Below are 57,671 nucleotides of genomic sequence, written 5' to 3'. Positions count from 1 at the left end.
ACATTGTAGATGCTGGGGATCTTCTGCTCTGAGACAAATAGACCCGGTAAAGTAGCAAACATTTGGCGTAAGTTAGGTTCAATCAGCGTTGGCTGTTCACTGAGTTCAACGACTGAAGTCTTCTTGCCCGCAAAGATCCGACCTTGCTGTATATCTGGCAGCTTGTTGCCGCTATCTGCTATTTGCGCACCGCGTACCTCCAGAACTTCGATTTGCGACTGCTTTTCTTGCGGCTCTGCCGCATGACTTTGCAAACTGCAAATAGCTAACGCCAGCGCCACGTGCTGTGCAACCCGATTTACTTTCATTCTTACCACCTCTTTAGTAATACCAATATAATCACAAATGCGAAACATTACTATTTTCAATCAATACGGATCACAAGTAAATAAACAAAGATGAACTTTTTTTGAGTTGTCGCTGTTTAATAGGAATCTATGGCTAGTTAAAGAATACTTTCAAAATGACGTCACCTGTAACCGTTTGGGCAGGCCCAATCCTTCGCCGACTGCAACCCAATCGAATAACTATTTGGTTGGCAACGGCAGAACCTGTTACCCCAGAGTTAACACTGTTCACTGACAGTGGTTTGTACCATACTTTACCCGCTTCCGTATTGTCTGCCGGTCATCAACAAATCAAAGCGGGAGATAATCTTCATTTTCAATTATTTGACCTTAAACTTGAGATTAGGTTACCTGTCCAGCAGGCTATTTATTACAACCTGCAGTTGAATGGTCAAGGCTGGCAACAGTGGGCACCTGATCTAAATTTTACTCCACACTCTCATCCATTTTTTGTGCTCCAGCCGAAGTTAAGTAGCTTATTACATGGTTCTTGTCGTAAGCCACACTTTGCTGCTGCCGATGGCCTACTGAGAGCTGAGCAACTATTAGCCTCCACATCAATCGACGATTGGCCCGCCGTACTCATGCTCAGTGGTGACCAAGTGTATGTTGATGACGTGGCGACTCCTATGTTGATGGCGATCCACCAGTTCATACCAAGGTTGGGTTTACCCGATGAGTCACTGCATAATGCCGACGTCTCACTGGCAAGTACCTTGCATAGCAAGAGCCCCTACTATCTGAAACGAGAGACTCTGCTGCCCGATGATAAAAAAAGCAGCAAAGTACTCGAGCAGCTGTTTAAGGGTGCACGTAAGCCCGTTTTTACCTCCGACAACGCGCATAACCACCTAATTAGTTTGGCTGAAATGTTTGCGATGTACCTACTGGTGTGGTCACCCGTTGGCTGGCAGCAGCTAACTAGCCCTCGCGACTTAAACCCTCCTGCCGATTTGAATACCAAACAATGTCAACAGTTTATCCGCCAGGCTGAAGTACTGGATGCATTTATCGGAGGCCTTAGCGCTGTACGCAGACTGCTGGCACACTTACCTGTAGCAATGATTTTTGATGATCATGACATTACCGACGACTGGAATCTTACCGCTGCATGGGAACTCGCAGCTTACCAACATCCATTATCTAAGCGAATTATTGGCAATGCCCTACTCGCTTATTTGCTATTTCAGGGTTGGGGAAATTGCCCGGAACAGTTTCCTGCAACCTATCTCTCAGACATCCAGCAACAATTATGCTCTCCCGGAAGTAACAGCTACGATGTAATGTTAGACCAATTGCTGCGCTTCAATCATTGGTATTATCAGTGGCCTACTGAACCAGCTTTAGTTGTGCTGGATACCCGAACCCAAAGATGGCGCAGTGAACGTTCCATTCACAGTCCATCAGGTTTGATGGATTGGGAGGCATTGATCAATTTGCAACAAAAGCTAGTTGGTTTGGATGCAGTGGTGTTAGTTTCGGCCGCGCCGATTTTTGGAGTTAAGCTGATCGAAGCGATACAACGTATTTTTACCTGGCTTGGTAAACCATTACTGGTGGATGCAGAAAACTGGATGGCACATCGTGGTACCGCCTATACGCTGCTTAATATGTTCCGCCACCCGAAAACACCAAAGCATTTCGTGATTCTGTCGGGCGACGTGCACTACTCCTTTGTTTACGACATTCGTCTACGGTCGCAAACAGGCAGTCCGGCTGTCTGGCAAATTACCAGTAGTGGGCTGAAGAATGAATTTCCCGGCAAGCTACTGCAAGTCTTTGATCGCTTAAACCGCTGGCTTTACTCTCCGCGCTCTCCACTCAACTGGCTGACCCGTCGTCGCCGGATGTTGATTACGCCACACCAACCAGAATCTGCACAGCCGGGCGAACGCTTGCTTAATGCGGCGGGTATTGGTTTAGTAAAATTAAATGAGGATGGCTCACCAGCAGAGGTCATTCAACTTTGCGCTGATGGTCGCAATATTGAGTTTAAACTTTACGAAGATGAGGCCAGATGGCACTAGCCATAAGGCTATGCCGGACCTCCCGCAATCCGATTTAGCAGCGCTTGTTATACTTCAAGCGGCTTTATAAGACATGCCGAATATCGCCGCCTATACCGCGGTGGCCTATTATGCGTTTCGCGGTAAGGCAGATGGTTTGAAATACTACTAAGCTTTTCCTGGGCGTTACCTTGCGTAGCGCCCATTTTTTGTGGGCCTTTGTGCTACAACGAATGCTGCGCGATATATTTGGCTATCTCCACTATCGCGGTTTTACCGGTAAATTCAAATTTTACCTTGCCTACTGCTGACAAATAAATTTCCAGCTCGGAGTCCAAATCGAAGGTGCCAGAGGTTTCGACCGAATAGGCGACAATGTTCTTATAGGGGATAGAGGTGAAATCTTTTTTGCTACCGGTAATGCCCTGAACGTTGACCACAATCAGCCGTTTTGTCGTAAACACCACGCCATCACGCATGGATTTATAGGCGTCAATTATGGTCTCACCATCCAGCAGCAGCGCCGCCACCTGGTCTGCATAGTCACGGTTTTGTTTTAACTTAAAAAAACCCTTATTGTTAAAATCAATCATCTTTCATCCTTAATCATTATGGTCCAGTGCCAGTTTGGCGTCCTCAAACAACGTCAGATAGTCGTTTTGCTCTGTCAGCTTTCTTCGTTATAACTAACTGACAAAGCGCCTGAGGGCGCGGTGAGTTAATACGCCGATTTTTTTATTGTCCTGTGCACCGGGCTAGAGTGCCAGCCCGGCAATAACATCGTCATCAACCCGATTGGCCAGTGTGACTTTTAACTTCGGTGTTCTGGCCATTTCGCGTTTGATCGCAAAGTCTGCCTCAGTATTACGCGCCCAGCTGCGCCGCGCAATACCGTTATTAACATCGAATAGTAGCATTGATTTTAAGCGGCGATCGGCATCGGTAGTGCCATCCAGCAGCAAACCAAAGCCACCGTTGATCACTTCGCCCCAACCAACGCCACCACCGTTATGAATAGACACCCAGGTAGCACCGCGGAAGCTGTCACCAATCACATTATGAATCGCCATATCGGCAGTGAAACGGCTACCATCATAAATGTTCGAGGTTTCACGAAATGGCGAGTCAGTACCGCTGACATCGTGATGATCGCGCCCCAACACCACCGGGCCAATCTCGCCACGGGCAATGGCGGCATTAAAGGCAGCGGCAATTTCCATCCTTCCTTCGGCATCAGCATATAAAATCCGCGCCTGCGAGCCTACCACCAGCTTGTTTTGCTTGGCGTCTTTAATCCAGGTGATGTTATCCTGCATTTGCTGCTGAATTTCCTCAGGTGCCTCAGCCATAATGCGCTCAAGCACCTGGGCTGCAATAGCATCGGTCTTATCCAAATCTTCTGGCTTACCTGAAGTACAGACCCAGCGGAACGGGCCAAAGCCGTAGTCAAAACACATCGGGCCTAAAATATCCTGCACATAGGATGGATATTTAAAATCGATACCATTGTCGGCCATTACAGCGCCGCCGGCGCGTGAGGCTTCAAGTAAAAAGGCATTACCGTAGTCAAAGAAATAAGTGCCCTTTGCGGTATGCTTATTCACCGCGTCAGCATGGCGTTTTAATGTCGCCTGCACTTTGGCTTTAAACAGCTCTGGCTCGTCACGAATTAAGCGATTCGCTTCGTCGTAGCTGATACCGACCGGGTAATAACCGCCCGACCAGGGGTTATGCAACGAGGTTTGATCTGAACCCAGATGCACAAAAATATCACTTTGATAGAAGCTTTCCCACACCTCCACCACGTTACCAATATAAGCAATGGACACCACTTCTTCATTGGCCTGCGCCTGCTTTACCCGGGCAATCAGCGCGTCCATATTATCGATTAACTCATCAACCCAGCCTTGCTGATGGCGCTTGGTAGCGGCTTTGGGGTTTACTTCGGCACAGACGGTAATACAACCGGCGATATTACCGGCTTTGGGCTGAGCGCCGCTCATACCGCCTAAACCGGCAGTTAAGAAGATTTTCCCCTTCGCACTTTCGCCCTTTTGTAATACTTTACGAAAGGCGTTCATCACCGTGATGGTGGTACCATGCACTATGCCCTGCGGGCCAATATACATATAAGAGCCGGCCGTCATCTGGCCAAATTGAGTGACGCCTAAAGCATTAAAACGCTCCCAGTCATCCGGCTTGGAGTAGTTCGGGATCATCATACCATTGGTAACTATCACCCGTGGTGCCTCTTCCGACGATGGGAATAACCCCATAGGATGACCAGAGTACATGTGTAATGTCTGATCGCCTTCCATCTCGCTTAAATACTGCATAGTTAAGCGGTACTGCGCCCAGTTTTGGAATACCGCGCCATTACCACCATAGGTAATCAGCTCTTGTGGGTGCTGCGCGACTGCAGGGTCCAGATTGTTATCAATCATCAGCATAATAGCGGCAGCTTGCTGGCATTTTGCCGGATAATCACTAATTGGCCGTGCTTTTAGCTCGTAGTCCGGCTTAAAGCGGTACATATAAATACGGCCAAAATCGTTAAGCTCTTTGGCAAACTCTGGCGCTAGCTCCGCATGCCAGGCTTTAGGGAAATAACGCAGCGCGTTACGCACAGCAAGTTGTTTTTCCGCTTTAGTTAAAATGTCTTTGCGCTTCGGTGCACGATTGGCGTCTAACGGGTATGGCTTGGCCGCAGGTAACTCGGCCGGGATACCTTGCTTAATCTGCTCTTGAAAAGTCATCATCCGTATCCTCTTAATTCAATGCAAAGTTAACGGTAAAAGCCTGGCTTTTCACCAGCTCTATCATGGCGTCGATATCGGGTTTTAACAGACGATCTTCTTCCAGCTTGGCCACTTTACTGCGAATGAGGGCAAAATTTTGTTCAATGATATCGGAGCATTGATGCGGCCGGCGAAACTCAATGGCTTGCGCCGCATACATCAGCTCTATCGCGAGGATTTTTTCCAGATTGCCCAGGATCTGGTTTAACTGACGGCCAGAGATACTACCCATCGACACATGATCTTCCTGCCCCATAGAGGTAGGCACACTGTCGGCCGAGGGCGGGAAGCACAAAGATTTGTTCTCGGTTACCAGCGCCGCCGTGACATATTGCGGAATCATCATGCCGGAATTTAAACCACCGGCTTTGGTTAGCAAACGCGGCAAACCGTGTAAGCCTTCTAATAGTAAATAGCAGCGCCGGTCAGAGATATTGCCCAGCTCCGCCGCCGCAATAGAGGCATAATCCAGCACCATCGCTAGTGGCTGACCATGGAAACCACCGCCGGAAATCGCTTCTTCGCTGCTGATGACGATAGGGTTATCAGTAACCGAGTTCATTTCTATCTCGGCCAGCTCTTTTAAGTGGTAGTAAGCATTACGCGACGCGCCGTGTACCTGGGGAATACAGCGCAGCGAATAAGGGTCTTGTACCCGGGCGCAGCCGGTGTGCGAGGCCATATTTTCTGAATCTTTAAACAAACGACGCATACGGGCAGCGACTTCAACATTGCCGGCAAAGGCGCGGATTTGGTGCAGCTCAGCACGAAACGGCGAACCACTGCCCTGCATCCCTTCAATACTCATGGCACCGGCAACATCGGCTAAATCCAGCAGGTAGCGCATCTTGGTCAACGCGGTAATAGCATGCGACAAAATAAACTGGGTGCCGTTAATCAAGCCCAGCCCCTCTTTGGCCTGCAGTTCCAGCGGCACTAAACCATGTTGCGCCAGCGCTTCAGCGGCACTGATAGTGCCACGGCCGTGCCAGAACTCACCTTCACCAATCAGCGGTAAGAATAAGTGCGACAGCGGCGCCAAATCGCCTGATGCCCCTACTGAGCCTTGCTCCGGCACCACCGGAATTAAGTCCAGCTCAAGAAACGTCAGCATGCGTTCAACCACTTCCAGGCGCACGCCAGAATAGCCCTGGCTTAACGCATGTACTTTGGTGATCAACATTAATTTTGAAATAGCTTTGGCAATTGGTTCGCCTACGCCAACCGCATGGGTGATTAGCAGGTTTTTTTGCAGCAGCGCGGTTTCTGCTGGCGAGATTTGCGTATCGCAAAGCGGGCCAAAACCGGTATTAATACCATAAATAGCTTTGTCCGATGTGGCCATCACCTCAACGTTGTTGCGGCTTTGATTAATTCGGGCGATGGCTTCTGCACACAACTCAGCTTTAATAGTGCCATCGGCGATACCGTTAACGATATCTAAATCCAGCCGGTCGATCCCGTAGCGAAATGTCATCTTGTGCTCCTAAAATTCTGCGGATCTTTATTAGAGCCATGCTAGCTTGCACAGGTTGTTTTATAAATACATAATATTCGTAACTTATTCCGGCTTTATCGAACTAAAGAGCAGCGCCCATGCAAGTACAAGATGTCGACCTTAGATTACTCAGAGTGTTCGTCACTATTGTCGAGTGCGGCGGCTTGTCGGCGGCTGAGTCACGGCTGAATATTGGCCGCTCTACTATTAGCGCGCATTTATCTGACTTAGAAATCCGTTTAGGGGTAAAACTGTGTAAGCGGGGCCGCAGCGGTTTTGAGCTGACCGAGCCAGGCCGTATTACCTACCAGGCCTCATTAGAGTTACTACAGCAATGCGAAGCCTTTGCCAATACCATTGCCAGCTCGAAACAGCAGCTGTCCGGCCGGGTCAGTATTGCTATTATCGACACCCTGGTCAGCGATCCACACTGCAAAGTGGCGCAGGCCATTGCCGCGCTAAAAGACAAAAGCGATAACATTCAGTTTGACTTGTATGTGTGTGAAGCGCGTGAAGTGGAAACCGCCGTCGCTAACGGCCGCTCTTTATTGGGCATTGGCGTTAGCCGCCATCAGATCCGCGGCCTGGATTACACACCGCTGCACTATGAAACCAATTATCTGTACTGTGCTGCTGGCCACCCGCTGTTTAACTGCGCCGAGCAAGACACCGAAAAGTTGCTGCAACGGGCAGAAGTTATTACCAGCAATTATCTGCGCGATAAAGAGCGCCGTAACGATGGTTTGCACTACCCAAACAGCGCCATTGCTTACCACGATGAAGGTATCGCCCACCTGATTTTAACCGGTAAGTTTATTGGCTATCTGCCAGAACACTACGCCCGTTACTGGGTAGACAAAGGCCTGTTTAAAGCTATTTTACCGGCAAAATATTCATACCAAATTCCGCTAATGCTGATAACGTCAAACCAGCACGCCAATACGCCATTGGCGCAGGCGATGATTAAGCAGATTAAACGCAGCCATGCTGTCAAACTATAGTTTCAGCTTAAGTTGGTGTGTTGTAGAGCAATCAATCGCTATCTTCTTTCTTCCAGTAACGCCAGTAGATTAGCGTCAGGATCACGCAAAAAACTTAACCATAACTCATGATCCGGCATCTTTGCTGCTAATTGCGGCAATCGCTCATTTTGCGCGCCGGCAGCAACAAGGCTGGCATGCGTTGTTTCGATATCTAAAACTTTAAAATACAACACAGAGTTCGCCCCAACCTTACCAGCGCCCTGTGGCGTACTCAGCATAATACGGACACCATCCGCATTAAGAAATGCCAAATTGGGGCCGGCACGGAACAGCAACTCCAGCCCCAGCAGATCGCGGTAAAAGCCAAGTGCCGTATCCACATCGCTTACCGTCAGCGCAATTTGTGCGATCGTAGAAAGCTTTATTGTCATGCCCATCGTCCTGTTACGCCGCTAATGCTTAACGTGTTACGCTAAAGAATAACCTGGGTTTGCGCAATATTTTTATTGGTGCTTGCATCTTGGGAAGATTGCGGGAAATGAAGTATTACTGCGGCAGGAGTCAGTTACCTTTTGATATCGCAGATCGCGTCTCCGGTACGCCAGCATACCGGAGACGGGAAGCGGTGTGGCTTAGCGTCAGCTTTGGCGTAAGAAAGCAAAAAAGCCGCTGTTAAAAGCGGCTTTTTCGGAATTTGGAGCGAGTTACGAGGTTCGAACTCGTGACCTCGACCTTGGCAAGGTCGCGCTCTACCAGCTGAGCTAAACTCGCATTATGTTGCACATTTTCTACACATCGCAATCTGGTATTGCCTGTGGTTCTTACCGCTGCCTGATTAAAAATCTATTTATAATCAGCAGCTTTAAATGGTGCCCGGGGCCGGACTTGAACCGGCACGGGGTTTCCCCCGAGGGATTTTAAATCCCTTGTGTCTACCGATTTCACCACCCGGGCATACTGTGCGTGGGCACCGACAGAACGGCGCGCATCTTAATTAAGGCTGCGCCGATATGCAAGTTATTTCTGTGGGTGATCAGGCACAACAATTTTCGGGTCTGGTTTATCGCGTAAGATTTTATCCAGGTAACCCATCGCAAAAGCAGAGATGACAAAGGTAATATGGATTAACAGGTACCACATAATCTTGTCATTCTCGATTTGCTCAGTATTCATAAATACCTTCAACAGGTGAATCGACGAGATGGCAACAATAGAGGCCGCGACCTTATTTTTCAGGGAATTAGAGTCGAGCTTACCCAGCCAGCCCAACTTATCGTCGTGACCATGTAAGTCTAAACGCGAGACAAAGTTCTCATAGCCGGAAAACATCACCATCACAATCAGGCCGCCAACCAGGGCGATATCGATCAGGCTTAACGTAATCAGGATCAGTTCCACTTCTTTCATACTAAAAATCAGCGGAATAAAGTGAAACACTTCCTGGAAAAATTTAATACCCAGCGCCAGCAAGCACAAGCTTAAGCCAAGGTAAATTGGCGCCATAATCCAGCGCGTGGCATACATTAAACGTTCAAAATAACGTTCCATAACAATTCCTGTTAAAATATCTTGCTCAATAATGGGGGCGCGCCGCGTAGCTTCAAGCCTGACGCGGCCGCGTTTTTACTCTGTTACCAGGCTAATGAAGATGGCAGTTTCGGCGTCGATAATAAGCTAATAAAACGCTGCCAACGCTCATCTTCGCTGCTTGCCTGCTCGACATACTGTTTTACCAGATCTTTGCCCCAGTTATAGTTAATCACATAGGCGCCGTAACTTCTGACAAAACGTAGCCGCTGCCGCGCTTCGGCCTCACTTTGCAACAAATATTGCTGTTGCAGCGCAACAAATTGTTCTTCGTCAATCTCGCCATTTAGCAATAAACGGGCGATTTCATTACCGGCATAACTAAGGCGTGCCATCAGTTTTAAAAAGCGGTCGTAGCTGGCGGCCTGCGATGGATCCAGCCCGGCTAACGGGTAAAGTACGTCGCGTTCAAACGCCAGTTTTTGCTCACCGGGAAAGGCGATATCAATACCATAGTTGGCGGTGCCTTCCGCGATTAACGACTGCGGGCTGAATAGCGCATAAACACTAAACTCCACCCAGTTACGCTGTTGTTTTAGCTCGGTTTCCAGTAGCGCATTATAGGTGTGATGGCCGGGGTAGCCCTCGTGACAGCCCAGATCGACAGCGCGGGAGATATCAATCGGCCGCTCGGTATTAATCTGGATCAGACTATAAGCCTTGCCCTGATACCAGTTATAACCGCTCCAGGGTTTGTCGGTCACAAACTCCAGCGTAAAATTCTCCTGCGCCGGCAAGCTGATGCGCTGTAAGGTCCGGTCGCGGCATTCCGCGATCGCCCGTTCAAACACCAGCTGTAATTTATCCGCCGGAATAACAAAATTTTTGCGATAGGCCACGACCCGCTCGGTCAGGCTGCCCTCGCCGGGTACCAGTTGTTCCAGCTCAGCCAGCACAGGGGCAAAGCTGCTAAGGTCCTGCTGCGGTGGTTGGGTATCGTAGAGTTCGCTAGCTTGTTGTTCAAAGCTGGCCGCAGTGCCGTTTTGTAGCGTATCGGCATGGCTAATCAGCGCCGTTAGCTGCCGCTGTAAATAATGCAGCCGCAACTTTAACATCGCATCCGTTTCGCTATGCGCCTGTAACGCATCGCGCAGCAACTGAGCTTCAGCAAGTAGCTCTGGCAGGGGCTGCGGCTGCTGTTTTACTGCCTCGGCCCATTCGGCCGGGCCATAATAGGCATCCACATAGTTGCTATCATATTGGCCGAGCGCCAGCACCAGTTTCACATAGTGCTCGGCGGCTTCATCCAACACGGCAACACTGACCGCCGCGGCCGGCTCAGTGTTTAAAGGTGCGGCGGGTTTATCACAGGCCGTCAGCAACAGAGTGCTGCACAACAGCGCAGTTAAAGGTTTGAATAGGGTTTTCATTCGCAATCCTGCAATGGGAAGAATGTCGGCTAATCTAGCGGTGAGTCAAAGGTTACGCAATATGCGTTGCCTTATGCGACTAAAGTTTCTGCAAAAATTTATCCATTTAGCCATCTATACTGTTGCAGATAAAAAATAACCATGGTATTACTAATGGCGTTCTGCAACTTCGACTTTAAAGGCAGTAAATGATTTCTTCGGTATTAGTGCGTTTCAATAGCCTCCTCCTCGTGCTCCTCTGCGCTGCGCGGGGCCGTGCTTATTGGTGAAAAACCCTTACCGATAAACCTAAAACCCCGTGCCTAAGGCCGGGGTTTTTTGTTTTTATCCCGGCAAGCAGTACGCCACGATTTGATAACATAGGATTGCGTAATGAGTGCTGATAACAAAATCTGGATCTTCGATACCACCCTGCGTGATGGCGAGCAGGCACTGCGTGCCAGTTTAAGCCAGAAGCAAAAAATCCAGCTGGCGCATGCCATTGCCCGCTTAAATGTCGATGTGATGGAAGTCGGCTTCCCGGTGTCCAGCCCCGGTGATTTTGATTCGGTACAGCGTATCGCGCGCGAAGTAAAAGGCCCGATCATTTGCGGCCTGGCGCGGGCCGTTGCAGCCGATATTGAAGCCTGTGGCGCCGCGTTAAAAGATGCGGAACGCCGCCGGATTCATACCTTTATTGCCACTTCCCCGCTGCATTTGCAGTACAAGCTGCGCAAAACCCTGGCCGAAGCCTCAGATCAGGCAGTCGCCGCCATTAAACTGGCCAGCCGCTATACAGATGATATTGAGTTCTCCTGCGAAGATGCCGGCCGCACCCCGATTGATGATTTATGCTGGATAGTCGAGCGTGCCATTGCCGCCGGCGCCACCACCATTAATATTCCGGATACGGTCGGCTATACCATTCCCAATGAGTTTGCCGCCATTATTCATGCGCTGCGTAACAAGGTGCCAAATATCGATAAGGCGCGCTTAAGTGTGCATTGTCATAATGACCTGGGGCTGGCGGTGGCGAATAGTATCAGCGCCATTCAGGCCGGCGCGCGGCAAATTGAATGTACCGTCAATGGTATTGGTGAGCGGGCCGGTAACTGCTCGCTGGAAGAAGTGGCGATGATTATCAATACCCGCAAGGATATTTTAGCGCCGCTGTATACCGACATCAAAACCACCGAGATTTACCGCAGCAGCCATCTGGTCAGCCAGATCTGCAATATGCCAATCCAGCCCAACAAAGCCATCGTTGGCGAAAATGCCTTTGCCCACAGCTCGGGTATTCACCAGGATGGCGTGTTAAAAGCACAAAGCACCTACGAAATTATCTCGCCTGAACAGGTCGGCATCCGCCAGAACGAATTAAACCTGACCTCGCGCTCGGGCCGTCATGTTATTCAGCACCGCTTAGCTGAGCTGGGTTACACCAAAGACGACTACGATCTGGAAGCGGTGTACAGCAGCTTTGTCGCACTGGCTGATCAGAAAGGCCGGGTGTTTGATTACGATTTAGAAGCCCTGGTGTTTTTCCAGAACCTGCAGGAGCAGGACGAGTTCTACAAGCTGGAGTTTTTAAGCTCCTCGACCCATACCGGCCATGTCGCCAGCGCCACAGTAGGCTTAAGTTGCGGCGGCAAGATCTTTACCGAAGCCGCCACCGGCAATGGCCCGGTCGAAGCCGCGTTTCAGGCGGTACAGCGCATTAGCAAATTACAGATCCGGATGGTCGATTTTAACCTGTCGGCGAAAGGCAGCGGCGAAGACGCCCTGGGTCAGGTCGATATTATTGCCGAACATGAAGGGCGACGCTTCCACGGTGCCGGTTTGGCCACCGATATCGTCCGCGCCTCAGTGCTGGCCTATGTGCATGTGCTGAATATGATCCAACGTGCCCAAACCATCGACGCCCATAAACAGGCCAAAGCGAACGAATCCCAAATTAAACAAGCAGCAGGTGAGATATGAGTAAGCATTACAAGATCGCGGTATTACCCGGCGATGGTATCGGCCCGGAGGTCATGGCCGAGGCGATTAAGGTACTGCAGGTGGTGGCGGATAAATTTCAGTTCCAATTAACGTTAACCGAAGCGCTGGTTGGCGGCGCCGCCCTGGATGCCACCGGCGTACCACTGCCGCCGGAAACGCTGGCACTGTGTAAAGCCAGCGATGCCATTTTATTTGGTTCCGTCGGCGGCCCGAAGTGGACTGGCCTGGCACCGGATATGCAGCCCGAGCGCGGCTCTTTGCTGCCACTACGTAAAACCTTCGACTTATTCTGCAATATGCGTCCGGGGCAAATTTATCCGGCCTTTGCCGACTTATCGCCACTGCACCCAAGGGTCAGCAGCAAAGGCATGGATGTGCTGTGTATCCGCGAATTAACCGGCGGCATTTATTTTGGCGAAAAGGGTCGTAGCGGCGACACTGCCTTTGATACCCAGCGCTATAGCGTGGCAGAAGTGACCCGCATTGCCGAAGTAGCCTTTCAGGCGGCGCAAAAGCGCGGCAAAAAAGTCACCTCTATTGATAAAGCCAATGTACTGCAAACCAGTATTTTATGGCGCGAAACGGTGGAACAGGTGGCCAAAAACTACCCGGATGTCACGCTCGAGCATATGTATATCGACAATGCGGCGATGCAGCTAATCCGCAGCCCACAGCAGTTCGACGTGATGCTGTGCGACAACCTGTTCGGCGATATTTTATCTGATGAAATTGCCGCCATCGCCGGTTCACTGGGCCTGTTACCGTCGGCCAGTTTAAATGGCAGCGGCTTTGGCTTATACGAACCTGCCGGTGGCAGCGCGCCGGATATCGCCGGCCAGGGTATCGCCAACCCTATCGCGCAAATATTAAGTGCCGCTTTAATGCTGCGTTACAGCTTTGGCGAAGATGCCGCAGCGCAGGCAATTGAGCGCGCGGTGCAGCAGTGTTTAGAGCAGCACATCGTCACCCGTGATATCGACCCGAAATCTACTTATGGCACCGCCGCCGTTGGCGCGGCCATTGTCGCCACCTTACAGCAGGAGACACACTGATGGGCCAGACCCTGTATCAGAAAATTTACCACAGCCATGTGGTTGGCAAATTAAACGCCAGCACCGACTTATTATTTGTCGACCGGCATTTAATTCATGAAGTGACGTCACCGCAGGCGTTCTCCGGCTTAAAACTGGCTGGCCGCGCGGTGCGCCGCCCGGATCTGACATTTGCTACCATGGACCATAATGTTTCTACTCAACGCCGCAGCCTGGATGCGGCCGGTGAAACCTCGCGCAAGCAATTAGAAGCCCTGGCCGCCAACTGTGATGAGCACCGTATTCCACTGCTGGATCTGACCCACCCCGATCAGGGCATAGTGCATGTGATTGGCCCGGAGCAAGGCTTAACCCAGCCGGGGATGATTATTGTCTGTGGTGATTCGCATACCTCGACGCATGGTGCTTTCGGCGCTCTGGCTTTTGGTATCGGCACCTCGGAAGTTGAACACGTGCTGGCCACCCAAACCCTGCCACAGCAGCAAGCGAAAACCCTGAAAGTGGAAATTAGTGGTGAACTGCCGGCCCATGTTACGCCTAAAGATGTGATCCTGGCGGTAATTGGCAAATTAGGTACGGCTGGCGGTAATGGCTATGTCGCCGAGTTTTGCGGTAGCGCCATTCGCGGCATGAGTATGGAAGGCCGCATGACACTGTGCAATATGAGTATTGAAATGGGTGCCAAAGCCGGTTTAATTGCCCCGGATGACACTACCTTTGCCTATTTAAAAGGCAAAGCCCATGCGCCACAGGCTGAGCATTGGGACGCTGCCGTTAGCTATTGGCAGAGCCTGCATTCTGATGCCGATGCCGTATTTGATAAAACTATCAGCCTGGATGCCAGCAGCATCAGCCCGCAAATTACCTGGGGCACTAACCCTGAGCAGGTGATTGCCGTTGATGAGCCGATCCCGGCACCGGAAAGCTTTAGCGACGACACCAAGCGTCAGGCTGCGGAACGCGCCCTGCAATATATGGGCTTAAGCGCCGGCCAGAAACTGACCGACTGTGCTGTTGATGTGGTCTTTATCGGTAGCTGCACCAATAGCCGGATTGAAGACTTACGTGCCGCCGCCAGCGTCGTGCGGGATCGCAAGGTCGCGCCCGGCGTGCGGGCCTTGGTAGTACCGGGCTCCGGCGTGGTCAAGCGGCAGGCCGAGCAGGAAGGTCTGGCCGAGATCTTTAAACAAGCGGGCTTTGAATGGCGGGAACCGGGCTGCTCAATGTGTCTGGGTATGAATGACGATCAAGTCGCCGCCGGTCAGCGCTGCGCTTCCACCAGTAACCGTAACTTTGAGGGCCGTCAGGGCCGTGGTGCCCGTACGCACTTAGTTAGCCCAGCCATGGCTGCCGCTGCCGCCATCGCCGGTAAGTTTGTTAATGTCGCCCGTTTAGAAGGAGCCGCCCAATGAGCCAGATTTTTAAACAAGGCCTGGTGTGTCCGCTGGATAAAAATAACGTCGATACCGACCAGATTATTCCCAAGCAGTTTTTAACCTCGGTGAGCCGCGATGGCTTTGCTGAAGCGCTGTTTTATGACTGGCGTTATCTGGCTGATGGCGCCGCTAACCCGGAGTTCGTGCTGAATTATCCGCAATATCAGGGCGCGTCAATTTTATTAACCCGCGCCAACTTTGGCTGTGGCTCGAGCCGCGAGCATGCGCCCTGGGCACTGCAGCAATACGGCTTTAATGTGATTATTGCCGAAAGTTTTGCCGATATTTTCTTTAATAACAGCGTAAATAACGGCATGTTATTAATTACCTTAAGCAAAACCAATATCGAGCTGTTGTTTAACCGCTGTGCCCAGGGGCCGCAGCAGTGGCAGATCGATCTGGCAAGCCAGGAGATCCTGTTCGGCAATAATGCAGCGATGGGCTTTAATATCGACCCGGATATTAAACAGCGCTTACTCTCCGGGCTGGATTTTATCGGCTCCAGCGAGCAGTTAAATCCCCAGATCGCCGCCTTTGAGGCGCAGCGGCGTAGTAACTTACCCTGGTTGGGTTAGCGTTAGCCGTGTCGCAGCGAAGCCAGCATTAGTTGGCTTCGACCAGTAAACCGGTAAAGGCCACCCACTGTTCGGGGGTGGTCAGTTCCTCTGCCAGCTCACCGCTTTGCAGCTGCTGCCAGGTCAGCGGCCGCTGTAAATTAAAGCTCAGTTTTACCCGCTGTGGGTTACTGATAAACAGCAGCAAATTCTCGCGAATGCGCTCAGTGACCAACTCAGTACTTTGCACATAGAGCTCCAACTGCGGTTTAATCGCAGCCAGCTGTGCGGTAGCCGGCTGACTGGCCAGTACCGGCTGTAACTTTTGCAGGTAACCATTATTTTCCAGCGTAAATTCACCACTTTGCAGGGTTAAACTGGCAAAGGCTTGCTGCAAACGGCTTTTGTAGGCCTCACTCTGGCTAAACTCTTGCTGTGCCGGTACATCCATGGCTGCCAGTTCATTTCCGAGCTGCCATAACGCCTGCACGCCACCCAGCTGTAACTGAATATCCAGTTGCAGGCTTTGCTCAATTTGCAGTTGTTGCTGCAACAGCAATTGGTCTTGTGCTGGCAGATACTGATAGCGGTAGTCGAGCCATAACGGCGACTCGGCCAGTAATTGCGCCGCCTCTGGCGGTAACATCAGTTGCACCAGATCGGTCAGCCGTAATTCCTGCACCCGCAGTTGGCCTTGCTCGGAGAGCTGCCCCGGTTTAAAACCACGTAAACTTAGGCGCCCCACTTCGGCCACCGCGCCGACACCAGCCACTTTCAGCTGCAAGCCAGATAAGCGGTAATGGTCCCGCCAGAAATTGGCGCGAATGCCACTGTATTTCAGCTCTACCGCCGGCATCAGCCCCTGTTTCGCCATTTCAGCGTAGGAGGTATTTAACACATCAATTTGGCTGGCAATCAGTTTTTCGGCCTGATAATTCACATAAAAATAGCTGCCTGCCGCCAGTAGCAGGGCTCCGACCGAGAATAACAGCGTTTTTTTCATAGGCTTCGAAAACTATTCCGGAAAATTGCGCAGCCTAGCACAGGCCTGGCATCGCAATAAAGTTTTGACAGTGTTATTTTAAGCAACAAGGTGCTGCTTAAAGCAGACTGTGTCAATTGTGCTAAGTTCGCCAGGGAATCGCAAAATGCCGGAATATTTTTTATGGTTTGATTTATTGGGCATCGCCGTGTTTGCGATTTCCGGTACCTTAGCGGCCTGGCGCAATCATATGGATGGCTTTGGCGTGATTGTACTGGCCAGTGTTACGGCGATTGGCGGCGGTACCCTGCGCGACCTGATCCTGGATGTGCCGGTGATCTGGATTAATAATAATACCTATTTTTATGCCATCTTTGTTGCCGCTATTGGCACTATCCTGCTGGTACGTAACCGGCTGACCATTCCCAATAACACCTTACAAATTGCCGATGCCTTTGGTTTGGCGTTCTTTGTGATTATGGGTACCCAGAAGGCGCTGGATCATGGTACCTCCAGCATGGTGGCTATTATGCTCGGCACCATGAGTGGCGTCTGTGGCGGCATGATCCGCGATGTGCTGTGCCGGGAAGTCCCGATGGTGTTTCGCGGCGAACTCTATGCGGTAACCTGTATTTTCGGCGGCATTATCTACACCTCGTTACTGGCATTGGCAGTACCACAGCTGTATGCGATGTTGGCGGGTATGCTGGGCTTGTTATTACTGCGCTTAGCCGCCATTAAATGGCATATTACTATTCCAGTTTTTGGCAAACACCACCAGGAGTTAAACGAACCCTGAGCGGAGGTAGAAAATGGCATTTCGGTTAGAACGCGACTCAATGGGAGAACTGCAGGTACCGGCAGAGGCGTTGTATCAGGCGCAAACCCAGCGCGCGGTGCAAAACTTTCAGATTAGCCGCAAGCCAATGCCAGTGGGATTTATCAAAGCCTTACTGCAGATTAAAAAAGCCGCAGCCCTGACCAATGCCGAACTGGGTTTACTGACTGCAGCGCAGGCTAAAGCAATTAGTCAGGCGGCTGAGCAACTCCTCAACAACACCGACTTAAGTCAGTTCCCGGTGCCGGTGCTACAAACCGGCTCGGGAACCAGCAGCAATATGAATGTGAATGAGGTGCTGGCGACCTTGGCCAGTGAGCTCAGCGGCGCCAAAATTCACCCTAATGATCAGGTGAACCTGGGGCAAAGCAGTAACGATACGATACCAACCGCGATCCAGCTCAGCAGCTTGCTGGCGTTACAACAGCAGTTACTGCCGGCGATTCAGGGCTTGCAGCAGGCGATCAGTGAAAAATCTGCCACTGTTGGCCATATTGTTAAAACCGGTCGCACCCATTTAATGGATGCGATGCCCGTGACCTTCGCGCAGGTACTGGGTGGCTGGCACAGTCAGTTGCAACATGCCACACAACAACTACAGCAGCAGATACCGCTATTAAGCCAACTGGCGCAGGGCGGCACCGCGGTAGGAACCGGCATTAACGCTCACCCCGGGTTTGCGGCGAGGTTCGCCCAACAGCTCAGTAAGCAAACCGGTCTGAGGCTGAGCGTCAGCCCGGATTTTTTCTTTAACCTCAGCTCGCAGGACGGCGCCCTGGCGTTATCGGGTTGCCTGAAAACATTGGCCGCCGCCTTACTAAAGATCGCCAACGACCTGCGCTGGATGAATTCCGGCCCCTTAGCGGGTTTAGCGGAAATCAGCCTGCCGGCGTTGCAGCCAGGCTCGTCAATTATGCCCGGCAAAGTGAACCCGGTTATTCCGGAGGCCGTTGCTATGGCCTGTGCTCAGGTATTTGGCTGTGATACGGCGATTAGCATCGCTGCGCAATCCGGCAACTTTGAACTTAACGTGATGTTGCCGCTGGTGGCCGATAACTTACTGCAAGCCATAGCTTTACTCAGCGGCAGTTGTGACGCACTGGCCAACCAGGCCATCGCCGGCTTTACCGTCAACGAGCCACATATTACGGCCAGTCTGGCGCAAAACCCGATCCTGGTTACTGCACTTAACAGCCGCATCGGCTATGAACAGGCAGCGCGTATTGCCAAGCAAGCCTATCAACAACAGCGGCCTATTCTGGATGTTGCCGCTGAACTCACTGATATCAGCCGCGAAGAACTGGCGACGTTACTCGACCCGCAACAGCTAACCAACAATGTCTGACATTAAATCCTATACTGTCCTCTCCAGCGCCGTTGAACACCGGTTGCTGGAGAAAAACAGCGAGTTTATTACCTTCTTGCAACCGGTAAGCGATCGTGAACAAGCACTGCACTGGCTGCAGCACTACCGCGAACACTACAAAGACGCGGCCCATGTCTGTTGGGCATACATTATTGGCAATACCCGCCAGCCGCAGACTCAGGCCTTTAGTGATGATGGCGAACCCAGTGGTACAGCAGGCAAACCGATACTGCATGTACTAACCGAGCGCGAACTGGGGAATTGTCTGGCGGTGGTGGTACGCTATTTTGGTGGCATTAAGCTCGGCGCCGGCGGCCTGGTCCGCGCTTATTCCGCAGCGGTATCGCAAGCAGCACAACAGGCTATGTTAACCATAGTAAGTCCGCAAAGTCTGCTGCGGATCGCTGCAGACTTTGCTTTAGAAGCCCGGATCCGTCAGTTATTGGCGCAGTTTGATGCCACCTTACTGGATGTCCAGTATCAACAGGGTGTTGCATTATCCGTCAGCCTGGCTGCCGCCGACCTGGCAAGTTTTAAGTTGCAGCTGCAAGAGCTCTGCGCCGGCGCCGTCTCGCTAACTGAACCGACAGCCTGAGTAAGCCCGGAGAGCTGGTATTTTGTAAAATTTATGTTATTTTGACACGGAAGATTTATTTGCCAGGGAGGTAACCTTATGCAACGACTGCAACAATTGGATCAGATCCGCGGCCTGGCCGTACTGGCGCTGATCCTAATCAATATCTATGCATTCGCCTTGCCGCCAGACTATAGCCACAGTCTGCGTTTACCGGGGATAACAGCCGGTAGCCTCGATATCTGGCTTTATAACCTGCAAACGCTATTTATTAAAGGCCGCTTTATCACACTCTTTAGTGTGCTGTTTGGTGTCAGTTTGTTACTGATCGTAGAAAAATATGGTACTGATTACTTACGTCGCCGCCTCTATTGGCTGGCACTGCTCGGTGCACTGCATGGCTGGTTTCTCTGGTTTGGCGATATTCTGCTCTGGTACGCCTTAACGGGCTTGTGGATCCTAAAGCGCAATTATTTCACGCTTGATAGCGCTCAACTGTGGCGTAAAGCGATACGCTTTTTTTTGATCGGCTTAATCCTGCCGTTGGTGCTGTCCATCATGATCCTGCTTGATAGCAGCGGAATCGCACCAGACTTAGCTGATACTGAAACCTTCGCACAACAAATCGCACTCTGGACTGGGCCCTACTGGCCGCAAGTTGTTGCCAATCTGACACATAGCCTGTTGGTAGCGCTGGTGTTTGTATTTTCAGCACTCTGGCATACTGCAGCCTTGATGCTACTGGGCATGGCGCTCTATAAAAGCCAGTGGTTTAACACCGGCTACAGTATGGGTATGACCTTTAAACTCTTTTTTGGTAGCCTGTTGCTTAGCCTGAGTATTGTTTGGCTGGATCAGGCTACAGATTATCTGTTCAGCTTAAATTCTATTTTGCCCTGGGCCTATCTGGCCGAGGTGATGATGGCTTTAGCCTTCGCCAGTTGGTTGATCCAGCAACGCGCTTCGCAGTGGCCACAACGCTGGCTGGCACCTTGCGGCAAGCTGGCACTGACACTCTACATCAGCCAAACCGTATTGATGGTACTGTTGTTCCGCGTGCTGCGGCCGGAATGGTTTGCCACCCTGGATAGACTGCAGCTAACGACTATCGCTCTGCTGATGCTGCTGTTACAACTGGGCTTTAGCCAACTTTATCTGCGTTATTATCAGCAAGGTCCATTGGAATGGTGCTGGCGCCGGCTAAGCCAAAAACCTGAGCAACCTGATAACACAAGCTCAGTCACGGCGAAGCCAGCAGACTCTAATTAATATTAGGGCGTGTTAACCTTTGCCGGTTGTTTTTGCCGCTGGGTGGCAGGTATTCCCCCTGGCACTGGCGGCTGTATTTGAACTGGCAATTCCCGCTATTCCATGGATAATAACCGCCAAAATCAGAAGATAGCGGCGCTGCGATTCTGCGCCGCCGATAGGATGCGCTATGTCTCAATTACTTCGTATTGTGCTGATCCATACCCACCTGCCGGGTGTGGTGGAATTACAACTGGATCAGCATACTAATATTTGCGGTACCAACGCCTCGGGTAAAACCACGCTGCAGCGGCTGGTACCGGTATTTTACGGTGAACAGCCGAACCGGGTGGTGCCAAAAACCCGCAAAAAATTCGATGAATTTTATCTGCCTTATACCAACAGCTATCTGATCTATGAATACCGGCGCGAAAGCGGCGAAATTTGCCAGGTGGTGCTAACCCGGAAAAGCGACGGTGGTGTCGATTACCGCTTTGTCGGCGCGCCCTACCAGAGCGACTTTTATCTGCAGCACAGCAGCGAAGGCGCCAAAGGTATGAGCTACAGTGACTGGGCAGCGGCAATGCGCGCCCGCCCGGATGTACAGGTGTCACCCAAAATCAGTGCCACCAGCGAGTATCGCAGCATTATTCAGAACGATGCCGCCGCGCTACGCGGCAATAATGCCGATAGCCTTAAGCTGCGCCGCCTGGCCAGCAGTTACAGCCTGGTTGCCAGTGGCCATAAACTGCGGCATATCGAAAAGCTGGTCAGCGCCGTGCACGCCAAAGAAGGCAAAATGGATACGCTCAAAGCGATGCTGGCAGCGATCTTTGAAGAAGACGGCGTCACCCTGCCCACTACCAAGGTTAAAAACACTAAGGCGCGGGAATGGATCCAACAGATGCGGCAGTCAATGCGATTGGACCGACTGCAGCAGGATTTTGAGCGGCTGAAGCAACTGGCGCTACAACTCGACGGCAGCGAAGCCTTGTTAGCGGCGCTGCTACCGCTGTTGCAGGACGATGAGCAGCAGCAAAAACAACGTAAAGCCGATGCTGAAGCGCAGGTGCATCTGCTGCGGGGGCAGCTGCAAACCGCCAAAGACGTTTATAGTGCGCAGCAGCTGGAGCTGAGCAGCAAGCTGGCCCAGGCTGAAGCCGGTTTACATGAAACCAGCGCCCGGCTGGACCAATTGCAGCAGCGCTATGACGACTACGACAGCAAGGATATGCCAAAACTGCAGCGCGATACCGATGCCTTGCCTCTGTGGCGCGAAACCCTGCAGGAGCTGGCCGAACAGTATCAGCTGATGGTGGAACAGCACGGCGATTTAGAGCGCCAGCTGGAGCAACGCAAAGCCAAACTGGCCGAAGCCTTTAACCGCTTAAGTGAGCAACACCGCGCCAAGGCGCGCACCTTACAACAACAAAAAGATCAGACCCGCGAGCAGCAGGAACATAAGCTGGCGACGCTGGAGCAAGGCTTCCAGGGCCGCCTGCAAGAGGCCCAGCAGCAATATGCCGACCAGCTAACCCAGCTAAGCAGCCAGATCGCCGTATTACAAAGCCAGCTTAGCAGCCCGGCTTTAACCGAAGAGGAGCTGGAAGCGCAGCGCGTTGCCGAGCTGCGGCTGGAACAAGCGCAGCAACAGGCACAGCAGCAGGCCCGGCAACTGCAGCAACTACAGCAGCAGTATCAAAAAGCCCGCGAAGCACGCGAACAGGCCGATCAGCAACTGGAGCAAGGCCGCAAAGCACTGCACAGTGCCGAGCAACAGCTACAGCAACTGCACCGCCAGCTCAGTCCGGAACAAGGCAGTCTGCGGCATTTCCTGCGTCTGCACTACAATGGCTGGGAGCAAAAACTCGGTAAGGTGCTGGACGAGCGCCTGCTGGACCGGCAGGACTTACAGCCGCATCTGAGCGAGCTTAGCGACAACCTCTATGGCCTGACGCTGGAGCTGACTGCCATTGATACCCCGGATTATGCCCAGGATGAGGCCGCGATCCGCCACCGTATTCAGGCCGCCGAGCAGCAGGTACAACAACTGCAAAGCCAGAAACAGCTGGCCGAAAAGCTGTTAAAAGAGCGCTTTGAACAGGCCGAGCTATTGCGGGCTCAGGTCGAGCAGGCCGAGTGGCAGTTTACCCAGTACGAGCAGAATATCGAGTACGCCCGCGATGCCCGTAACCGCCTGCAGGCGCAGCAGCGTGAGCTGGTGACCCAGCGTCAGGCCAAAGTTAAAGCCGAGCTGTCTGCCCAGCAGCAACAGCTGGAAAAAACTAAGCAGCAACAGCAGCAGGACCTGCAGGCGCTAAAAGACGATCATCACAGCCAGCGCATGGAGCTAAAAGCCGACTGGCAGGCTGAGCTACAGGTGTTCGACGAGCAGATCGACGAGCTGGAACGGCAACTTGAACGCAAGCGCGATGATAACCAGCAGCAAATTAAAGAGCTGCAGCAAGCCTTTAATGAAGAACTGTCGGCGAAAGGCATCGACCCGCGCCGCCTGACCGAACTAAAACAGAAACAGGATCAGTTACGCGGCGAGATCAAAGCCGTTGAGAGCCGCCAGGATGAACTAACCGCCTGGCAAAGCTTTATGGCGCTGGACTGGCAGAAACTGCGGCCGCAGCTACTGGAGCAGGAAACCGGCTTAAAGCAACAGCTGCGTAGCAGCAAGCAGGCGCTGGAACAGTTAAAAACCGAATACAGCGCGAGCAGCAAACAGCTGGAAGAACAAAAGCGCAGCGTGCAGGAGCAGATGCAGCAAGCCGAGCACTTAGTGGCGCAGTTAAAGCCCGTGCTCTACAAGTTGCAGGAACTGCAGCTGGCCAGCATTACCCCGGCCGCGGCGAACCCGAGTGCAGATATCATTGAACGTCTGGCCCGGGCTAATGAAGCACTGGAGCAACGTAACAAACTGGAAAGCCTGCTAAAACAAGCACTGGCGCAGTTTGAGGGCATGCTTAGTAAAGACGCCGGCCCGGAGTTCCTCGACCGGCTGGAGCATGAAAAACGTAAGCTGCCCGACTATGCGAAAGAACGCGACCAGCTGCCGATTCTGCAAAACCTGCTGCAAATTCTGAAAGATGCCCAGCAACAGCTGCTGGAAATGGGCGAGAATATCGGCGGCGATCTGAAAAAATTCTTTACCGTCTTTAGCGATATTAACCGCCGCATTGCACTGCAAAGCCGCCGCTTAAGCGAAGCCGTGGCCGACGATCTGGTACTGGAAGGGATCAGCAAATCTGAAGTACGGATTTTATCGACCATCGACGAGCTGGGTTTCTGGCAGCCGCTGAAGCACTTTGCCAAGCTGTATGATGACTGGGGCGCCTCCGGTAAAGCCTTACCGTCGGAGCAGTATCTGAATGCGCTGGCCGATGTGGTGGAGCTGCTGCGCGCCGATGAGCAGTACAGTATAGAATCGCTGTTACGCCTTGAACTGCATTTAAGCGAAGGCGGCTCCGAGCTGGTAATTAAAAACGACCGTCAGCTACTGGAATCGTCCAGCCATGGTATGGCTTATCTGATTCTGTGTAAGTACCTGCTGGCCTTTACCCGCTTATTGCGCGGTGCAGCTAAGGTCACGATCCACTGGCCGATTGATGAAATCGGTACCCTGGCCTATCACAACGTCGAAAAGCTGTTTAAGGCCTGTAGCAGCAATCAGATCGTGATAGTCGGCGCCTTCCCGAACCCGGAATCCGATGTGTTAATGTTATTCCAGCACCGCTATTTAATTGAGCCGGACCAGCAAAATAGCAGCCTGCGCCGCCTGAAACGTATTCAACCCAAAATCAGCCGCTTAGCCGAGCGCTTAGCCAGTAAACAGCAGGAGGCCAACTGATGCTGCAACACGGACCCTTACTGGAACGCCTGCTGGCAGGCGATTTTATCTGCCGCATTACCGATGAAGATGCCTACCGGCATTTAAGTTTGGAGCAAACCCAGCAGGACATCAATCATTACCTGCGGCCGCTTAACCGCCGGCTGGTGAGTAATGATGACCAGAGCGTGTATTTTCTTGGCTACTACGAGCTGAGCAAAGAGGCACGCGAGCAGCTGAGTCAGCAATTTGCGCAAACGGTGCAGTCACTGCTGCCGCTGCTGGAATGGTTGCAACTGGTACAGGAAACCCTGGGTCGGGATAGCGCCCTGACTGCCGGCGATACCATCAAGTTGCAGGAGTTTGTGCTACGTACCGAAGATAACCAAAGCCTGCGCCAACGCCTGAATACGCTGGCCAGCGACCGCTTTTTTAATAGCCAGAGCGAGCAACTGGATAGTCAGGTAAAACTGATTTTCCGCCGCTTAAAAGAACATGGCTATCTGCTGCAGCCGCATGCCGACCGCCAGTACTATATCGTTACCGGTAAAATTGATTATCTGATTGATGTGATTCGCTTTATCCGCGATGAAGAACATCTGCCGGTGGAAGACACCCCGCAGCAGGAGGCATTACTCTGATGGCGCCGCTGGATCCGACCCCGGGCATCGCCTCCAACCTGTTTAATACCGGTGCTGAGCGGCTGGCTTTACTCGGCAAGTACCACAAGCAACTGATGCAGGGTTATCTGGATGGTTATGTCGATGAAACGGCCTTTAGCGAAGGGGCGCTGAAAAAGCTGATTGCCGCCCGTATTTTGTGGCGGCCAGACGAACAGCAACCGCTGGCACTGCGGCCTTTAGTCAGCGAGCTGATCGCCAGTATGGTCGCCGATGAAAATCGCCGCCAGATCAACGCCGATGTGGCCGAAAAACTGGAGCAAATCCGCAACCGGGTGCAGGCTTACCGCGATGCGCAGTACAAAGGCGACTATGCAGTGGCCGAGTTGCAGCTGCAGCGGTTAACTGAGCATGTGCATGACTTAAGCGGTCAGTTTGAAGAGGCGATCGACAGCCTGTGGCACCGGCTCAACAGCGACTTTGGCTTTGTTAGCAGCCTGGACGATAAAATTCGCGAAAACGAGCGCGCACAAAAACAACTGCGCCGCTTGCTCGATGGCCTGGATCTGCTCGACTTTACCGAACTGATTGAACTGTCGGAAGGTAATAACCATCTGCGTAAGCTGCTGGTCAGCCAGCTGCAAAGCCAGCTGAGCTCGCATCATAGCAGCTTGCTGGAAGTGCAAAAACGCCTGGTCGAGCTGCTGGCTAAATTCCGCCAGCAACAATCGCGATCCTTGCTGATTAGCAATATGGTGGCGTTTTTACGCCAGCATCCAAAGTATCAGCCGGCCGATTATCCCAACCGCAGCGAACTACCGGACCTGTTTAACCAGGCCAGTGCCATCCGGCCACAGGCCGCTATCGCGTTGGATAAAGCCAGTGAACGGCAAATACTGGCCGAACTGGTACGCGCCCTGCCACGGCAGGTTGCGGTAACGCTGTCTGATACGCCAAGCGCCAGCTTTAGTGAGCTGCTGCAGGATGAAGAAATCGCGGCCCGCCAGTTGGCACTAAAAACCGATGTCGAAAACTTCTATTTGCGGGTGATCGACCGCGGCGGCAGTTTAAGTGCGCTGGAGTATCTGACAGAGCAACAACTGCCTTGGGATAGCGAAATCTGGTTGTATCAAATTCTGGCTGAATATCAGGCGCTACCGGCTTCAGAAAAACAGATGTTCCGGCTACAACGCGAAGAAAGCCCGGCCAGCGCCGTTAACAGCCTGTACCTGATCCGCGATATCAGTATTGGTTTGCAGGCAGCTTGATGCATCAGGCTTTGGGGTTACAGGCGCTAAACTGGCTGTTAAAGCTGGAGCAACGCCTGCAACGCGACGGCAGTGCTGTCATCAAGGCCGACAGTAAGATCGCTGCTCAGGTAATTGCCTGGTGTATTGAACAGCAATTATTGCCGGCACACAGTGCGCGCTTACCAACAGTGCCATTTAACCGGGTGCTGTTAGAGCAAATTGCAAAGGCCCAGCAAGCGTTAGGGCAAGCCTGTTTCCGCCAGCCGTTAAGCAGTCAGGATCGACTGGAGCAAAGCTTATACAGCCAGCAAGAGCTAAAAGGCGCCGGCGCCAGCCCGCGCCAGCATCGGGTATTAATCAGGCTTAACACCCCGCTTTACGCTCAAGGCTTGCCAGCACTGCAGTTTAGCGATCTCGACTGGCAGCAACTGCCACTCAGCGAATATAGTACCTTATTAGTGGTCGAAAACCTGGATTGCTTCTATCAGTTGGAGCGTTTTACGCTGGCGCTACCGTACCCGCAGCTACTGATCATCTATCGTGGCGATAACCAGTATAGTAGCGGTGGTAAGGCACTGTCTGCTGCCTGGCAGCAAACCGGTAAACCCTGTGTCTATTTTGGCGATGCCGATTTAGCGGGGTTAAGCATCGCCATCAGTTTAGGTTGCAGCAGTATGCTCTTACCCGAGCTAAGCCTGTTCCAACAGGCTGCCAGCTCAGCGATGCTGGATGACAAGCAGTTAAAATTCCAAACCGGCCTAACAGCCATGACTATGCATCCGGCTTTTACTCCCTATCAGCAACTGGTCTGCCAACAATTGAAAGGCCTGCGCCAGCAACAGATGCAGGCGATGCCACTTACGCCGGTGCCGCTGCTAAACCCACCCCCGCAAATTACACCTTACTCCGACTCCGGTATACTTGCGTACCGGAGTCGCAACCTGCGATAGTGGGTGAGAAACGAATGCCCTCGTGTGCAAACAAAGCTTTAGCGAAGAAAAGAAGCTTTGTACCAAACGCAAAACCGCTCTCCCAAATAGCACCAAACCCCGACTCCGGTATGCTAGCGCACCGGAGTCGCGACCTGCGATAGTGGGTTAGAAGTTATTGTCCTCATGTGCAATCAAAACTTTAGCGAACAAAGTTGGCTTTGTACCAAACGCTAAACCACTCTCTCAAAAAGCACCAAACTGCGACTCCGGTATGCTTGCCGTACCGGAGTCGCGATCTGCGATAGTGGGTGAGAAACCATTGCCCTCATTTGCAAACAAAGCTTTAGCGAAGAAAAGAAGCTTTGTGCCAAACGCTAAACCGCTCTCTCTAAAAGCACCAAACCCCGACTCCGGTATGCTCGCGTACCGGAGTCGCGATCTGCGATAGTGGGAGGTACAACTAGTGTTTAACTTATAGCGAGAGTCTTAGCGCAGAAAAGGAGATTTATGTCAGTTTGTAGCCGTTCAAAATTTACAATGTGAAGGAACTTTTCCGTATTTATTGCGGACTCTCGAATTCGTTATCAATTGTATGATGTTTTTTCAAAGGTATGATCCCGCAATTTTATATTGAGTTTTTCTTCGAGATGGGCTTTGTAAAGCGGAGAGACCCTAAGCTCTATACCTCGACTTCCTCTAGCAGAAGCCGTTATACACGGAGTCGAATATTCGTGTAAGAAATTTAATATGTATGGCCGAACCCTTACAGCTATTTTGGATTTTTCTTCTGTACTCAAATCAGCAGATAGTAGTCTAATAAGAGAGATATCAGTAGCTTTGAGTCTGATAATAAACTCATCCACCTCTTTTTCTATTCCGTCTTTTAACCAAGCACCAACCATTTCATTTATTTCTGGAGTGATCTTTACAAGCGCACTCACTGAGTTAAATCTCTCGATGATTTGTAAAAATCCTAGGTTGAAAAGTGGTCCATCTAATGGTGCATCCAGATACGCTATGTCATTAGATTGGGAATAAACTTGCTCGCCATTCTTTCCTAGACTATCGAGATATACGTCTTTGAGAATTTGCTTTTCTCTCATGCTCAAGGCTTTCACCCTCACAAAAAAATCGGTCTTTAACTTTTCTATTGCTGCTTTTATCGATTGATCTTGTTCAGATTTTTTTTCTTTTTCTAGCTTCAACAGTTTATTTTTTGCATATCTTTTTTTGATTTCTTCCCAAAGCATTCCAAAGAGTAAGCTAATACCTTCACCCACCAGAGTTCCAACTCCAATAGCGAACAAGAGTGTCGCGAAAACTACGTAATCTGTTTGTATTCCGAAAAAATCAACAAAGCGATACTTAACAATTCCAATTAAGACTCCAACAACAGCTATATATTTTATCGCTGACTTCGGAGCCGTCAGCTGAGAAATAACTTTCAGAAATCCATTAGCAGTCTCACTCATTTACATCTTTTCCGTGTTTTGAACAAAGCTATGTCTCCTCTTTAAGTGCCTACTCAAATGCGAAAAGCAGCTTCGCCGAACAACCGCCTAGCGCTCGAATAGTCTTTATGGACCAAAAGCTAGCCACTAAATCAATTAAAGGTGCTTGTTCCACTATCGCAGATCGCGACTCCGGTACGCAAGCATACCGGAGTCGAAGTCAGGTGTAATTTGCGGGGGCGGGTTTAGCGCTCAAAGCAGCCTTTCCTCGCATCAGGACAGTCGCCACATCAACCAAAAGTGCCCACCCCACCATCCCAGATCGCGACTCCGGTACGGCAAGCATACCGGAGTCGAAGTCAGACTTGATACTATATATTTGATTTCTTGTTTGCCGCCGTTCGATCTTTAGCAAGCTCAATGACCGCATGCCCCAATTGTACCAGGGTGCCAAAGTTTGGTGTGGTTTCAGGCTTTAAGGAACGGTAAGCACTGGTGCGACTTTTTATGCCAGCCTTAGCAATAACCTGACCATGACCAAACTGCTCCACATAAGCGCGAATAGCGGCTTGCAGGATATCGGGACGCCCCTCCATCATTGACTCCCAGGAAGCTTGCTTGATTACAGTTTCCATCTCCTGAACGTCAAAACTTAACTCTGTCGGCTGATAAGAGCCCTGCGTAATATCACGCAATGTCGCAGATGACAGTTCATTACCACTCCAATTTAAAGCGCCGTCACTGGTCAATGAAAAGCGTTTAAAGTCTTTAACTTCGGAGAATGGCAACTTTTTAAAGTATACCGACAAGTCGGCATGCCCCTGGTAACCGTCATTGAAGGTCAGCTCTAATGTGTGGTCTGAAACAAAATCAACATCTATGACTTTCAACATACATCACCTAACTTCCCGGGATTTTCACCGTTTACCGCTTTATTCCACATCACCAGCAACTGTTCACGATGTTCGTAAATGTGGCTTTCAGCTCGTTTTCGTTGTTTATTGGGTAGGTTTATCGTGCTGTATATACTGTAGCACTGTATCCTCAAAGAGACAATCGCCATCAATATCTAAACGCATGGCATACCGCAAGATAGGAACCACAGCAACTAAAGGTGCTTATTTCACTATCGCAGATCGCGACTCCGGTACGGCAAGCATACCGGAGTCGGAGTCAGGTGTAATTTGTGGGATGTTCTGCCACTAAGACTGGTTACTGCTTAATTACCAGCTTTTGCGCCGCTATCAGCTGCCGAAACCGCTCAGAGGTGGTGGCCCAATCTACTAGATCGACTTTCCAAGGCAGGTCTGACTCACTAAAGGCTTCCGCCAGTTCGGCGAGTTGTGTCAGTGGCAGTGGCTGCTCATTGATAATAACCAGATCTAAATCGGAATAGGGCTTGGGATTACCCTGAACCCGTGAGCCAAAAGCCCAAACCTCATAGTTTGGTAGTAAGCGTTGCAAAATCGTGCTGACTTGACGCCATTCTTGCTCACTGATCAGCAAACTTTCAGGCTTAAGCATCGGCTAACCGCTTAGTTAATTCAGCAGCCAAAAACTGTACTTCACTGAGAAAGGCAGGGATGCCGGCAACTACTTGCAAGGCAATTTCTTCGTCGTAGGTATGGCTGGTTTTACTGCGCATATCACGATAACTTCGCCACGCTGGCCAGTCACCCTGTAATAACCCCTGCTCATTAGCACTGCGGATCAAATCAGCAAAAGGCATTTGATCGAACAGTTCAGGTGAGGGCGAACTATGCTCAAGATAGCGCTTTAGTATTTTATGACTGATTTCATAGGTAAACTCGAAGCGCTGCACCAGGCCATCACGGATCTGAATATCGCTGATATCCAGTTGATAGCGCTGCCAACCTTCTTGCAAACGAGCAATAGCTTTTAGTAAAGGGCTAATATCTAGAGACATAAGCAAACCCTAACCCATAAAAAAATTACGCTTAGCATAGCCCAGGTACCCGCTCAGTACCAGCGAGGTAGCAATGCTAAGCCAAGGCACTTACTTCACAGCAATACTGCCATATTTGTTTTGGGAATAAAGGGTATAGGGTAAGGCCACGGTATCGGCGACTAGCGAGAAACTGCCATTAGTCAGCAGCAAAAAACCAGGCCTGGCTAATCAGGCCCGCCTGGACCTCATAGACCACTGCCACTTCATAAGGTTCGTCCCGTAGCCCGGTCACGCGTTCATGATCGATGACTTTATTGCCAACGACCTGCCGGCTTAGTACTGCCGCCTGTAACTTTGGCAGGGTAAAACGCTCGGTAGCATAGAAGTGTGCCAGCGCCTCGCGCCCCTGCAAACTGGGCTCACTGGCCGGCATGCGGTAAATCCGCACATCCGGCGCATAACAGGCAATAAACTCGGCCAGATTATGCTGATTGTAAGCGGCGAGTTGCCGCGCCACCGGCTCAACGACTGACATAGAGCACCAGTATCGCCAGCGCGCTAAGCAACAACACGCTAAAGGTCAGCACCATGCCGATAACCCGGAATTTAAGCGGTTCAGGATCCTGACTCACCCCATAAGCATGGCTTAAGCGACCGAGCAGTAATAATGCGCCCAACAGGTGCAACCAAAGCCCGGCCAAACCGCTATATTCGGCCAGAAATAACAGCAACAGCGCAAAAGGCGTGTACTCGGCAAAATTGGCCTGCACCCGCATCGCCCGTTGCAGTGCACTATGGCCTCCCGAGCCTAATGCCACCTGTAAGCGACGACGCTGACGGATCACCGCCACACTTAACACCACAAACAGCACCGCCAGTAAGGCGGCATAGACTGCTGTAATCATAATTTCGCGACTCCCGCAACGTAGAGGTTATTCAGCATAGAACTCTGCTGCCAGTTGTTGTTTAAATTCGGCGCTTTGTTGCTGACAATAGGTAAAGGTTTGCTCCAGAATGGAGGTTTCCAGCTGGCCTTGCTGTTTTAAATTAAAGGCCTGCACAATTAACCGGGTAACTGCCGGCTTTTGTTCCTCACCTATAATCACCGCTTTAAAGTTACTCAGGGTCAGCGGTTGGCCATCCAACAGCGCAAAGCTTTGCACTACGGTGGTAGTCATATCACCACAGGCGGTAAGGTGCGTTGGGGTATTGCCTTCTTCTTCGAAAAACGAATACTCGCGATTCAGCTCAGCCGCACTAAAGCTGGCACAGCGCTGACTTACCTGCGCCATAACGGTGGTTTCGCTGACACCTTGTTGCCATAAGCCAAAAGCCTGCTCCGCCATTTGATACAAGGTGCTGCCCGGCAGTAAGCCCAGATTATTGGCCGTCAGGTTAAACGGATAACCCATTTGATACCACACAGAAGTACCGTGCACTGCCGCTGGCACCTGTAATTGACATTGTAACTCTGCCGAAACAGCCTGCGCCTTACTCACAGCACAAAATAGCCCGGCACTTAACAAGGCCAGTACCACAGCTTTACTCATAACGCGCCCCTGAATGTTGAAAAGCTGTTAACCACTATACAACAGCGAATAGGCATTGCAAGATACTAGCGCTCATCCAAACTTACGCTGGCGAGTACCTTCGCCGGCTGGGTTAGCGGTAAGGCTAAAATGGCACCGGCTGCCGATTGTGGGAAAATACCGGTCAGCGCAGTAAAATTGACCTGATGGCTAACCAGTACCAGCGGCATCTCGCTGGCCTTGGCAAAGTAGTCCAGCAGGGCCTGAGTTTGCTGTTGGCCATCACCGCGCCCGGCAAAAAATGAATTCAGCGCCGGCAGCGGTTGCACCGGCGCTATCGCCATCAACTGCGCCGTTTCCAGGCAACGGCACCACTGGCTGCTATAAAGCCGGATGTCACCACTGTACTGCTGGAGTAATTTTTGCCCCCAGGCTTTAGCTTGCTGCCGCCCCTGTTGATTCAAATTGCGCTGTGTCTGGCAGTCCTGTAATTGAAAACCGGCCGGATCACCGGTACCCGGCGCGAGGGCATGCCGTAACATTAATACCGCCTTGCCCTCACGCCAGGCCTGCCAGGCTGCATCATCGGCCATAGCAGCGGTCGAGAGCAGCAATAACCAGCAACAGAATAATGATCGCATCGCAAAATCCCGCTATAAAATACTTAGTAAGTACGACAAAGCTCGGGGGAGAGATTGCTGACATGCGACGAAAAGTATGGCTAAGTGTGCTGGGCGCTATCCTGGTGCTCGCTTATTACTTCTGGCCTAGCAGCCACTATCCGGCACACTTTATCGAGCCGCACCCGGTACTGGCAGAATAAATTTTCAACATTAATTGGCAGTTCAGCTCCGATATACCAAACTGGATATTAATCTGGTTTGCACAAGGACGTTCAATGCAAAAACGCACCGCCGCTGTTACAACCGTCTCACTGTTCTTACTGCTGTTACTTGGCTTGTATCAACTGGCGTCATCACGGCAGTATCAGCTGTTTGGCGAGCTGATCGCCCGGGTGGAAACAGAACAGCCGTTAATTGCCCTTACCTTTGACGATGGCCCCTCTGAGCGATATACCGCCGAGGTGGTTGAACTGCTGGCACGCTATCAAGTGCCGGCCACATTTTTTGTCACCGGCCACGAACTCGCACGCCATCCGGAGCAAGGCCGCTTGCTGGTGCAGGCCGGGCATCAGTTGGGCAATCATAGCTATACCCATAAGCGTATGTTACTGGTATCACCGGCAATAGTGGCGTCAGAAGTTGAGCGCACTGATCAGCAAATCCGGCAGGCTGGTTTTACCGACGAGATCCTGTTTCGGCCACCTTACGGCAAAAAACTGTTCACCCTGCCCTGGTATCTTAGCCAGCAGCAGCGCAAAACCATAATGTGGGATTTAGAGCCAGAGTCCGAGCCAAAGCTGGCAGCGGATCCAGAGGCGATGGCGGCGGCGGTGATTGCCAACGCCCGCCCCGGTAGTATTATCCTGTTACATGTGATGTACCAAAGCCGGCAAAGTTCACGCGAGGCACTGCCGCTCATTATCGAGGGGCTGCAGGCGAAAGGTTATCGCTTTGTTACTGTGAATGAATTAATCACCAAGCAGGTCAGTAAATAATCAGCTACCGGCAAATAAAAAGCAGCCTATAGTCGACAACAGAAATACCGTATACACTGGAACAAAAAGTAGGCTAAAGGATATGCCTGTTACCGTGATAGCTCCCAATGCTCGCGCATTTTTGTTGCAACTGACGATTATTCTGACGTGGATTTTGTTATATGAAGCGGCAGATATTCTCGCTTACAGTCCTCATGCCAGCTTGTGGTATCCCCCGGCAGCGCTAAGCTTCGCAGCACTAACGTTATTCGGATGGCGCGCTTTGCCAGCAATTTTTATTGCCTGTGTCCTGATCAGCCTGCGTCATATTGAGCTTTATCATCCTGCGGACTCGGTGCCTTATTTACAGGCATTGTATCCTTCTCTGGCTCACAGTTTAAGTTATCTTTGCGGCGCGCTGGGGCTGCGTACATTAGTCATCAGACAACACCTGCGCTACACAGGTATCGTGGTCAGCTTTTTAATTCTGGCCGCGGTGGCGGCTTTAGCAGCAGCACTAAGTGGTGTTTGGTCATTGCAGTGGGCCGGCTTACTCAGCGATAGCGAGCGCTCCGCTATCTGGTTGGGATGGTGGCTCGGCGATCTGGTCGCAATCCTGTCGCTGACACCGCTGCTGTTTCTGTTGCTGGATAAGCTAAATGGTGCACAAAGTGTCGTGCGGATTGGCCGTTTGGTACCTGCTATTCCGGGTAAGTGGCGAGACTATGCCTTTAAGCTCTCCCTGGCACTTATCGCGATCTGCTGCTCGATGTTGTTAGCGCAACAAATTCGTCAGCTGGAAATCACCTTTTTAATTTTCTTCCTGATTTTACCCGCCATGTGGCTGGTTTATACCGAATCGGTCTGGCGAAGTTTCAGTGGCCTGGCACTTATCAGCCTCGCTATTGTGGTACTGATGCGGGTACTACAGGTTACTGATTATGCCGCCGTTTATCAGTTCACGATTGCCATGATTTCCGCCAGCATGTTGTATGGCTCGGCAGTGCCGTTGCTGCATGCGACCAATCAACAACTGAAACAGAGCCTGACTATTGATCCTCTTACCGGCATACTCAGCCGGCAAGCCTTTATTGAACAAGCCGAGCTGGTAATGGGCCGTGCCGGACGACGTAATACCAAGCTTTGCCTGACGGTGCTGGATCTTGATCATTTTAAGCGCGTTAATGACGTACTCGGTCATCAGGTTGGTGACCAGGTGCTACAGCAGGTGTGTCGAAAACTACAAACGCAATTGCGACAACAAGATTTACTCGGTCGTTTTGGTGGTGACGAGCTAATGTTACTCTTGCCAGAAACCAATGCTGTGGAAGCTGCGCTGTTGTGTGAACGTTTACGACAAAGCATTGAAAAGCTGCAGATTAAAGTAATTGACCAACAAGTGACCGCAAGTTTTGGTATTTGCGAACAACAACCAAATGAGAGTTTTAATCAGTTGTTTGCCCGGGCAGATAAAACACTGCTACAGGCGAAACAACGTGGTCGAAACCGGATTGAAATCATAGCAGCAGACGATTTTGCGACTTTATAAGGGACAACCCGAGATGTTGAAACAAATTTTATTACCACTCTGCTTAATCAGTCTGCTACTGGCTGGCTGTAGTAGCCTGGACCAGGCGGGTTGCCTAAATGCCGATTGGCGTACGCTCGGCTTTGAAGATGGCATAAAAGGCCGCAACGAGAGCCAGATCAGCAACTATCGTCAAGACTGTGCCAAACATGGGGTCACACCGGATCTGGCCGCTTATCGAGCTGGCCACTATGAAGGTTCAGCACAGTTTTGTACCGCCAAAAATGGCTTTGCCCAGGGTCGCAACAATCATCGCTATCAGAATAGCTGCCCACCTGAATTCGCCAGTGCTTTTATGGCAGGTTATCGGGATGGCCAAACGCTGTATCAGGCCAAAACTCAACTTGACGGTGCGCATAACGAGTTACGCGACATACAACAGGAAATCTATGAACTGGAGAGCAGTATCGCCAAGCTCAATGAGCAGCTGGTCGCAGACGGCCTGACTCGCGAACAACGAATTACGATCCGCGATGAGTTAGCCAAACTAAATGAAAGTCTGGGACAGGCCAATCTGGTGAGAGATGAGCTGGCGGCGGCTATCATCGTCTATCAGAACGAATTTAGCCGCCTGCAGCAACACTTTAGCTACTAGATACCTAGTTCTCACGCACCACCCGGGCAGCCAGACTGGCATTTTCCAGCTTTAGCTGTACCGGCTGACGCAGGATAATTTTCCCTTCCACACGCGAGTCGGCACTGATGGTCAGAGTCGGCTGGTTGCTGTCATCTTTACCAAACCAACCGCTTTGACGTTTGCGCTCAGCATAAATCAGATCGCCCTTTACCACTGTCCCCGCCAACAGACTGATATTGCCGTTTACAGTTTCCAGCTTGCCGCCGACTTCGCTGCCGCTTAAACGGATACTGCCATTGACCGTACTAATATCGGCTTTAATGGTCGAGCCCGCCGCCGTTTCAATACTGCCATTCACTGTGCTTAAACCACCTTGTACCGTTAAATTTTGTGCCGCTTTAATACTGCCATTCACCGTTTCGGCACTGTCAATCTGTACCTGCTCCGCCAGACGGATGCTGCCATTAACGGTGGAGACCTTGCCCGCCCGGCTTTGTTCATTCAGGCTGATACTACCATTTACCCGCGAGACATCGCCTTGCTGCGCCGTGCCCTGATAACTCCCATTGGTCTTTTCCGCGGCGTCAACCACGACAATGCAGCCGCTTAACAGGCCGCTAAACACTAATACCGGCACTAACCATAGTTTTTTATTTTTTACGTTATGCATTTTATTATTCGCCTCTGTTTTAACCTGATTGATTGCTATCGACCGGTTAAGGCAAATTTACGGCCAAAATTTATAGCAAATAAAAACAGATACTTATACTGCACCAATTCAGCAAGCCGCCAGGCCAAAACCACTATTTAGTAAAAATCACCAAGTTTTAGCCAGCTTATAACCACTCCAGCCGCCGCTCTGGCCAATACATCACGGCACTGCGGCTTTGCAGCAGCGGCAATAATGCCGGTTCCTGTTCGGCAATCACCGTTTTAGCAAACTGACAGAAAAACGCGGCCTTTAACTCAGCGCGGCGTCGGTCAATGCCGGCCTGTTGATAAGGTACTGAGGCCAGCAGTAAGACGCCATCTGCCGGGATCCGCTGCTGCTTGATATTATTGAGGATGATCGCGGCGGCCTTTTTCACCGGCTGCGACAGGTCCGGGCTAAAGGGGCCGATAATGAGGGCAATATTAGGCACATGCAGAAAATCAAAGCCACGCCCCAGACAGAGCATCCACTCCCGATGCTCAATATCCAGCTGCCGCCGTTGTTGCCGCTGCAAGGCGCTGTGCCGCAAATTACCGAGCAGCAGAGGCAGCAAATCGCGCTGCATCGCCGCTGGCAATAACGGGCAGAGTTGTTGCAATAAGGCCGGTAACTGCGGGCTCAGGTCCGGACTGTACTGGCTTAAATCCAGCATCCGGCCAGTACTGCCATGCAATACCAGCGCGTCGCTGTCGGTTTCAAAACCAACCACCAGCGCATAACACTGTTCACTGGCGGCAAAAATGCTCTGTAGCTGGTCGCGGATCTGCAGCGCTTGCGCCAGTGCGGCATCACGATCATGTTGAAAGCCGGCACAACCGCGCTCTCTGGCACCGGCTGAGAAATGATAGCTAATCAGTATCAGCACCGGCCTGCCTCGCGCCAGCGCCTGATTGATATCATCGCACAGCAAATCGCCCAGATACGGCCAGCCGAGGTTAAAAATGCCACCCAAATTGCGGTAGGGCTGAATAATCCCCAGCGGCGTTTGGGTAGCATGCGGCAGATGGATCCGGCCATCCATGCATTTTAGCGCAATAATTTTAGTTGGATGCTGCGCCAGATAAGCCTCGCGGGCAGCGGTGCCGGCAATAAAGGCCGCACTATGCCGGCTGGCTAACTGCTCCAGCCAGCTTAGCCGGTCAGCAAAAGGTTGTTGATGCAGCTCTGGGGTAGCGTCTGACATAGGGCATCCGTTAAGTTAAGCTGCATTAACCATAACAGAAAAATTGCAGGGCTTGTTGCCGCTTGCTGCTGCAACTTTAGTCGAGGTACTGCGTGTGTCACTACCCGTTTTGGCTAACTGGGCAATAGTAAAATTTTATGGCAGGCTAGGACATATTGATGTTTGCGGATTCAGCTTATAAAAAGGAACGGAGTAATGCGCTGTGGTTTGTTATTAGGAGCAGTATTGGGTTTAGCGGCCTGCGGTAAGCCCGCCCCTGAGCCGGAGTTAACGGCACGTTTTACGCCTGAACAGCAGCAGTTACTGCAGCAGGGCAGCCTGCGTGCCCGCAGTTGCGCGGCGTGCCATGGCGCTAATGGTATCTCGCGCCAGGCGTTATACCCCAGTCTGGCTGGCTTACCAGAAGCACAGCTGACTGAGGCATTGCAGCAATATCGCGATGGCAGTCGCAAACATGCGTTAATGAGCCCGCAGGCGCGCGGCCTGACCGATGACGATATTGCGCTGCTCGCCGCTTATTATGCGCTGTTGCCCGGCCCTAGTCAGCCATAAACAGCGCCAGCAGATCCTCGGCATTACCCTGCCATAGCTGGCCCTTGCCGCTGCTAAGCAGTTGATCGGCCAGTCCCTGCTTGTATTGCTGCAGTTGTTGGACTTTTTCTTCTACCGTATTGCGGGCAATCAGTTTGTACACAAAGACCGCTTTATCCTGGCCGATGCGATGGGCGCGGTCAGTGGCCTGATTTTCTGCCGCCGGGTTCCACCAGGGATCATAATGGATCACGGTGTCGGCAGCCGTCAGGTTCAGGCCGGTACCACCGGCTTTTAAACTGATTAAAAAGACTTCTGTTTCACCCTGTTGAAAGGCATCAATTTGTTGCTGCCGGTTTTTGGTCTGGCCGGTTAACTTACTGTAACTGATGCCGAGAAATTGCAGCTCTTGCTCAATCAGGTGCAGCATGCTGGCAAACTGGCTGAATAGCAGTACCCGCCGGCCTTCTTCAATCATTTCCGGCAGATTCTCCCGCAACCAACTGAGCTTGGCGTTATGCCGCACCAACTGCGCCTGCTCGATCGGTACCAGGCGGGCATCACAGCAAGCCTGACGCAGTTTCAGCAAGGCGTCCAGAAACTCGATCTGGCTGGCGGCAACGCCTTTACGCAAAAACAGCTCCCGTACCTTGGTTTCCATAATCAAGCGGATACTTTCATACAGGTTGCGCTGATCGGCTTCCAGCTCCAGCAGCTGGACAATTTCGGTTTTCTCGGGCAACTCCGCGGCCACCTGGCGTTTGGTGCGGCGCAGCATAAAGGGAGCCACTTTTTGTTTTAATGCCTGTGCCCGCTCGGTATCGGCATGTTTCTCAATCGGTTTGCGATACACCTGGGTAAAGTGGGCTTCGGTGCCAAGCAGCCCCGGCAATACAAAGTCAAACAGTGACTTTAATTCTCCCAGGTGATTCTCCAGCGGCGTGCCCGACAAGGCCAGGCTAAAGTCGCGTTTTAACGCCCGCACGCTCTGCGCGGCCTGACTGCCGGCATTTTTAATATGCTGGGCTTCATCCAGCACCACCACACTAAAAGCGTGCTGCCGGTACAGCGGCAGATCCCGCACCAGCAGCGGATAGCTGGTCACCAGCACATCGAACTCTGCCAGTTGCTCAAACAAAGGCCGGCGTTTGGCACCGTAAATTTGCAGGACCCGCAGCGCCGGGGTAAAACGCGCCGCTTCATTCTGCCAGTTGCCAAGGAGTGAGGTCGGGCAAACAATCAGCGCCGGCTGGGTTAAACGCCCCTGCTGCTTTTCGTGCAACAAGAAACTTAAGGTCTGCAGGGTTTTACCCAGCCCCATATCATCGGCCAGAATACCGCCCAGGCCAAAGTGGCGTAAAAACACCAGCCAGTTTAAACCCTGCTGCTGATAGCTGCGCAGTGTCGCCTGCAGACCTGTTGGCAGCGGCACCTCGCTAATACCCTGAAAATTGTGTAACTGCTCGTTCAGACGCTGCAGGCGGTTAGCATTCAGATACTGAATTTCCGCCGCACCGGGTGGCGGCAGGATCGCGGCTTTATAGTCTGGTAACTCCAGCGTTAGCGGCGATTTCTGTAAGTTCAGCAGCTCAACGATGGTATCAATCAGCGGCTGAATTAATGCCATCGGGATCGCCAGTTTGCCCTGCGGCAGACTCAGCCAGATGGTTTCACCGGCGGTGGGCAGGCCATAATGCCGCAGATACTGACTAATTAACGGTAATAACGGCACCTGCTGACCACTGACATCGACCTGGATCGCCAGCTCGAAACCGCTGTGCTTACCGTCACTGACCTGTAAATAGGGCTTGGCATCCAGAATTTGCAGATTAAAGTCACTGTCCTGCTCAATGCGCCAGCCTTGCTGCCGCAGTTCGGGCAAGGCTTCCAGCAGCGGTTGCCATAGCTCTGGATTATCCGGCCCTTCCCCTATTGAGAAGGCGCTGAGCGTATTCGCCGGTGCCGGCAGTTCACAACTGACCAGCCCCAGTGCCAGCAATTGCTCTAAAGCGGCCACTTCCACGCCACGCTGGCGTAGCACAAAAATACTCTGCGCCGCCGTTACGATCTCAGTTTGCCGCTGCTGTAAATTCAGCGGTAGCCGGTGGGCGCCATAATCAAAGGCCAGAATAGCGACGGGTCTGGCCGGCATTTTCGGTTGCTGCACCCGCATTTGCAGTGCCAGCACCGGTACCGGTGCCACATCCAGTTGACTGGCGGCAGCGCCCTCCGGCAGCGGTAAGGTGACTGCCGGGAATAGCTTTTGCAGCTGGCCCAGCCGCTGGGTTAGCTGTGCCGGCGGGATCAGTGGCATCTTACTCAGCAGTTTTAACTCGCGCCCCGTTAATGCCGTATCCAGCGGGCCCAGTTCATAATGATCGGTATTGATAAAACAGGGCGGTTCGGTAAAGATTGGCTGATTCGCCTCATCTTCTGCGATCTGACACTGCAGCCGTTGTCCGCCACTGCTGGCCTGCCAGCTCAGTTGCAGCGGTCTCGCCTCCTGCCAGCTTAAGGGTTGCCGGGCTTCGCCAAAATAGCAGCGGCCGGTTGCCAGAAACGCCTGTAACAACTCATAACCCCAGCGCCCCTCAAGTAAATGCTGATCCTGTTGATTGTGGGAGCGGAATAATGTCAGTAAGCGGTAGTCTTCTTCGGCCAGCCAGCTTGGCGGCTGTGGCGCGACCAGATCGTACTTACCCAAAGGCTGGCCTTTACTGTAGCCGCCTTTTTTCAGCACCTTGACCCGTCGCGGATAGAGCTGCAAACCACTTTGGCCATAACTCAGTAAATACAGGATACTCTCTTCGCTGCTGGCAGCGTCAGGTTCGCGTACCTTGGCCACTTCAGCAAACCAGTTGTCCAGCTGCAACAACGGCATTTGTTTGATCCGCAGTTGCTGCTGCGCATAATCGCGCTTTAAGCGCAGCAGTACAGCCAGCACATGCTTACAGCGGCCGCCGACCGGGCAACTGCAACTATCTTCCAACTGCCACTGCCCTTGTTGTTCACGCAGACCGATTTTTTGCCGGTAAGGCGCAAAGCCGGCGCCCCATACCTGGGCGCTGATTTGACTCAGATCGTCGTTGTATTCCAATTTCAGCACTTTACCGGCCTGCAAATAAGCGCGGGCACGATGGACCGTCGCCGGATCAAACCACTGCAGCAGCTTGGCATCCGACAATGGGAAATTGGTATCAACAGGATCTTGCTCAGACACGTTTTTCTCGGCGTAACACAACAGGCAAAAGACCTATGCTACCGTAAAGGCAGCACAGACCAAAGCCTAAATAACCAGAAATCAGAAAAAGTAGGTCAGTTGCAGCGCAAGATAATCATCACGACGCAGCCAGAACAGCGCATCTTGCGGGTTATTACTCTGAAATAGCCAACCGTTCAGGCTTAACCGCAGGCTGTCAGTCAGGCGCAGGGCGCCCTCCAGCTTGATGCTGCGGCTTTGTCGCTGATCCAGATCCTGCAGCACACCAAATAAAAACTCGGTGCCGGCAATATCATTCAGCGCCAGCCGCCAACCGAAGAACAGATCATTCTGCCCCGGCAGGGTCGCGGCCTTGCCGCGGCTATCGTACTGATATTCGGCAATCCAGCCCAGATCCCAGCTTTGCCCAAAGACGCCGACCCGGGTGTATTCAAAACCACCGGTAGCGGCAACATAGTCAAAAGGCCCGCTACGGCGGTAAATCGACTCCAGCTTCCAGAGCCAGTCGCCCTGCACCCATGACAAATCCAGCCCGTACTGCTCCATCTGGTAATAAAGTGGTCGTAACCCGGCGTTTGCGGTAGGTACTAAAACCGGCTCGCGGTTATTACCACTAAAGAAACTCAGCCCCAGATCCAAACCGGCAAAGCGCTGGCTATAGCGCAGGGCAAAGTCCAGATTATGTTTACCGGAGCTGGATTCATACCAGGCCAGGTCATGGTTTACCGGCAGCGGCGGACTAAGCCGGCCCTGTGGTGAGGGAAATAAGCGTTCGCGAAAATACGGCAGTACAAACAGATCCAGGGTGCCGGCATTCCCACTGCGTCTGAGTTGCAGCATCGGCTGCCCCAATTTAGCTTCCAGCTCAACGCCGGCGACTAGATCGCTTTGATTCAGTACATCCACCAGATGTTGTGATTCGGTTACCCCCCAGAATAGCGTATCGATACCGGCTTTAAATTCCCAACCATCACCGATATAGCGCCAGTAAGCCTGCTGCAGATCGACCAGATTGCTGTCACTGTCAGCTCTGTGCCAGCGCAAATACGGCTCCAGATTAAGCTGATGCTTGCGACTGGCATCTTCATACGACCACAGTGCGCGATAACTTAATAGCTGCGGTGAGCGCTCGGCTGCCGCCAGGCCCCGGCTTGCAAAAAAACGTTGTTCAAAACCTAACTCCTGCTGCAAACGGCTGGTGCTACTGGCAACTTGTGGTACCTGTGCGGGTGTTACTGCAGGAGACGGCGCAGGACGGGGCGTTGTTGCCACAGGTTTAGCCGGTTGTGCCGGAGGGCGGATTGGCTGCGGCAATGCCACGGCTGCCTCAGGCTCCGGCGCAGTGGCAACAGGTTCAGGTTTAGCCGGTTGGGCAGTGGCTAAGCGGGTTGGTAATTGTTGCTTCGCCAGTTCGCCGTAATACCATTGATGCGCCTGCTCCACCGGTGTGGCCAGCATTTGCTCGCGGCTTGGCACCGTTAACCGGGCGCCTTTTAGTAAATAATGCAAATTCTGGTCGCGAAATGCGGCCGGGTTGTGCTGCCACAGCGCATAGATCACCTGCGGCATCGTTACCTGCTCATCGGGGCGCGCCGCCAGCGCCAACCGCCAGAGTGTCGTATTGGCATCGACCGGCCCCAAGGTGGCAGCCTGGGCCGGCAGTTGTAATGCCCACGCCAGCAAAGCAATACAGCTAGTGCGACCTAACATCATCACTCCCTAGCGTGCCCGCTCTAAGGCAGCAACATCAAAGTCTGCTGCACTGCGGCCAGTATTAAAGCGGATGCTCTCCAGCAACAAGTCGGTACTTTTGCCGGTTTGCTGGTTTTGCATACTCAGCTTGTGCGCCCGCCAGAACTTATCCAGATACTGCCGGTAATCACTCAGCTCCAAAATTTTCAGCAGACTTTGTTTCTTGTCGTAATACTCTGCACGCATCACGCGGTAATGTTGCTGATCTACCCAGACCAGAATTTTGCTGTAGCCAGAAAAACTGTCGGTTGGCGTTTGTTCAACCACATAGCAGGTCAGCTCAGCGCAGGGCTCATCCCGCAAATAGTTAAAACTGAATTTCTCCAGCTCAAAGGACGTCATATCTTCATAGGCAAACTCACTGGCCATAAAGGGCCCGGATTTATTGCGGCTGGCAATCCGCCGTGTCCGTTTTACACTGGGTAAATACAACCATTGGTCATCTTCAGCAGTGGGATGGGAATGGGTTAGAAAAGCCGAACCGCGCACATCCAGCGGCTCATCAAAAATAGTCAGGCTTTTATCACCATCGCCCTGCACTTCCAACGCCAGGGTGCGCATGCGGCGCACACTTTCCCGGCCCTGAGCAGTGCGCAGCACCATCTGCAGTTCGCTTTCACTGTCACCCCAACCGCGGTCACGCGCCTTTTGCTCGGTGGCGATCGCCAGGCCTTTTTCAGCATCTGCCTGCGCCAGCGGGATACACAGCAGGCTAGCGGCCAGCAGCCAGCCTGTGACGCTGGCAAAACGACCTGGCTGTCGGCTGGCGTCAGATTGATTTTGTTGTGGCCGGACTAACATCGGCAGTTCTCCCTGATTTGTCGAGCTTGAGTAAACAAGCGGGTAAAAAGAATAGATCAACCAGCAGGGCGATCAAAATAATCCCTGAGGTCAGCAGGCCCATATCGGAGTTAAGCCGGAAACCGGAAAACATCAGCACTGAAAAACCGGCTACCAGTACCAGCGTGGTAATACAGAGCGCCCGGCCAACACTGTGAAAAGCATAGCGCACTGCCTGCTCGCTGTCCCGCCCCTCTTCCCGCGCATGGCGGTACTTACTGAGAAAATGTACGGTATCATCGACAATGATCCCCAGGCTCATGCTGGCCACGACCGACAATGCCAGGTTAATTTCACCGACCAGCAGCCCCCACAGGCCAAAGCCAATTAATGCCGGTACCAGATTTGGAATAATGCTGATCAGGCCAAGACGCCAGGAACGCAAGCTAACCAGCAATAGCGCTGAAATCAGCAGTAAGGCTAACGGCAAGGTGGTTAACATTGACGCCATATTACGCTCGCCGATATAGGCAAACATCAGGGCGGCACTGGCAGCGGACAGCTGATAGTCCGGCCAGTTAGCGGCAAAATAAGCCAGCGCCCGCTGCTCCAGCGCAATTAATTCTTTGCTGCCAAGGTTATACAGTGTTGCGGTTAAACGGGTAGCGCTTTTATCGATATTCAACTGATTGTTCAGATCCAGGCCAAACGGCAAGGACATTTCATATAACAGTAAGTACTGCGCCGCCTCTGCTGCTGTTTCCGGCAGGCGGTAGAAGGCCAGATCATCCTGGTGCATATTTTTATTCAGCCGCTTCAGCACATCACTGAGCGTATTGACATGCATCACTTCCGGCTGCTCTGCTAACCAGTTGCTGAAGCGTTCCAGTGCCTGCAATAATTCCGGCTGATTAACCGCGCCGGCAACGCCACCATTAAGCGCAAAATCAATACTGGTAAAGCCACTGAGGTTTTGTTCCATAAAGTCATTCGCCTGGCGGAAACTGGTGCTGCTGGCAAAGTATTTATTCGGTTCGTCATTGACGCGATTTAACGGCAGCAGCGCTGTACAAAGCAGTGTCACCAGCACGAACCCCCAAAGTAAGAGCCGCTGACGCTGAATAACCCATTCAGATAAACGCGCCATAGTGCCAGAACTTTGCTGTATGGTAGCGGCCCGTAACGGCAGAAATTGCATCAGCACCGGTAACAAAGTCAGACTAAAGACGCAGGCCAACATCACGCCCAGTGCGGTCAGATTACCCAGATCCCGTAAAATTGGCACTTCAGAGAAATTTAGCGTCAGAAAGCCTATAGCAGTGGTTACACTGGTAATCACTACCGGTTGCCAATTACGCTGCAAACTGTATTGAATAGCTTGTGATTTTGTCTTGCCATCGGCCAAAGCAAATTGCATAGATGCCAGCAAATGCACGGAGTCCGCAACGGCCAACGTCATCAGAATGGTCGGCACGTTGACGGTCGCAGTACTCATAAACAGCCCTAGCCAGCCTGCGATACCCAGGGTTGAAGTTACAGTTACCACTATTATCAACAAGGTCGCCAGCGCACCGGCGATCGAGCGCAGTAACACTGCCAGCATCAACATAATAGCCGCCAGCATTATCGGCACCAGTGCACGGACATCCTGTTCTGCCTCAGAGGCAAAGGCATAATTCAGCGCGATGATACCGGTATGGTGGAATTCGACGTTAGGATAACGCGCTGCAAATTGTGCTGATAAGTCACTGACAAATGACCAAATTTCAGTAACCTGCTGTTGCTGTGTTGGTTCAGGCAATTGCACCGTGATGTTGATCGCCGTCACCTTACCATTGGCTGCCACCAAGCGGTTCACCAGAGCCGGTTCAGCAATGGCAATGTCACGGATAACCAGACGCTCCGCAGCAGAGAGCTGCGAGTTCGGCACCAGATCGGCAACCACCAGGTCGTCGGCCTCGGCTGTGGTGTGCTGAAAATTACTCAGCGAATCAACGCGGATTGAATAGGGTGTCTGCCAGGCGGCCTCGGTATATTCGCGGATTAATTGCAACATTTCCGGTTGAAATACGTCACCGCTGCGCGGTGCTATACCAATCAGAATATTGTCGCTTTTGTTAAATTCCAGCTGCATCTGCTCAAAGGCTTGCAGCTGTGGATTATCTTTAGCAAAGAAGATCCGGTAATCACCGCGGAAATACAACTGGCCCAGCCCGATGCTGCTTAAGACTATAAAACAAAGCGATAGCGCCAGAATTAACCAGCGGCCGCGCAGGATCAGAGGCTGAACTGAAGCCATAGGGCGTACTCCATTACCGCTTACTCCATCTTTTAGAATGTGGTTAAAGTGTATATCGGAATTATCGGCCTGCCGCTGAAAAACTACAAAATTTCTGTTTGTTGAATGGCTTGCTGTGGCGCGACAACAAAAAAGCCAAAAACTTGCATTTATTTAACAATAAAATAAAATTTAATCTAACTCAGCTTGCAGGGAGCAACAATGTCACTGGCCATTATTTTTAGCCGCGCCCGCTATGGTCTGGCGGCCCCCCTGGTTACCGTCGAGGTACACCTGAGTAACGGCTTACCGGCTTTTCAGCTGGTCGGCCTGCCGGAAACCTCGGTAAAAGAAGCCCGGGATCGGGTGCGCAGCGCACTGTTAAATAGCGGATTCCAATTCCCGGACCGGCGCATTACTGTTAATTTAGCCCCTGCCGACTTACCGAAAGAAGGTGGCCGTTTTGATCTGGCGATTGCGCTGGGGATTATTGTCGCCTCTGGCCAGCTACCGGAAAAATGCACTGATCCCTTTGAATTTTGCGGCGAGCTGGCGCTATCTGGCGAAATCCGGCCGATTCTAGGCGAAATCCCGCTGGCGATTGCTTGCCGCGATGCCGGACGCGCCGCCATTTTACCGATGAGTAATGCCCAACAAGCGCAACTGATCCCTGACGCGGCCGTGCATGGCGCCACCCATTTACTGCAAGTACACAGTTTCTTATTGGCACAGCAAGCCCTGCCCGCCATTCCACCTCTGCCTGACAAACCACCAGGCAACCCGCTGGATCTGGCGGATGTGAAAGGCCAGCCACAAGCCAAGCGGGTGCTGGAACTGGCCGCTGCCGGTGAACATAATTTGCTGTTATTCGGCCCACCTGGTACCGGCAAATCGATGCTGGCACAACGCTTACCGGGGATCTTACCGCCGTTAACAGAAAGCGAAGCACTGGCAACCGCCGCTATTTACTCGATTGCCGGTATCGCCAGGGATCAGCAAGATTGGCAACAACGCCCATTTCGCTCGCCACATCATACTGCTTCTGCAGTCGCGCTGGTCGGCGGCGGGTGTCATTTTCAGCAATAATTGAGAATGGATCAGAAATAACTGATAAAGACATTAGGTATTCAGCTCACCCACCTAAATTTATTTCGGTATTAGATCCCCAGTTTTATTTAGCTAAATTAGAGTCTAATAAGATCATAACTTTAAGGATGAAGCACGTAGGAAGGCATGCCATTCGCGGGGTAACACACAGTATTATTATTAATGGCGTACATTCTTAGCAACCAACGCTTATGATCACCCACTTCTGCACGACCATGAATAGCGTTATGATTGTTAATAAATGCAATGTCTCCGGGCTTAAGCACTACATATTCATAACACTTACTGACTATAGATCTAAGTTCTTCCAATGCCGCTTCTGCAGATTCAGCATTTGAAGACATTTTGTCTACGGTTATTTTGCCATGACTGAACCTTAGTCCTTGTGGATTGTCCCTCAAAATTGGCGCGTTTATCAGTGGTTCTAAGTCTTTAAAGGTACCCTGAGGTTGTACCATAAACTGTGGTAATTTTAGTTGCTCTATTGTTTCAGGTTTCAGTAACTGCAGGACATCATCTAAGCAACAAATCTTCGTAGCCGTTCGGCCTGGATTGGACAAACATATCAAGATAACCGTGTTTGGAGAGGGTGATATTCCTTTGACACTTTCCTCTTCTACCAGTGCATGAGCTATAGCATCAGTATGGCCACGCATGTCTTTTGTTGATTTTATCGCCTGCTGGCTCTCCCCTTCCATAGGAACCAAATTAACGTATAAGCTACCTGAGTTTTCACTTCGGTAGCTGACGGGAATTTGACCTGTCTTAAGTAAAAGCTCAATAGCACGGTTCACGATATCACTGCAGAATTTATCTCCAGTGGGTGTAAAATCTTCGGGAACATCAGGTAACTGATTGACAGAAAAAACATTTTCAAAGACGACGACTGAATTTGTTTTAAGGTCAGACTTAAGATCTGAGATAAATGCATTATCAAAATCATACCCGTTATAAAGCGTTTTATCGTGAGGAGCACTAGTTGGATCGTCTGGCACTCTTTCGACTTTAAAGGGGAAGTTTTTTAAATCTACCTTTTTTACCGACATACAGCCCCCTTAAAGAGTAAAACGTCTACATTTGTCTAATTTTCATACTCAGCGTTGCTTTCTATCAAATTTAATCTATAATGTGATAGAAAGTCAAGGTAACTGTAAGCACTATTAATCTGGCTGACTACGGTTACGGATAGACGCTGTGCAGCCATTGACGCAGCCTTTTCTGTTTCTATCATAAACACAAAGGAGTCGCAAGATAGAAAAACAGGCGAGCATACTGAATAGTAAATACAGGTGAACCCCATGACTAAAAAAACGTACTTTTCCGATATAGCAGAACCATTAATTAAAGAAGAAAAAAAAGCTAGCGATAGACAGCGAAATTCATCAGCGGCACTTAGGGCGACTGCATCAAGAGCTGCGTTAATTAAAAATCAAGTGGCTCAATATCATTCAATTCCTATCGAAATAGAATCTTATGAAAACATTGCGGGAAGAGTGAGAGCATCAAATCAAAGAACCTATAGAAAATTATTAGAGCTCGCTGACGTAAAGGTGGTTAAAAATATTTACGAGCTACTATCAGTTATAAATAGCAGAAACATTGCGCTACTAAGATCAATAATAAGACATATTGATACTGAGGCCAGCAACACATCTGCCATTGATAAAATAAAGTCAGAAACAAAAGAATTTTTGCTTAAGAAAGAAAGCCACTCGCTGAAGAAAAACGATGAATTATTATCACTTGGAAAGCAGGCAATAAGAAGAACCCTATCAAAAGAGACAGGAGCTTATATTCACTATATAAAGGAAATAGGGCCATCAGGAATTTATGCAGCATCAGCATCAGAACGGCTAGCTGAAATAGAAATAATTGATAAATTAAGAAACGAAATAACAAATGCTTGCGATGAGAAAATAGCCCATTGGAAGAAATCTCTAGATATTGAATGCAGGAAAGAACATCTAGCTAGGGTAGTTGAAAATATCCAAAAGCAGTCATGCAACGGAAGTATTGGGCTTTACTCATCGGTAACATTGAAAAACAAAATAAAGGAAATGGCATCAAGATTAAACATATCGATGAATGATTTAGCATGTAAATTGGCCCAAAAGGGGGTTAGTGATATCACGGAAAACGTTCTGTATCGATGCGATAGATATTTCCATGACTTGCTAAGAAAATTTGATGAAAATGACACTGATAAAGGTGAAAAAGTAAAATGGGTAGTTAGATGTGACAAATCCACACATGCCAGAATAATATATCTAGCTAACGTAGAACAAATATCGAGCGCAAAAGCGCTAGAGAGAATACTCGAAAATTACGTAGACATGTAAAAAATATTATTTATATAACAACCCAGTGCGAAGTTATATTATTTATAATAATTCGCACTGGGTATGTATATTTAAAATGCATCTATATATCTAATTAAAATTATTCAACACCAGCTAGACATCCATCAAACAATAAAATTTGAGAGAAATTATTATTGCAGATAAAATTTGATTCTTTCAGTTCAGCATTAATCCGTTACTTCTTCTATCTAATTGATTGAATCGTTTTCTATTAATTCGTCTTCCCCTACTTGTCTTTCGGAGTCAGGGAGAACCAAAATACCCAATGTATAGCTGTATCCCTCACCAACAACTACAAAAACGTGTTCCACTAATTCCATATGCACAGGTTCTTTCGGGAGCCAAGCGTTAGCTTTGATTGTCCCGGACTTACCATCCGGAGACCAAATTGTAGTATTGAGGAGAGAGTTGACAGGGACTTCTATTGTTTCTTTAGTCGTCGCAAAATATGCTCCCGATTTGTAAGCCGCCTGGTTCGAGCATGCCCAATCAAGGAATCCATCTTTTGCTGCAACAATTATCACCCTTCCCACAGCTACATCCCTCAACTTGAGTGCTGCTGCAGTTAAACTAACGCCATATCTATCACCACAATGCTTTAAGAGATCAATTGAGATTAAGCAGCCTTCAATTTGCTTTCGAAAGTCGTCTAATGGCATAAGCAGGCTTGATGCAAATGTATCCGCTTCTTTCTCCATTAACCGATCACCCAAATCCGTACTCATGACATCTTTGGTTGCACAATTGAATTCTGATTGAAGATTTCTATGCAGCAAATAATGACCAAACTCATGCGCTAAAGTGAAACGAATCCGCCCTTCAGATGCAATTTGATCGTTGTACCCCACCATCCATTTTGTGCCTTTTGGGCTCTTAACAAGCATGCCTTCAAATTTATCTAGCGGCACAGGTCGAATATCGACAATCGGTTCTTTTGGAAACTTGTTATTAGACACTTCCAAAATCACATTTTTAATATCGACAGGAAATCTTTCTTCTCCCAAGACCGTGCGTAACAGAACAGATATGCGATTAGCCTCAGCTTTAGGATGGTTATCCATGTTAGTCACCATCATTCCACCAAGAGTCGACTATTTTTCTAATCTTTTCTTTATCACGATCATCAAGCGACTGGTATTTCCTGAAAAAGGCATTATCGACCATCCCTTCCTGGGTCTCAGTAGCTTGCTCTTCTAGTAGGTATTGAGGGCTAACACCAAGAGCCAAAGCTATTTTATTAATTTTTTCTACTGAAGGATTCGGCTTGTCTCTGTTTTCTAGCTCCCAAAGGTAACTCTTGCTTGAATCAGATAGCTCAGCAAGCCTCTCAAGAGAGATACCTAGTTCACGCCTTTTTTCGTTGATTTTTTCACCTATTTGAGATGCCACAATAACCTCCTTAAATATAACTTCCGACAAAATACCATTATAACGAACAAAAAAAAACCTGTTGACAGGAAGAAAAAATGATCAGACCATAAAGTCGAAGTTCGGGATACCGAACAAAATTAAACTTATATAGAGGCAAGCTTCATGCATATAGATCCACCAACACATAAACCGGAAAGCCCATTAGTTGTTATAAATGGTGTCCAGTTGACTATCCAAGACCGTTCACCAACAGCGCGACAGCTGCTAGTTGCAGCAAACTTAAAGCCTGCAACTGATTACATACTGATACGTTGGCCAGAGTCAGGACCAACTTTAGAATTAGGTCTCGATGAAGTGGTCCATCTACCTAATGATAGCTCGGTTACAGAGTTCATTGCGATACAAGCTGATGGCATAAAATACTTCGTTTTAGATGATGAGCGTTATGCATGGTCAGCTGTGATCAGCGAAACCGATCTTCGCCGCATAGGCCGAATCTCTGACGACTTAGAAGTTTGGTTTGAGAATCGAGACAAAAAAGATGAACAGGTTCTGCCTGGTGCGATTTTTGATCTGACTATTGGCGGCATAGAACGTTTCTATACCCGCGAGCGTGTTATTCAAACTTGGCAATTGGATGTTCACGGAGTCATGATAACGTCCGAGACCTCCTCTATCTTAGTTAAGGATGCTCTATTAAAAGCAGGTATAGATCCTAACAAAGGTTGGATTATCCGTTTGAAAGTAAAAGGTCAACCGAAACAAGTGGTAGAGCTACAAACTGTGATCGATTTGACACAGGATGGAATTGAAAGACTGCAGTTACTGCCAAAAGATATAAATAATGGTGAAAACGCTCAAGCGATAAACCGACAGTTTCATCTACTTGCTGTAGATGAGGCATACCTCAATGCTCGAGGTTGTATCTGGGAAACGATTAACGATGGTCGTCGGTGGTTGTTAATACAAAACTATACGTTACCTGCAGGATATACGGCTCTGGTCTGCACTGTGGCCATAGAAATCCCTTCCAATTATCCAATTGCAGAGATTGACATGTTTTATTGCTTCCCACCGCTAGTGAGGCTTAAAGGAGGAGTAATCCCTCAAACAGAAGCAACCCAAACAATTAATGGACGGAGCTTTCAACGTTGGTCCAGACACAGACCGTCAGGAGTTTGGAACCCAGATGTAGACTCAGTGTTATCTCATTTAGGGTTAGTCGATGAATCAATCGCCAGAGAGGTTGAACTATGAGGCGAGCCCATACTCTTGTGATCATCGATAGCATTCACCAACTCGTTAAGAAACATCTGTTTCCTGGTGATGGATTAGAGGCCGCAGCCATTCTTCTATGCAAAAGAATGACGGGCAATCAGACTAAATTATTATGCATCAAGGCAATCTATGTTCCTTATGCTGAATGCAGCAGATCTCCAGATCAATTAACTTGGCCAGGAGAGTACTTAGCACAAGCTTTAGATGAAGCTGAAAGTGAGTCCTTATCACTAATATTGATTCACTCACACCCAGGGAACCTCAATGCTTTTTCACTGGTAGATGACAGATCTGACAGATTAGTCATCCCCGAACTATTTAAAAACAGCGAAGCGGCAACTCATGGTACGGCGATAATGGTGCCAAACGGTTCGATTAAAGCACGTATGTACGACCAAAATCAGAAAATAACGCCTGTAGATTTAGTAGCCGTATATGGCACAAATACTGAATTTTTTTGGGATAACTCTGACAACAATAAGCGACCGCTAGCGTTTACCGAAGAAATGCGTAACGAGTTGAGTAAATTGACAGTTGCGGTCATCGGTTGCTCAGGCACAGGTAGTATTACAGCGGAGCAATTGGCAAGGATAGGGATCGGCAAAATAATTGCCGTAGATTTTGATCAGGTCGAAAAACGAAATTTAAATAGAATCCTTAACTCAACAATCGCCGACGCGGAGTGCTCTGCATTTAAAGTTGATGTATTCAAAAGAGCTGCCAGCACTTTTCGGTCAGACTTAGTAGTAGAAAATCTAGCGAAGTCAGTCGTGTCTAGGGAAGCAGTTATAGCGATTGCTGACGCAGATATCATCTTCAGTTGTGTTGATAGTTTAATAGGTCGAGCAATCTGTGATCTTATGTCACAGGCATTTCTACAACCTTTATATGATGTGGGCGTCACAATCCCAGTTGGCAAGCTCGGTCACGATCGAACCATGTCTATTATAGACATAAATGGTCGAATCGATTATGTAAAACCAGGTGGAGCTACACTGAAGGACCGCGACGTCTATGACTCAAAATCTTTAGCGGCAGAAGAATTAAAAGAAAGAGACCCTTTAGCTCATGCTGAGCAGGTCAAAGCGGGTTACATGCCCGGGTCTACAGAACAAGCTCCATCAGTGATTTCAGTCAATATGTTAGCAGCCAGCTTATGCGTCCAAGAATTTATCGCTCGTCTTTATCCGTTTAGATTAGACTGCAACGATAAATACGCGCGTACTCTATTTTCACTGGGAGAAGGCGAATTTGAATATTTTAGTGAAAATTCTTTTGAGCACATAAACCAAAAGATACTTGGTTCAGGATTGAACGAACCATTGTTAGGTTTGCCTGTATTGGGTGAGAATTCATGAAGCGACTACTTAATTTCATAAAATCTATCAAGAACTGGTTCATTGGACTTTGGCGTCCAACATACCGAGTCAAAAAAATTAATGGTGACACCCTTCCACATAAAATTTCAGATTATCAACTAATTCATCTAATTGATGACGGTGAGAGCTGGTCTGCTGCTCTGGTTTGCCCGTGTGGATGCGGCGATATTTTGCAACTAGCTCTATTTGAAGATGCGAGTCCTCGTTGGAATTTATCTGTCGATAACGACGGACGGCCTTCCTTGCATCCCTCTGTTTGGAGGAAGACGGGTTGTAAAGCTCATTTTTGGTTGAGGGATGGCAGGGTATACTGGTGTGGTAACTAATTAACACCTGTATTTCCAGAGAAGGATTAACACAACTTTTTTATCTGTAAGGATTAGTCTGCAAGCTCTTCACACAGAACTTCTTTGTTACCACTTGAAGTCAAAGCGTACTGAGCTGAACTTAAAAATCTCGGCTCCAGGTGGCTAAGCTTTAGATAGAACTCTTGTGTCCGTAGTTTAACTAAGTTGTGATCTTTACATTCACCTTGTGCATCTTGGCCACTGTATTCATTGTACCGACTCATTTTCAAATGCATCAACTCATGATAGAGAACTACAGGCCGCTTCGCCTCATCAAAAAGAGTCGACTTATCTATAGCGATAATGGGACGTGAACCTGACTTATTTGCAAATGCAGAAGGGTCGTCAATCAACAAACCAATCCATCTTCTAAATGGGCTATGCTCTAAAATAATAAAGTCGATTTTGTTATTCGCGTCTGCATTACATACCCAACTATCATATTTGCATAAGGTACTAATAGTGCCCTGTATCAACTCATTTTCTTCATACGAAGCTTCTCTATCTCCTTGAAAAACTGATCCATCAGGTCCTACGCAAGATATTACGGTGAGAATGACGAGGGCGATGATCAAGCTGATTGCTTGTCCTGATAATTTGATACCGCTCAAATGACCTCCGGTTATCAATAAGCTGTGAGCATCCTAGACAGGCAGGAGGAAAACCTGATCTAGAAATAAATTAACCAAAACAGGTTGATTTATTCTAAATTTGGGTTATCTTACAGGTAATTGTACATAATTCAAGTCTGAGGAGATACACCATGCTCACCCCTTTTGGAAAGGAAGTAAGGAAACTTCGTATTGATCAAGGGTTATCATTGAAAGACATGGCTACAGCAATAGGAGTTAGTTCTGCATATATATCTGCGGTTGAAACAGGTAAGAAGAACATAACCGATGAACTAGTGCTCTCGATATGCAAAATATTACACATTGACGCAGAACAGATGCAGGAGCGCATGAAAGAGCTTGCCGAAGCATCTAAAGACAAAGTCTCTATAGATTTGGATGGCCGGTGTGAGAAAAGAAGGGAGGTTGCAGCCGTGTTTGCACGTAACTTCGATAAATTTGATAGTAATGACTTAGATAGTTTTCTGAACATCCTTCGCGATAAGAATAGATAGAGGTCATTTTTGTACTTAAATGCCGTGAAAGTCCCACCGATGAAAAGATACCAAATTAGAGAGGTTGCTTTAGACATCAGATCAAAGTTTGGTATTTTCGGGGGACGCTTTCCCATCATCGACTTTATAGAGTTTGTTCTTCCCAAAGTGATGACTAATTTTGAGTTTAGTGTGGAAGATGGTGAGAGTTTGGGCGATAACCATGGGCTGACCTATCCAGATGACCGGATCATTATCTTGCGAGAAGACGTCTACCATGGAGCAATAGCAGGTAACGGTAGAGACAGAATGACCGCAGCCCATGAACTAGGCCATTTACTGTTACACAAAAATATCCCATTAGCAAAGTCAGACAACAAAATACAAGCATTCGAATCCAGCGAGTGGCAAGCAAACTGTTTTGCGGGTGAACTATTAATCCCTTTTGAACAGCTCAACGTTGATGGCGATTTACAGGATATTGCAAATTTTTATGGAGTATCTTTAGAAGCAGCAAGGTACCAGGTAGCAATTAAAAGAAAGAATATTGTTCGAAGTTGAGATGTTTGCGTCAACAAACATCTCAACCCAACGTAGCTATCTTAGGGAAGCTACATTGTTGTGCATACCGAAAAGCATGCTAATACTAGCACAAACCTCATGCATAGCAAGAAAATCCCCCTAAGTAAGGAGGTGACATATGTATGACTACACAGTCGAAAATTCATGTGCCGGATGGCATGAAATTGATTTTCAGACGCTTTCGCACATGCCCTAAAACAGGTAAACAACTTGATGCAAGAACGTTTGGCATCAAAGCGTGGCCAATTTTAGTATCGGCGTAAGCGTTATTCCCTTCTGAGTGAGCGTTAATCGCTCACTCAGAAGGGATATTTATCTGTTCAAGGGGTTTGTAGTATGAGTATTAGACAAGCTGTCAATCTAAAAAATTTTATTCCCGATGAGCGCATATGGGTCATTGTTCTGGTAACAACGTATGTAAGGAAAAAGCATTCAGACCCTATGGTGTCTGAGGTCGCCGTGGCTTTAGCACCTACAATTAACCAAGATTTGGAAGCTGTAAAAAAAGAGCCTGTTGCAAAGTATGACCGTAGTTCTATCCGGTTATCTTGGATTCCGGTACGATTTTTGAGGGTCATACTTAACGGTTCCCTATGGCAAGGAAAAGACAATGCCAGATGTCTATTCATTCCCTCGGCAAATTTAGATACGTTCTCCGTTGATTTTCCCAAAAACCCGCAAGTAATTGATTTAGGTATGTCGAAATATACCGACACTTTTGGGGACAGTTACTCATATGTTGTCCCATACATATACCCGCTCGGTCCCGGACTCAATTCTAAAGCGCTCCTACTACAGCTATCAAATAACCAGAAAATGCTTATTCCATGTTCAGAAATTCTCCGGGCAGAATATGGAGCGTCCCCTATGATTATCGAAGCCATTTTAGGTGGTTGGTTCGAGAATGCTGACACTATAGAGAATCTGATCAATGTAAGTAAGACCGAAGATTTAGATTTTGAGCGTGAAGGGGGTAATGAACATAAACCGCATATCCATCTTGCTGCCGGAATGTCGCGTCATAACAAAAGAGCTCTGGCTCTGCTATGCAGTATTTACCATGACGATTACACAAAGCTTCAAGTAAAAGCGTGCTGGAGCGGTCTAGTGAAAGAACCTGCAAATCGAAGAGTCTATGCCATTACTCCTCCATCTTTTGGCTGGGTGCAACTCAAAACCACTGGGTTTTGGATGCCTTTGAAAACAGGTGAACGCTTATATTTTGTATCGTCAATAAGAGCGTCGACATGCACACTTCCAATACTAGATTTTACTTGGCGTGCAGACAATGATAATGAGCAAGTCGATACAGAAGAGGATGAATTGCCTTCAGCATATCCAAACAGGCCAAAAGAACAAGGCCACGATTTGGTCGCTGAAGAGCTTGAAATATCGGATGTGGAAACGTCAACACGTAAGTCTCCAATACTCATTGATGTTCCTGAAGTCGAACATTCTGACATACAAAATATTAATGCAGAAAAAGTAAAAAAGACGTCGCAAAACTACCAAAACGATAAACCAACAATTCCCCCCACTCCAACAAACAAATTGGGCCCACAGTCAGGAGGACAAGGGAATGAAGATGCAACGACGCCTGAGTACAACGAAGATCCTCTTTGGGAGGCCCCAGAACCAAGGATATCGAAAAATATACTCAATTTTATATCGGCATTTAAAGACATGTACGAACAGAGTAGCGATAAGAGTGAGATATCGGATTTAGGGATAAAAACGTTTCAGCGTCCAGGATACTTTCTAAATAATTGTTCCAAATAG

Annotated in this window: 52 protein-coding genes, 2 tRNA genes and 1 pseudogene (1 of these 55 running past the window's edge); 26 read left to right on the top strand and 29 right to left on the bottom strand. The window is 49.8% G+C overall.

All coding sequences use genetic code 11. The features are described from left to right. Nucleotides 1-308, bottom strand: the 5' end (the start) of a protein-coding gene (locus AAY72_RS09215) for a TonB-dependent receptor (protein WP_057787019.1). The gene continues 1,807 nt to the left of window position 1, outside the view; the window shows 308 of its 2,115 coding nt (coding positions 1-308); the start codon lies at nt 306-308; the stop codon falls past the left edge of the window. Between the two features lie 155 nt (nt 309-463). Here AAY72_RS09215 and AAY72_RS09210 point away from each other — a divergent pair, with 155 nt between their 5' ends. Beyond that, entirely contained in the window at nt 464-2,374 is a 1,911-nt protein-coding gene (locus AAY72_RS09210; RefSeq protein ID WP_057787017.1) for an alkaline phosphatase D family protein, read from the top strand. Nucleotides 2,375-2,577: 203 nt separating this feature from the next. On the opposite strand, the gene AAY72_RS09205 is transcribed toward AAY72_RS09210, so the two are convergent. The 3 genes from AAY72_RS09205 to hutH all read right to left on the bottom strand — a co-directional run bounded on the left by AAY72_RS09205 (nt 2,578) and on the right by hutH (nt 6,628). Then, nucleotides 2,578-2,946, bottom strand: coding sequence for a PH domain-containing protein (locus AAY72_RS09205; RefSeq protein ID WP_008606587.1), 369 nt, complete (start codon nt 2,944-2,946; stop codon nt 2,578-2,580). Between the two features lie 162 nt (nt 2,947-3,108). Then, nucleotides 3,109-5,109: a urocanate hydratase gene (locus AAY72_RS09200; protein WP_057787015.1), complete on the bottom strand. Its 2,001-nt coding sequence runs from the start codon at nt 5,107-5,109 to the stop codon at nt 3,109-3,111. Nucleotides 5,110-5,122: 13 nt separating this feature from the next. Continuing rightward, a complete protein-coding gene (gene hutH, locus AAY72_RS09195; protein ID WP_057787013.1) occupies nt 5,123-6,628 on the bottom strand; it encodes a histidine ammonia-lyase in 1,506 nt (501 codons plus the stop codon). A 119-nt stretch (nt 6,629-6,747) separates the two neighbouring features. Between hutH and AAY72_RS09190 the strand changes: the two genes are divergently transcribed. Beyond that, nucleotides 6,748-7,650, top strand: coding sequence for a LysR family transcriptional regulator (locus AAY72_RS09190; protein WP_008606584.1), 903 nt, complete (start codon nt 6,748-6,750; stop codon nt 7,648-7,650). Nucleotides 7,651-7,688: 38 nt separating this feature from the next. Here AAY72_RS09190 and AAY72_RS09185 read toward each other — a convergent pair whose 3' ends face one another. From AAY72_RS09185 to AAY72_RS09165, 5 genes are all read right to left on the bottom strand, one after another. Then, nucleotides 7,689-8,063, bottom strand: coding sequence for a VOC family protein (locus AAY72_RS09185; RefSeq protein WP_057787011.1), 375 nt, complete (start codon nt 8,061-8,063; stop codon nt 7,689-7,691). A 264-nt stretch (nt 8,064-8,327) separates the two neighbouring features. Further along, nucleotides 8,328-8,403 (bottom strand) — tRNA-Gly (locus AAY72_RS09180). Nucleotides 8,404-8,499: 96 nt separating this feature from the next. Beyond that, nucleotides 8,500-8,586, bottom strand: a tRNA-Leu gene (locus tag AAY72_RS09175). 63 nt (nt 8,587-8,649) lie between these two features. Then, on the bottom strand, nt 8,650-9,180 hold the full coding sequence (locus tag AAY72_RS09170) for a TIGR00645 family protein (protein WP_057787009.1): 531 nt from the start codon (nt 9,178-9,180) through the stop codon (nt 8,650-8,652). An 83-nt stretch (nt 9,181-9,263) separates the two neighbouring features. Next, nucleotides 9,264-10,589 carry a hypothetical protein gene (locus AAY72_RS09165; protein ID WP_057787007.1) on the bottom strand — a complete coding sequence of 442 codons (1,326 nt, stop codon included), beginning with the start codon at nt 10,587-10,589 and terminating at the stop codon, nt 9,264-9,266. A 372-nt stretch (nt 10,590-10,961) separates the two neighbouring features. Between AAY72_RS09165 and leuA the strand changes: the two genes are divergently transcribed. From leuA to leuD, 4 genes are read left to right on the top strand one after another with little or no spacing between them, the layout of a single operon-like run. Next, nucleotides 10,962-12,548 (top strand): 2-isopropylmalate synthase, encoded by a 1,587-nt coding sequence (gene leuA, locus AAY72_RS09160; RefSeq protein WP_057787005.1) that lies wholly within the window; start codon nt 10,962-10,964, stop codon nt 12,546-12,548. Beyond that, a complete protein-coding gene (gene leuB, locus AAY72_RS09155; RefSeq protein ID WP_057787003.1) occupies nt 12,545-13,621 on the top strand; it encodes a 3-isopropylmalate dehydrogenase in 1,077 nt (358 codons plus the stop codon). Before leuA ends, leuB begins: the two co-directional genes overlap by 4 nt. Then, nucleotides 13,621-15,033, top strand: a complete 1,413-nt coding sequence (gene leuC / locus AAY72_RS09150; RefSeq protein ID WP_057787000.1) for a 3-isopropylmalate dehydratase large subunit — start codon at nt 13,621-13,623, stop codon at nt 15,031-15,033. Before leuB ends, leuC begins: the two co-directional genes overlap by 1 nt. Then, nucleotides 15,030-15,632, top strand: a complete 603-nt coding sequence (leuD, locus tag AAY72_RS09145; protein ID WP_008950354.1) for a 3-isopropylmalate dehydratase small subunit — start codon at nt 15,030-15,032, stop codon at nt 15,630-15,632. Before leuC ends, leuD begins: the two co-directional genes overlap by 4 nt. Before the next feature lie 28 nt (nt 15,633-15,660). Here the strand turns inward: leuD and AAY72_RS09140 are convergent, their stop codons facing one another. Beyond that, on the bottom strand, nt 15,661-16,614 hold the full coding sequence (locus AAY72_RS09140; RefSeq protein WP_057786998.1) for a hypothetical protein: 954 nt from the start codon (nt 16,612-16,614) through the stop codon (nt 15,661-15,663). Nucleotides 16,615-16,759: 145 nt separating this feature from the next. Between AAY72_RS09140 and AAY72_RS09135 the strand changes: the two genes are divergently transcribed. The 8 genes from AAY72_RS09135 (at nt 16,760) to AAY72_RS09100 (ending at nt 27,274) form a co-directional block, all read left to right on the top strand. Then, entirely contained in the window at nt 16,760-17,392 is a 633-nt protein-coding gene (locus tag AAY72_RS09135) for a trimeric intracellular cation channel family protein (RefSeq protein WP_057786996.1), read from the top strand. Nucleotides 17,393-17,405: 13 nt separating this feature from the next. Further along, nucleotides 17,406-18,776: a lyase family protein gene (locus AAY72_RS09130; protein ID WP_057786994.1), complete on the top strand. Its 1,371-nt coding sequence runs from the start codon at nt 17,406-17,408 to the stop codon at nt 18,774-18,776. Then, a complete protein-coding gene (locus tag AAY72_RS09125; RefSeq protein ID WP_057786992.1) occupies nt 18,769-19,392 on the top strand; it encodes a YigZ family protein in 624 nt (207 codons plus the stop codon). The genes AAY72_RS09130 and AAY72_RS09125 overlap by 8 nt, the downstream gene beginning before the upstream one ends. 78 nt (nt 19,393-19,470) lie before the next feature. Next, nucleotides 19,471-20,640: a DUF418 domain-containing protein gene (locus AAY72_RS09120; RefSeq protein ID WP_057786990.1), complete on the top strand. Its 1,170-nt coding sequence runs from the start codon at nt 19,471-19,473 to the stop codon at nt 20,638-20,640. Between the two features lie 169 nt (nt 20,641-20,809). Beyond that, complete coding sequence (locus tag AAY72_RS09115) at nt 20,810-24,475, top strand: ATP-binding protein (protein ID WP_057786988.1); 3,666 nt, start codon at nt 20,810-20,812, stop codon at nt 24,473-24,475. Further along, nucleotides 24,475-25,095 carry a hypothetical protein gene (locus tag AAY72_RS09110; protein WP_008950362.1) on the top strand — a complete coding sequence of 207 codons (621 nt, stop codon included), beginning with the start codon at nt 24,475-24,477 and terminating at the stop codon, nt 25,093-25,095. Before AAY72_RS09115 ends, AAY72_RS09110 begins: the two co-directional genes overlap by 1 nt. Beyond that, nucleotides 25,095-26,342, top strand: coding sequence for a hypothetical protein (locus tag AAY72_RS09105; RefSeq protein ID WP_057786986.1), 1,248 nt, complete (start codon nt 25,095-25,097; stop codon nt 26,340-26,342). Before AAY72_RS09110 ends, AAY72_RS09105 begins: the two co-directional genes overlap by 1 nt. Continuing rightward, nucleotides 26,342-27,274 carry a Wadjet anti-phage system protein JetD domain-containing protein gene (locus AAY72_RS09100; RefSeq protein WP_057786984.1) on the top strand — a complete coding sequence of 311 codons (933 nt, stop codon included), beginning with the start codon at nt 26,342-26,344 and terminating at the stop codon, nt 27,272-27,274. The genes AAY72_RS09105 and AAY72_RS09100 overlap by 1 nt, the downstream gene beginning before the upstream one ends. Before the next feature lie 566 nt (nt 27,275-27,840). Here AAY72_RS09100 and AAY72_RS09095 read toward each other — a convergent pair. The 9 genes from AAY72_RS09095 to AAY72_RS09060 form a co-directional block, all read right to left on the bottom strand. Next, nucleotides 27,841-28,728 carry a hypothetical protein gene (locus AAY72_RS09095; protein ID WP_057786982.1) on the bottom strand — a complete coding sequence of 296 codons (888 nt, stop codon included), beginning with the start codon at nt 28,726-28,728 and terminating at the stop codon, nt 27,841-27,843. A gap of 350 nt (nt 28,729-29,078) precedes the next feature. Beyond that, on the bottom strand, nt 29,079-29,600 hold the full coding sequence (locus AAY72_RS09090) for a DUF2442 domain-containing protein (protein WP_057786980.1): 522 nt from the start codon (nt 29,598-29,600) through the stop codon (nt 29,079-29,081). Beyond that, nucleotides 29,594-29,770, bottom strand: a complete 177-nt coding sequence (locus AAY72_RS17050) for a DUF4160 domain-containing protein (RefSeq protein ID WP_156411310.1) — start codon at nt 29,768-29,770, stop codon at nt 29,594-29,596. The genes AAY72_RS09090 and AAY72_RS17050 overlap by 7 nt, the downstream gene beginning before the upstream one ends. Before the next feature lie 149 nt (nt 29,771-29,919). Continuing rightward, on the bottom strand, nt 29,920-30,231 hold the full coding sequence (locus AAY72_RS09085) for a nucleotidyltransferase family protein (RefSeq protein ID WP_008950370.1): 312 nt from the start codon (nt 30,229-30,231) through the stop codon (nt 29,920-29,922). After that, the gene (locus tag AAY72_RS09080; RefSeq protein WP_057786978.1) at nt 30,224-30,634 is read right to left on the bottom strand and encodes a nucleotidyltransferase substrate binding protein; all 411 of its coding nucleotides are present in this window, start codon (nt 30,632-30,634) and stop codon (nt 30,224-30,226) included. Before AAY72_RS09080 ends, AAY72_RS09085 begins: the two co-directional genes overlap by 8 nt. Nucleotides 30,635-30,812: 178 nt before the next feature. Further along, a complete protein-coding gene (locus tag AAY72_RS09075) occupies nt 30,813-31,151 on the bottom strand; it encodes a nuclear transport factor 2 family protein (protein ID WP_057786976.1) in 339 nt (112 codons plus the stop codon). Then, on the bottom strand, nt 31,138-31,521 hold the full coding sequence (locus AAY72_RS09070) for an MAPEG family protein (RefSeq protein WP_082628980.1): 384 nt from the start codon (nt 31,519-31,521) through the stop codon (nt 31,138-31,140). The genes AAY72_RS09075 and AAY72_RS09070 overlap by 14 nt, the downstream gene beginning before the upstream one ends. 27 nt (nt 31,522-31,548) lie before the next feature. Beyond that, nucleotides 31,549-32,166 carry a hypothetical protein gene (locus AAY72_RS09065; RefSeq protein ID WP_057786972.1) on the bottom strand — a complete coding sequence of 206 codons (618 nt, stop codon included), beginning with the start codon at nt 32,164-32,166 and terminating at the stop codon, nt 31,549-31,551. 65 nt (nt 32,167-32,231) lie between these two features. Further along, nucleotides 32,232-32,786 carry a histidine phosphatase family protein gene (locus AAY72_RS09060; RefSeq protein WP_057786970.1) on the bottom strand — a complete coding sequence of 185 codons (555 nt, stop codon included), beginning with the start codon at nt 32,784-32,786 and terminating at the stop codon, nt 32,232-32,234. A gap of 257 nt (nt 32,787-33,043) precedes the next feature. Between AAY72_RS09060 and AAY72_RS09055 the strand changes: the two genes are divergently transcribed. The 3 genes from AAY72_RS09055 to AAY72_RS09045 all read left to right on the top strand — a co-directional run bounded on the left by AAY72_RS09055 (nt 33,044) and on the right by AAY72_RS09045 (nt 35,925). Next, the gene (locus AAY72_RS09055) at nt 33,044-33,763 is read left to right on the top strand and encodes a polysaccharide deacetylase family protein (RefSeq protein ID WP_057786968.1); all 720 of its coding nucleotides are present in this window, start codon (nt 33,044-33,046) and stop codon (nt 33,761-33,763) included. Nucleotides 33,764-33,845: 82 nt separating this feature from the next. Then, complete coding sequence (locus tag AAY72_RS09050; RefSeq protein WP_057786966.1) at nt 33,846-35,291, top strand: diguanylate cyclase; 1,446 nt, start codon at nt 33,846-33,848, stop codon at nt 35,289-35,291. Between the two features lie 13 nt (nt 35,292-35,304). Further along, nucleotides 35,305-35,925 carry a DUF2799 domain-containing protein gene (locus AAY72_RS09045; protein WP_008984818.1) on the top strand — a complete coding sequence of 207 codons (621 nt, stop codon included), beginning with the start codon at nt 35,305-35,307 and terminating at the stop codon, nt 35,923-35,925. A 4-nt stretch (nt 35,926-35,929) separates the two neighbouring features. Here the strand turns inward: AAY72_RS09045 and AAY72_RS09040 are convergent, their stop codons facing one another. Both AAY72_RS09040 and AAY72_RS09035 read right to left on the bottom strand, forming a co-directional pair. Then, the gene (locus AAY72_RS09040; RefSeq protein WP_057786964.1) at nt 35,930-36,577 is read right to left on the bottom strand and encodes a hypothetical protein; all 648 of its coding nucleotides are present in this window, start codon (nt 36,575-36,577) and stop codon (nt 35,930-35,932) included. A gap of 166 nt (nt 36,578-36,743) precedes the next feature. Then, the gene (locus tag AAY72_RS09035; protein WP_057786962.1) at nt 36,744-37,802 is read right to left on the bottom strand and encodes a carboxysome shell carbonic anhydrase; all 1,059 of its coding nucleotides are present in this window, start codon (nt 37,800-37,802) and stop codon (nt 36,744-36,746) included. 195 nt (nt 37,803-37,997) lie between these two features. Between AAY72_RS09035 and AAY72_RS09030 the strand changes: the two genes are divergently transcribed. Next, nucleotides 37,998-38,354 carry a c-type cytochrome gene (locus AAY72_RS09030; protein ID WP_082628979.1) on the top strand — a complete coding sequence of 119 codons (357 nt, stop codon included), beginning with the start codon at nt 37,998-38,000 and terminating at the stop codon, nt 38,352-38,354. Here the strand turns inward: AAY72_RS09030 and AAY72_RS09025 are convergent. The 4 genes from AAY72_RS09025 to AAY72_RS09010 form a co-directional block, all read right to left on the bottom strand. Continuing rightward, nucleotides 38,341-41,553, bottom strand: coding sequence for a DEAD/DEAH box helicase (locus AAY72_RS09025; RefSeq protein WP_231728939.1), 3,213 nt, complete (start codon nt 41,551-41,553; stop codon nt 38,341-38,343). The two genes, AAY72_RS09030 and AAY72_RS09025, sit on opposite strands and share 14 nt — an antisense overlap. Before the next feature lie 81 nt (nt 41,554-41,634). Beyond that, nucleotides 41,635-43,263: a FimV family protein gene (locus tag AAY72_RS09020; RefSeq protein WP_057786958.1), complete on the bottom strand. Its 1,629-nt coding sequence runs from the start codon at nt 43,261-43,263 to the stop codon at nt 41,635-41,637. Between the two features lie 9 nt (nt 43,264-43,272). Continuing rightward, nucleotides 43,273-44,106: an outer membrane lipoprotein-sorting protein gene (locus tag AAY72_RS09015; RefSeq protein WP_057786956.1), complete on the bottom strand. Its 834-nt coding sequence runs from the start codon at nt 44,104-44,106 to the stop codon at nt 43,273-43,275. Then, nucleotides 44,075-46,384 (bottom strand): RND family transporter, encoded by a 2,310-nt coding sequence (locus AAY72_RS09010; RefSeq protein WP_057786954.1) that lies wholly within the window; start codon nt 46,382-46,384, stop codon nt 44,075-44,077. Before AAY72_RS09010 ends, AAY72_RS09015 begins: the two co-directional genes overlap by 32 nt. Nucleotides 46,385-46,585: 201 nt before the next feature. On the opposite strand from AAY72_RS09010, the pseudogene AAY72_RS09005 reads away from it, so the two are divergent. Then, nucleotides 46,586-47,431 (top strand): annotated as a pseudogene (locus AAY72_RS09005) (YifB family Mg chelatase-like AAA ATPase); the annotation flags it as partial. A 140-nt stretch (nt 47,432-47,571) separates the two neighbouring features. Here AAY72_RS09005 and AAY72_RS09000 read toward each other — a convergent pair. Further along, complete coding sequence (locus AAY72_RS09000; RefSeq protein WP_057786952.1) at nt 47,572-48,516, bottom strand: TauD/TfdA family dioxygenase; 945 nt, start codon at nt 48,514-48,516, stop codon at nt 47,572-47,574. A gap of 252 nt (nt 48,517-48,768) precedes the next feature. Here AAY72_RS09000 and AAY72_RS08995 point away from each other — a divergent pair, with 252 nt between their 5' ends. Beyond that, on the top strand, nt 48,769-49,809 hold the full coding sequence (locus AAY72_RS08995) for a hypothetical protein (protein ID WP_057786951.1): 1,041 nt from the start codon (nt 48,769-48,771) through the stop codon (nt 49,807-49,809). A gap of 209 nt (nt 49,810-50,018) precedes the next feature. On the opposite strand, the gene AAY72_RS08990 is transcribed toward AAY72_RS08995, so the two are convergent. Both AAY72_RS08990 and AAY72_RS08985 read right to left on the bottom strand, forming a co-directional pair. After that, complete coding sequence (locus AAY72_RS08990; RefSeq protein ID WP_057786950.1) at nt 50,019-50,891, bottom strand: ImmA/IrrE family metallo-endopeptidase; 873 nt, start codon at nt 50,889-50,891, stop codon at nt 50,019-50,021. Between the two features lies 1 nt (nt 50,892). Further along, on the bottom strand, nt 50,893-51,219 hold the full coding sequence (locus AAY72_RS08985; RefSeq protein ID WP_057786948.1) for a helix-turn-helix domain-containing protein: 327 nt from the start codon (nt 51,217-51,219) through the stop codon (nt 50,893-50,895). Between the two features lie 144 nt (nt 51,220-51,363). Between AAY72_RS08985 and AAY72_RS08980 the strand changes: the two genes are divergently transcribed. Genes AAY72_RS08980 through AAY72_RS17045 form a run of 3 tightly spaced genes read left to right on the top strand, consistent with a single transcriptional unit; the run spans nt 51,364 to nt 54,184 of the window. Then, entirely contained in the window at nt 51,364-52,458 is a 1,095-nt protein-coding gene (locus tag AAY72_RS08980) for a multiubiquitin domain-containing protein (RefSeq protein WP_057786946.1), read from the top strand. After that, nucleotides 52,455-53,837 carry a ThiF family adenylyltransferase gene (locus AAY72_RS08975; protein ID WP_057786944.1) on the top strand — a complete coding sequence of 461 codons (1,383 nt, stop codon included), beginning with the start codon at nt 52,455-52,457 and terminating at the stop codon, nt 53,835-53,837. Before AAY72_RS08980 ends, AAY72_RS08975 begins: the two co-directional genes overlap by 4 nt. Continuing rightward, entirely contained in the window at nt 53,834-54,184 is a 351-nt protein-coding gene (locus AAY72_RS17045; RefSeq protein ID WP_369815351.1) for a DUF6527 family protein, read from the top strand. Before AAY72_RS08975 ends, AAY72_RS17045 begins: the two co-directional genes overlap by 4 nt. Before the next feature lie 53 nt (nt 54,185-54,237). On the opposite strand, the gene AAY72_RS08970 is transcribed toward AAY72_RS17045, so the two are convergent. Continuing rightward, nucleotides 54,238-54,816 carry a hypothetical protein gene (locus AAY72_RS08970; RefSeq protein ID WP_057786939.1) on the bottom strand — a complete coding sequence of 193 codons (579 nt, stop codon included), beginning with the start codon at nt 54,814-54,816 and terminating at the stop codon, nt 54,238-54,240. A 152-nt stretch (nt 54,817-54,968) separates the two neighbouring features. On the opposite strand from AAY72_RS08970, the gene AAY72_RS08965 reads away from it, so the two are divergent. The 3 genes from AAY72_RS08965 (at nt 54,969) to AAY72_RS08955 (ending at nt 57,671) form a co-directional block, all read left to right on the top strand. Further along, complete coding sequence (locus AAY72_RS08965; protein WP_057786938.1) at nt 54,969-55,331, top strand: helix-turn-helix domain-containing protein; 363 nt, start codon at nt 54,969-54,971, stop codon at nt 55,329-55,331. Between the two features lie 39 nt (nt 55,332-55,370). Continuing rightward, a complete protein-coding gene (locus AAY72_RS08960; protein ID WP_231728938.1) occupies nt 55,371-55,871 on the top strand; it encodes an ImmA/IrrE family metallo-endopeptidase in 501 nt (166 codons plus the stop codon). Between the two features lie 357 nt (nt 55,872-56,228). Continuing rightward, entirely contained in the window at nt 56,229-57,671 is a 1,443-nt protein-coding gene (locus AAY72_RS08955) for a hypothetical protein (RefSeq protein WP_057786937.1), read from the top strand.

This window comes from Alishewanella sp. WH16-1 (genome assembly GCF_001441695.1).
In the GTDB taxonomy this organism is placed as follows: Bacteria; Pseudomonadota; Gammaproteobacteria; order Enterobacterales; family Alteromonadaceae; genus Alishewanella; species Alishewanella agri.
The sequence above is the reverse complement of the archived record's forward strand: the minus strand, read 5'-3'. Positions and strand labels throughout refer to the sequence as shown.

Bases quoted from the DNA above. Each gene is read 5' to 3' on its own strand.
- AAY72_RS09050 (WP_057786966.1), top strand. From the start codon at position 33,846: ATGCCTGTTACCGTGATAGCTCCCAATGCTCGCGCATTTTTGTTGCAA.
- hutH (WP_057787013.1), bottom strand. From the start codon at position 6,628: ATGACATTTCGCTACGGGATCGACCGGCTGGATTTAGATATCGTTAAC.
- AAY72_RS09065 (WP_057786972.1), bottom strand. From the start codon at position 32,166: ATGAGTAAAGCTGTGGTACTGGCCTTGTTAAGTGCCGGGCTATTTTGT.
- AAY72_RS09185 (WP_057787011.1), bottom strand. From the start codon at position 8,063: ATGACAATAAAGCTTTCTACGATCGCACAAATTGCGCTGACGGTAAGC.
- AAY72_RS09210 (WP_057787017.1), top strand. From the start codon at position 464: ATGACGTCACCTGTAACCGTTTGGGCAGGCCCAATCCTTCGCCGACTG.
- AAY72_RS08980 (WP_057786946.1), top strand. From the start codon at position 51,364: ATGCATATAGATCCACCAACACATAAACCGGAAAGCCCATTAGTTGTT.
- AAY72_RS09035 (WP_057786962.1), bottom strand. From the start codon at position 37,802: ATGTCAGACGCTACCCCAGAGCTGCATCAACAACCTTTTGCTGACCGG.
- AAY72_RS09070 (WP_082628980.1), bottom strand. From the start codon at position 31,521: ATGATTACAGCAGTCTATGCCGCCTTACTGGCGGTGCTGTTTGTGGTG.
- AAY72_RS09040 (WP_057786964.1), bottom strand. From the start codon at position 36,577: ATGCATAACGTAAAAAATAAAAAACTATGGTTAGTGCCGGTATTAGTG.
- AAY72_RS08995 (WP_057786951.1), top strand. From the start codon at position 48,769: ATGACTAAAAAAACGTACTTTTCCGATATAGCAGAACCATTAATTAAA.
- leuD (WP_008950354.1), top strand. From the start codon at position 15,030: ATGAGCCAGATTTTTAAACAAGGCCTGGTGTGTCCGCTGGATAAAAAT.
- AAY72_RS17045 (WP_369815351.1), top strand. From the start codon at position 53,834: ATGAAGCGACTACTTAATTTCATAAAATCTATCAAGAACTGGTTCATT.
- AAY72_RS08975 (WP_057786944.1), top strand. From the start codon at position 52,455: ATGAGGCGAGCCCATACTCTTGTGATCATCGATAGCATTCACCAACTC.
- AAY72_RS09010 (WP_057786954.1), bottom strand. From the start codon at position 46,384: ATGGCTTCAGTTCAGCCTCTGATCCTGCGCGGCCGCTGGTTAATTCTG.
- AAY72_RS09115 (WP_057786988.1), top strand. From the start codon at position 20,810: ATGTCTCAATTACTTCGTATTGTGCTGATCCATACCCACCTGCCGGGT.
- AAY72_RS09105 (WP_057786986.1), top strand. From the start codon at position 25,095: ATGGCGCCGCTGGATCCGACCCCGGGCATCGCCTCCAACCTGTTTAAT.
- AAY72_RS09015 (WP_057786956.1), bottom strand. From the start codon at position 44,106: ATGTTAGTCCGGCCACAACAAAATCAATCTGACGCCAGCCGACAGCCA.
- AAY72_RS09080 (WP_057786978.1), bottom strand. From the start codon at position 30,634: ATGTCTCTAGATATTAGCCCTTTACTAAAAGCTATTGCTCGTTTGCAA.
- AAY72_RS09130 (WP_057786994.1), top strand. From the start codon at position 17,406: ATGGCATTTCGGTTAGAACGCGACTCAATGGGAGAACTGCAGGTACCG.
- AAY72_RS09030 (WP_082628979.1), top strand. From the start codon at position 37,998: ATGCGCTGTGGTTTGTTATTAGGAGCAGTATTGGGTTTAGCGGCCTGC.
- AAY72_RS09090 (WP_057786980.1), bottom strand. From the start codon at position 29,600: ATGTTGAAAGTCATAGATGTTGATTTTGTTTCAGACCACACATTAGAG.
- leuB (WP_057787003.1), top strand. From the start codon at position 12,545: ATGAGTAAGCATTACAAGATCGCGGTATTACCCGGCGATGGTATCGGC.
- AAY72_RS08960 (WP_231728938.1), top strand. From the start codon at position 55,371: ATGAAAAGATACCAAATTAGAGAGGTTGCTTTAGACATCAGATCAAAG.
- AAY72_RS09045 (WP_008984818.1), top strand. From the start codon at position 35,305: ATGTTGAAACAAATTTTATTACCACTCTGCTTAATCAGTCTGCTACTG.
- AAY72_RS09205 (WP_008606587.1), bottom strand. From the start codon at position 2,946: ATGATTGATTTTAACAATAAGGGTTTTTTTAAGTTAAAACAAAACCGT.
- AAY72_RS08990 (WP_057786950.1), bottom strand. From the start codon at position 50,891: ATGGATAACCATCCTAAAGCTGAGGCTAATCGCATATCTGTTCTGTTA.
- AAY72_RS09055 (WP_057786968.1), top strand. From the start codon at position 33,044: ATGCAAAAACGCACCGCCGCTGTTACAACCGTCTCACTGTTCTTACTG.
- AAY72_RS09100 (WP_057786984.1), top strand. From the start codon at position 26,342: ATGCATCAGGCTTTGGGGTTACAGGCGCTAAACTGGCTGTTAAAGCTG.
- AAY72_RS09085 (WP_008950370.1), bottom strand. From the start codon at position 30,231: ATGCTTAAGCCTGAAAGTTTGCTGATCAGTGAGCAAGAATGGCGTCAA.
- AAY72_RS09170 (WP_057787009.1), bottom strand. From the start codon at position 9,180: ATGGAACGTTATTTTGAACGTTTAATGTATGCCACGCGCTGGATTATG.
- AAY72_RS09000 (WP_057786952.1), bottom strand. From the start codon at position 48,516: ATGTCGGTAAAAAAGGTAGATTTAAAAAACTTCCCCTTTAAAGTCGAA.
- AAY72_RS08965 (WP_057786938.1), top strand. From the start codon at position 54,969: ATGCTCACCCCTTTTGGAAAGGAAGTAAGGAAACTTCGTATTGATCAA.
- AAY72_RS09110 (WP_008950362.1), top strand. From the start codon at position 24,475: ATGCTGCAACACGGACCCTTACTGGAACGCCTGCTGGCAGGCGATTTT.
- AAY72_RS09190 (WP_008606584.1), top strand. From the start codon at position 6,748: ATGCAAGTACAAGATGTCGACCTTAGATTACTCAGAGTGTTCGTCACT.
- AAY72_RS08955 (WP_057786937.1), top strand. From the start codon at position 56,229: ATGAGTATTAGACAAGCTGTCAATCTAAAAAATTTTATTCCCGATGAG.
- AAY72_RS09120 (WP_057786990.1), top strand. From the start codon at position 19,471: ATGCAACGACTGCAACAATTGGATCAGATCCGCGGCCTGGCCGTACTG.
- AAY72_RS09140 (WP_057786998.1), bottom strand. From the start codon at position 16,614: ATGAAAAAAACGCTGTTATTCTCGGTCGGAGCCCTGCTACTGGCGGCA.
- AAY72_RS09095 (WP_057786982.1), bottom strand. From the start codon at position 28,728: ATGAGTGAGACTGCTAATGGATTTCTGAAAGTTATTTCTCAGCTGACG.
- AAY72_RS17050 (WP_156411310.1), bottom strand. From the start codon at position 29,770: ATGGCGATTGTCTCTTTGAGGATACAGTGCTACAGTATATACAGCACG.
- leuC (WP_057787000.1), top strand. From the start codon at position 13,621: ATGGGCCAGACCCTGTATCAGAAAATTTACCACAGCCATGTGGTTGGC.
- AAY72_RS09075 (WP_057786976.1), bottom strand. From the start codon at position 31,151: ATGTCAGTCGTTGAGCCGGTGGCGCGGCAACTCGCCGCTTACAATCAG.
- leuA (WP_057787005.1), top strand. From the start codon at position 10,962: ATGAGTGCTGATAACAAAATCTGGATCTTCGATACCACCCTGCGTGAT.
- AAY72_RS09135 (WP_057786996.1), top strand. From the start codon at position 16,760: ATGCCGGAATATTTTTTATGGTTTGATTTATTGGGCATCGCCGTGTTT.
- AAY72_RS09060 (WP_057786970.1), bottom strand. From the start codon at position 32,786: ATGCGATCATTATTCTGTTGCTGGTTATTGCTGCTCTCGACCGCTGCT.
- AAY72_RS09165 (WP_057787007.1), bottom strand. From the start codon at position 10,589: ATGAAAACCCTATTCAAACCTTTAACTGCGCTGTTGTGCAGCACTCTG.
- AAY72_RS09020 (WP_057786958.1), bottom strand. From the start codon at position 43,263: ATGTTAGGTCGCACTAGCTGTATTGCTTTGCTGGCGTGGGCATTACAA.
- AAY72_RS09125 (WP_057786992.1), top strand. From the start codon at position 18,769: ATGTCTGACATTAAATCCTATACTGTCCTCTCCAGCGCCGTTGAACAC.
- AAY72_RS09200 (WP_057787015.1), bottom strand. From the start codon at position 5,109: ATGACTTTTCAAGAGCAGATTAAGCAAGGTATCCCGGCCGAGTTACCT.